Source organism: Fulvimarina manganoxydans (genome assembly GCF_900176465.1).
GTDB lineage: Bacteria > Pseudomonadota > Alphaproteobacteria > Rhizobiales > Rhizobiaceae > Fulvimarina > Fulvimarina manganoxydans.
In genome coordinates this window covers 57,672-114,490 of record NZ_FWXR01000015.1, presented here as the reverse complement: position 1 = coordinate 114,490, position 56,819 = coordinate 57,672, and the positions used below count along the sequence as shown (strand labels likewise).

The window sequence follows — 56,819 nt, the reverse complement described above, 5'->3', positions numbered from 1 at the left end:
GGAAGCGGTTCTGGCTCGATGCCTCCAGCCCGTCATAGAGTTCGGCGACGGTCGTGGCATATTCGAAGGGTGTCGCCAAAGTTCTCTCGAGCCTCGCGACAGCGTCCGACCGGCGATCGGCTCGATCGAGGGTCTCGACTGGCAGAAAAGGGGGCAGTCGTGTCACCCAAGGACGATCTCAAACAGGCAAACAGGAGCGGCTCGGCTTCCTCCTGGTGCCGGGCTTTGCGACGATGCCCTACGCCTCGGCGATCGAGCCCTTCCGCGCCGCCAATGTCTTGTCCGGCCGCGACCTCTACAGCTGGCGCCATGTGGCGCTCGAAGGGCGTGTGGTCGAGGCCTCGACCGGCCTGGCCTTCGCGGCCGATCACGCGGTCGGCGAGGCGGAGGACTATGACGGCCTCATTGTCTGTGCGGCGGGCAATCCATCGACCTTCGATCACGAGCCGACCTTTGCCTGGCTGAGACGTCTCGCCCGCCGCGGAACATGGCTTGCCGGTGTCTCGGGCGGGCCGTTCGTGCTGGCCGCCGCCGGTCTTCTCGACGGGTATCGCTGCACGATCCACTGGGAGCACGCGGCAGCCTTCGCAGAGGCCTTCGCGCAGCCGCGTCTCATCTCCTCGATCTACGAGATCGATCGCGGGCGCCTGACTTGCGCCGGCGGCATCTCGGCCCTCGACATGATGCATGTGTTGATCGCCAAGGCTCATGGAACGGCCCTTGCGGCCGCCGTCAGCGAATGGTTCCTGCAGAGCCATGTGCGCGCCGGCGCGAGCGGACAGCTGATGACCCGCTTCGAGCGCTTCGGCTTTCCGAGCGTCGGTCTGTCGAACGTGTCGAGGCGATGGAGGAGCATGTGGAAGAGCCCCTGCCCCGCGCTCGTCTTGCCGCGCTCGCCGGTGTCTCGATCCGCCAGCTCGAGCGCCTCTTCGAGAAGCATATGCACACGACGCTCGATCGGCACTATCTCACCATCCGGCTCCATCACGCCCAGCGTCTCCTCTGCCAGACCCGGCTTTCCGTCGGTGAGATCGCCGTCGCATCGGGCTTTCGCAGCGCAAGTCATTTCTCGCGCGCCTACAAGACCCGCTACGGCCATGGGCCAAGAAACGAAAGGTCGCTCACCTTTCTCCACGGGAAAGCCGTCGATCGGGGTGCCCCCTTGTGATAGATGCATTCGAGTAAAGAGCGGTTCCGGCGGACGTCCCGAAGGGTCCAAGGCACCAACTGTCTTGAGGAGACGAAATGCCCGCCAAAAAGCACGCCCGCAACGAGAATGCCGGAACCGAAGCGGCAGTCGAGGCCAAGCGTGGCGAGACGGGCCTTACGGGAACGGCACTCCACCAGGATTCTCACGCGGTCAAGCCGGTCACGGAGAAGCGGCTCGAAAGCGCGATCGGGCGCGAGGTGCGCAACCTCCGCCGACAGCATGGCTTGACGATCGGCGATCTGGCCTCTGCGACCGGCATGTCGCTCGGCATGCTATCCAAGATCGAGCGCGGGAACATCTCGCCCTCGCTCGCGACGCTTCAAGCCCTGTCGCAGGCGCTCGGGGTTCCGATCACCGGTTTTTTCAAGGGATTCGAGCAGCAGCGCAGCGCGGTGTTCGTGAAGGCCGGCGAAGGGGTCGAGATGGAGCGGCGCGGGACGAGCGCAGGGCACCAGTACAACCTTCTCGGCCATATCGGGAACAACTCAAGCGGCGTGACGGTGGAGCCCTACCTGATCACGCTGTCGAAGGAGTCGGACGTGTTTCCGACCTTCCAACACGACGGACTCGAATTCCTCTACATGCTCGAAGGCGAATTCATCTATCGCCATGCCGAGACGCGGGTTCACATGCAGCCGGGCGACAGCTTCTTCTTCGATGCCGATGCGCCGCACGGGCCGGAGGACTTCGTCAAACTTCCCTGCATCTATCTGTCGTTCATCTGCTATCCGCAGGACCGTGGCGAGAGATAGTGGACTTGCCACGGGAAAGTGGAGAGCGTTTTTGGCTTTACGCTGCCCGCTTTTCGAACTGAAGCGGGCTGATGAAGTCGAGCGCCAAATGGCGCCGGACAGAGTTGTAGAAGCCGTCAATATTTCGACCGATCGCGGCGGTCGCCTCGGTCCTTGTCTGGCAGGCGGTGCGCCAGACGCGTTCTGATTTCAGGGTCTTGAAGAAGCTCTCGACCATGGGATTATCGGTGCAGTTTTCCGAGGCAAGTCCAAGGGCTTCATGGGCCTGCCGATATCAAACGTCGAGGGTGTTGTCGCGCTCCCATTGGGTGATGGCGCTGGCGTAGCTCGTCCACTCCTCGCGCTTTTTCTTGAGATAGGAGGAGACGAATTCCGGCCCGATCGCCATGCAGAACGTTTCGTCGCATTCGAGCGCCCGAAGCGCGTCGAGGAGATTCAGCGGTAGGCGAGGCGTGTTCGTTGCGCGATGCCCGTCCACATACATGTTGAGATCGCTGTGAGGGCCGGGATCGGCGTTCGTCTCCATTCCGCTCATGCCCGCAGCGAGGATGACGGCCTGGAGAAGATAGGGGTTGGCCGCCCCATCCGGCAGGCGCAATTCGAAGCGGCCCGGGCTGGCACGCGGACCATGTGGGTGCGGTTGTTGCCGGTCCAGGTGATGGCGTTCGGCGCCCATGTGGCTCCGGAGGTGGTGAGCGGCGCATTGATGCGCTTATAGGAGTTCACCGTCGGATTGTGATCGCCGCGAGCGCGGGCCCGTGCCGCATGATGCCGAAGAGGAAGGTCTTACCCTTCGCCGAGAGGCCGAAGGGGGCGTCCTTGTCGGCAAAGGCGTTGACCGAGCCGTCCGTGTTCCAGACCGAGATGTGGCAATGGCAGCCATTGCCGGTCAAATCTCTTGAAGCGCTTGGACTGCGGGCCGGATGCAGGCGAGCGTCGGCTGACCGACATTTTCGATAAAGACGTCCTGGGTCGCGGCCGTTCCGCCTTGCATGCCGTCGAGCACGACGACGTCCGCTCCGGCCTTCACGGCAAGCGCCGTATCGTAATAGGGCCGCGCACCGCCGATCTTGACGTAGATCGGCTTCTCCCAATCGGTGATTTCGCAAAGTTCGAGGATCTTGATCTCGAGATCGTGGGGGCCCGTCCAATCCGGATGCCGCCAGGCCGAACGTTGGTCGATGCCCTTAGGCAACGTGCGCATCTGCGCGACGCGATCGGAGATTTTCTGGCCGAGCAGCATGCCACCGCCACCGGGCTTGGCGCCCTGGCCGACGACGATCTCGATCGCGTCCGCCCGGCGAAGATCGGTCGGATTCATGCCGTAGCGCGAGGGCAAGTACTGGTAGACCAGCGTGTCGGAGTGCCCGCGCTCCTCGTCCGTCATGCCGCCGTCGCCGGTGGTGGTCATTCATGCAAGCGGTGAGGTAGGCGGCGGCGACCTCAGAATCGTTCTGGGTCTCGAACCGTATGCCCAATCGTTTCAACTCGCGCCGCAGATTGTTGTGGTTCGACAGCGATCCGTTGTGGACGAGACATTGGTCTGTGCCGGTTGAGAAGGGATGAGCCCCGAGAGTCGTTACGGCCGACTCGGTCGCCATGTGGGTATGGCCGATCCCGTGCGTGCCCGACATGGCCGGGATTTCGAAGCGAGAGACGACGTCCTTGGGAAGGCCGACTTCCTTGTAAATCTCCATGGTCTCACCGACACTCATCACACGTACGGCGCCTTCGAGATCGTCGATCATCTTGCGCACGTCGCCAACGCGTTCGTTCGGCACGCCGGCAACCGCGTGGCTCCCCTTGATGCGAAGGCCCGAACTCTTCCCGAGGAGAGCGCCCACCCGCTGCTCGAAGTCCGAGAAGGTGACATCTGGCGTATCGGACTGGATCGTTACCTTCGTTCGGCCCGTGATCTCTTGGCCGTAGATCGCTATGCCCGCCGAATCCGGGCCGCGATCAGTCATCGTCCCCAGCATGTCGGACAGGAGCTGCCCGAGATCTTTCTCAAGCGAGCGGTCCTTTAGAAACAAACCAACGATCCCGCACATGTTGCGCTCCTTTCGGCCTTGTCGTCTTGGCGCGACCATTCCATAGGCGCGGTAGAAAAAATCAACTGAGAAGAAAACAAAATTCTTCTGAGGTGATTTTTGACTTGTATTCATCCGGGCGCAAACGGTAAGTCCTGTCCCGCTCGCGAAGGCGTGGACCGGGAAGACGGGGCATCACGATCCGGCCAGTTCGTCGGCGCGGTGGCCGGCTCCTGCGCGGCGTCGTTGCCGCCGCTCGGATGAGAGCGGGTCGATGGACCTGAACTGGACTGGGGAAACACATGCCGCCGCGATTGTCTTACCGCCCGCGACCGGGCTTTGGTGGTCTCGTCACGAATCCCGGCCGTCGCCTTACCCCTTGGTCGAAAACATCATGAAACGGCACTTTATGAACGTCTGCATCCTCACGGTCGTCTGCCCCTCCACGCGCGGGATCGTCGCTGCGATCTCCGGTTACTTGGCTGAGATGGGCTGCAACATCATCGACTCAGCCCAATTCGACGATCTGGATACGGGCCGTTTCTTCACGCGGATCGCCTTCATCTCCGAAGAGGGTCGCGACCTCGGCGATATCGAGAAGGGCTTCGCCGCCATCGCCGAGCCATTCGACATGACCTTCGCATTCCACGACGGCCGCGATCGCATGAAGGTGCTGCTCATGGTGTCGCGCTTTGGTCATTGCCTCAACGACATTCTCTATCGCTGGCGCATCGGCGCCTTGCCGATCGACATCGTCGGCGTCGTCTCGAACCATCTCGACTATCAGAAGCTCGTGGTGAACCACGATCTTCCCTTCCATCACATCCCGGTCACCAAGGCCAACAAGGCGGCGGCCGAGGAACGCATCATGGAGATCGTGACCGCCACGAAGGCCGAGCTCGTCGTCCTTGCGCGCTATATGCAAGTCCTGTCGGACGCGATGTGCGAGACCATGTCGGGTCGCATCATCAACATCCATCATTCGTTTCTGCCGAGCTTCAAAGGCGCCAATCCCTACAAGCAGGCCTTCGAGCGGGGCGTGAAACTCATCGGCGCGACGGCCCATTACGTGACCGCCGAGCTCGATGAAGGCCCGATCATCGAGCAGGACGTGGCCCGTGTCACCCATGCGCAATCGGCCGCCGACTACGTCTCGATCGGTCGCGACGTCGAGGCTCAAGTCCTCTCACGCGCAATCCACGCGCATATCTTCCATCGCGTCTTCCTGAACGGATCGAGCACGGTCGTCTTCCCCGCATCCCCGGGAAGCTTTGCATCGGAGCGGCTGGGTTAGGACCTGTTGGCATAGCGGATTCCGAAACCGTCTGATCCGGGATTAGGCTGAATCAGACTAATCCCGGATCAAAGTCCGCGCAGCGTTCGAGCGGCTTTGAGAATCCCTATCGCGAAGCGATCAAACGGATCTCGTCTGAGGTCTGATCTGAGGCTGCCTCGTGGAGGCAGCATCGGCGCGAGGCGATCTGTTGGATGAGGAGTGGGTGGCGATCGGACCCAGAGAAGCAGGATGAGAAGCTTTCGACAGAGGTCCGACGCATCTTCGGCGAGAACTTCGGCGTCTACGGCGTTCGGAAGGTCTGGCGGCAGATGAAACGCGAGGGCCTCGAGATCACCCGATGCACCATGTGGCGGCTGCCGAAAGCTATGGGCTTGAAGGGCGCCGTGCGCGGCAAGGTGGTGAAGACGACGAAGAGCGACAAGGCGGCACCCGCTCCGCTCGACCACGTCAACCGAAACTTCAAGGCGCCGTCGCCAAACGCCCTATGGGTCAGTGATTTCACCTTTGTCGCGACTTGGCGCGGCCGAGCCGCGTGTTTCGCTTCGCCGTCGGCGACAGCTATGACAATGCGCTCGCCGAGACTGTGATCGGCCTGTTCAAGACCGAAGTCATCGGCAGGCGCGGGCTATGGCGAAGCCTTAAAACCACTGCGTTCGCCGCGCTCGAATGGGTCGACTGGTTCGACAATCGACGTCTTCTCCAGCCAATCGGCAACTCCCGTCTGCCGAAGCCGAAGCCAATCTAGCCGCCGCCCTCCACCCAATGCCGATAGCAGCGTAGGACTCAAACCAAATGGCCTCCGGAAGAGCCGGTGCGGTTGAGTTGGCACGGCCACGGGACGGATCGTCAGGCGGGCCGGCAGCGTATGAGCTGCGAGCGAGCGATCATGTTCGGTTTGTGCGGCGTCGGACGGGACGGCGTCCAGACGGTGGTCGATGCCCGATCTCGCAGGAGGGATCGCCATCGTTGGGGTCGCGCTTCTCCCGATCGAATCGACGGAGGTGTCCAGCATTGTCTCTGTCACGGGAAGCTTGGGGCTCTTCCAGAGGATCTGAAAAAACTCAATTTTTCTGTTGGAAAGCTGGTCGGAGTGGCAGGATTCGAACCTGCGACCCCCTCGTCCCGAACGAGGTGCGCTACCAGGCTGCGCTACACTCCGGAGCCGGACCGGCGATCAAAGCCGCTTGCCCTCTGGTGCGGCTGATATAACGAAGCGCATCAGTCATCGCAAGCATGTTGGGGGCGGTTTTTTGGCAATTTCTTGGCCTCGTCGCGCGCTGCTTGCGTTGAGGCTTTGAGGGATCCCCCACACCGTTTCCACCACACTGAGACGATCGCTTGGCCTCGTCATGGTGCCGGCGGAGCGCGGGGCGAAAAAGTGGTGCCGGATTTCGGTTTCGGCCACCCGGCGCGGCACCATGGCGATCAAGAGCATCTGACGACACCGATGTGGTGCCTCATGCTCAAAGCAGCGCCCGAGCCGCGCTAACCGCATGCGCGTACGCCCACACCCCATTTCTCCGAATGGGTAGCCGGAAGGTGGTCCGAGGACGGGGAGTTTCTATCCGCCTGTGTGTGGCGCGCCGTCACGGCTCTGCCATAGCTTTCGGAACAAGGAAGAGCCGTCGAAAGCGCGAGCTCGCGGCGAGCCGGACGGATGGAGAGGTCTTGGAACATGAAGCAGAAACGTTGCACGACTGTTCCGGCACCATCATGCGGCAAGACTTCGGGCTAGAGGGAATTGGCGATTTCGAACGATCGCAATCGTCTCCATGGGTCTCGGCCGCCACGACCCTGGCGATGGCGCGAGGCGGACCCAAGAAGGCCCCCGACGGGCCGGCTCTCATCGAGAGTTGGGCCCCAGAAGGAAGCGCCACCCCCTCTCATTGGCAGGGGAAAGGCGCGCCACGGACTTGGCTTTCGGACCGGATGACAGGCTTCACCGGTTGCCGATCCGCACCGCGAGACATCGAGGGCGCGACGAGGGATCGACATCGGCCGGAACGACATTGGGAGGAGCGTAATGAGCCATTCTATTCACAATCTGCGCAAGATGCGGGTCCAGCGCTCGACGCTTGCGGTGCCGGGGTCGAACCCGGCGATGATCGAGAAGGCGGCCGATAGCGCCGCCGATTGCATCTTTCTCGACATCGAGGACGCCGTCGCGCCCGACGACAAGGAAAAGGCCCGCAAGAACATCATCGCGGCGCTGAACGACATCGACTGGAAGGCCAAGAACAAGACCATGTCGGTCCGCATCAACGGCCTCGACACCCATTACATGTATCGCGACGTCGTCGACGTGATGGAACAGGCCGGCGACAAGCTGGACATGATCCTGATCCCGAAGGTCGGCGTTCCAGCCGACGTCTATATGGTCGAAGCCATGCTCAACCAGATCGAGATGGCCAAGGGCTATCAGAACAAGGTGGGCATTGAGGCGCTGATCGAGACGCCGCTCGGCATGGCCAATGTGGAAGCGATCGCGGCGGCGCCCTCGCGGCTCGAAGCCCTGCATTTCGGTGTCGCCGACTATGCGGCCTTCAACAAGGCGCGCACCGTCAATATCGGCGGCCTCAACCCCGACTATCCGGGCGATCAGTGGCATGCCGCCCTGTCGCGCATGACCGTCGCCTGTCGAGCCTATGGGCTGCGCCCGATCGACGGCCCCTTCGGCGACTTCTCCGATCCCGACGGTTTTCGCGCCGCCGCCAAACGGGCGGCAGCCCTCGGCATCGAAGGCAAATGGGCCATCCATCCGAGCCAGATCACTTTGGCGAACGAAGAGTTCTCACCTTTGGGCGGCGAGGTCGAAAAGGCCCGCCGCATTCTGGAAGCGCTGAAGGAGGCCGCCGCCGCCGGCAAGGGGGCCGCGAGCCTCGACGGCAAGATGATCGACGCCGCATCCGAGCGCATGGCCAAGAACGTCATCGCGGTGGACGACGCGATCCGGGCACGGGCACAGTAAGAGCGGCAAGGGAGGACAGGGATCATGGATATTCACGAATTTCAGGCCAAGGAGCTTCTGGCCACAAAGGGCGTGAAGCTGCCGCGTGGCGGCATCGCCTACAGCCCCGAACAGGCTCGCTACCGGGCGAGCGAGATCGGTGGCGAGGCTTGGGTGGTCAAGGCGCAGATCCATTCCGGCGCCAGAGGCAAGGCCGGCGGCATTATCCTCTGCCGCTCGGAGGAAGACGTCGAAGCCGCCGCCGACAATCTGATCGGTCGCCGGCTCGTGACCCATCAGACCGGGCCGAAGGGGAATCTGGTCAATCGCCTCTACATCGAGGAAACCGTCCAGATCGATCGCGAGCTTTATCTCGGCATCGTCCTCGACCGGAAAGCCGAGCGCATCAAGATCATCGCCTCGCCCTCCGGGGGCATGGAAATCGAGGAAATCGCCGCCAAGGAGCCGGACAGCCTCATCGAGATCACCGTCGATCCGGGCGGCGGCATGCAACGGTTTCAGGCGCGTGAACTCGCTTTCGGCCTCGGACTCGACGGCTCCATGGTGACCAAGGCGACCGACACGCTGCTCGCCTGCTATCGCGTGTTCCGCGATTTCGACGCCACCATGCTGGAGATCAATCCGCTGGTCGTCTCCAAGGGCGAACTCATGGCGCTCGACTGCAAGATGAGCTTCGACGAGAACGCCCTGTTCCGGCGGCCCGACATTTCTGAGATGCGCGACAAGAGCCAGGAGGATCCGCGCGAGACCTTCGCTTCCGATCGCGGCCTCAGCTATGTGGGCCTCGAGGGCGAAATCGGCTGCATCATCAATGGCGCGGGTCTCGCCATGGCGACCCTCGACATGATCAAGCTGTCGGGCGGCGAGCCGGCCAACTTCCTCGACATCGGCGGCGGCGCGAGCCCCGAGCGCGTGGCGAAGAGCTTCCGCGCCGTCCTGCAGGACAAGAACGTCAAGGTCATCCTCGTCAACATCTTCGCCGGCATCAATCGCTGCGACTGGGTGGCCGAGGGCGTGGTCAAGGCGCGCGAAGAGGTGGGCCTCGACCTGCCCTTGATCGTCCGCCTTTCGGGGACCAAGGTGGAAGAGGGCAAGAAGATCCTCGCCGAAAAGGCACCGGACGTCGTCGTGGCGGACACGCTGCAGGAGGCCGCCGAACGGGCGGTCGCCGAATGGAAGAAGCTCGGTCAAAGCGCCGCGGCCTGACGGGAGGAATTCGACATGGCAATTTTGCTGAACAAGGACACCAAGGTCATCGTCCAGGGCATCACCGGACGCATCGGCAGCTTCCACGCCGAGGACATGATGGCCTATGGCACCAAGGTGGTGGGTGGCGTGACGCCGGGCAAAGGCGGCACCACCCATCTCGGCGTGCCGGTCTTCTCGACCGTCAAGGGCGCCGTTCAGGAAACCGGGGCGGAAGCCTCGATCGTCTTCGTGCCACCGCCCTTCGCGGCCGACTCGATCATGGAAGCGGCCGATAGCGGCATCAAGACCTGCGTCTGCATCACCGACGGCATTCCTGCCCAGGACATGATGCGGGTCAAACGCTATATGCGCCGCTATCGGGCCGAGAACCGGATGATGCTGATGGGGCCGAACTGCGCCGGCATGATCACGGCGGGCCAGGCGATGATGGGCATCATGCCGGGCCACATCTACCAGCCGGGACGCATCGGCATTATCGCCCGTTCCGGCACCTTGAGCTACGAGGCGGCAAGCCAGATGAAGGCGCGCGGCATCGGCGTCTCGACCAGCGTCGGCATCGGCGGCGATCCGATCAATGGCTCGTCCTTTAGGGACGTCCTCGAGCTCTTCGAAGAGGACGACGAGACCGATGCCGTCGTCATGATCGGCGAGATCGGCGGCCCCCAGGAGGTGGATGCGGCCCGCTGGGCCGAGGAGAATTTCTCAAAACCGCTTTTGGCCTACATCGCCGGTCTTTCAGCGCCCAAGGGCAAGCGCATGGGTCATGCCGGCGCCATCGTCTCCGGCGAAGGGGAATCGGCTCAGGAGAAGGTGGAGATCATCCGCGCCTGCGGCCATCACATCATCCCGAACCCTTCCGCCTTCGGCGAGACCGTCGAGAGCCTTCTCAACGACATGAAGAAGGCGGCCTGACACATCATGACCAAGCCCAAGATTCTCGTCACCCGCCGCTGGCCGAAAAGCGTCGAGGAGCGGCTGTCACAGACCTATGACGCAACGCTCAACACCGACGACAAGCCGATGTCGACGCAGGAGATCGCCGAGGCCTTTGCCGAATTCGACGCGATCTGCCCGACGGTCAGCGACAAACTGCCGGCGGATATCTTTCCCAAGGAGACGCTCCGCGCCAAGATCCTCGGCAATTACGGCGTCGGCTTCAGCCATATAGACACAGACGCCGCCAAGGCAGCCGGTGTCGCGGTGACCAATACGCCTGACGTCCTGTCCGAATGCACCGCCGACCTCGCCATTACCCTCATGCTGATGGCGGCCCGCCGCGCCTCGGAAGGCGAGCGCGAGGTGCGGGCAGGCCAATGGACCGGCTGGCGGCCGACCCATATGGTCGGCACCAAGGTCTCCGGCGCGACCTTCGGCGTTCTCGGCTTCGGACGGATCGGCCGCACGGCAGCCAAGCGCGCCCATTTCGGCTTCGGGATGAAGGTGATCTATTACGATGCCTTCCCCGTGAAGCCGGAGCTTGCGGCCGAGACGGGCGCCGAGGCCCGCGATTCGATCGAGGCAGTCTTGCGGGAGGCCGATGTCGTCTCGCTCCACATGCCGGGCGGCAAGGAGAACTATCATCTCATCAATGCTCAGCGCCTCGAAATGATGAAGCCGACGGCGATCCTCGTGAACACCGCGCGCGGCGAGGTGGTGGATGCGGCAGCCCTCGCGGCGGCGCTCAAGGCCGGCACGATCGCAGGCGCCGGGCTCGACGTCTATGAGGGCGAGCCGACCATCCCGCCGCCGCTTCTCGATACCAATGCGGTGCTTCTGCCCCATCTCGGCAGTGCGACCGAGACGACACGCGAGGCGATGGGTATGATGGTCGCCGACAATCTCGACGCCTTCTTCGCCGGCAAGGAGCCACCCAATCGTGTCGCCTGACGATCTGAGGCCCGCATTGCGCGAGGCCTTCGCGGCCGGGGTCGCGGCAGCCGATCCTGCCGCGGCCGTGCGCGCCGCGCTTCAAGACCACCGGGAGGCGCTGGAAGGCGCCTCGCGCATCTTCGTGGCCGCCCTCGGCAAGGCCGCCTGCGTCATGGCCGAGGCAGCGATCGCCGAACTCGGGCGCGAACCCACCGAGGGCATCGTGGTCACGACCGACGCGGCGGCAAGGCCGATCGCGGGATGCCGGGTCATCGCCGGCGGCCATCCGCTACCCGATGCGGGAAGCGTCGAAGGCGGTTCGGCGCTTCTGACACTCGCAGAGAAGGCCGAAGAGGGCGACCTCCTTTTGGCTCTGATCTCCGGCGGCGGCTCGGCCTTGGGCGTTGCGCCGCGAGAGGGTTTGACGCTCTCCGACAAGACTGCCGTCACCGATCTTCTCTTGCGCTCCGGCGCCGACATCACCGAGATGAACACGGTGCGCCGGGCCTTGTCGCGCCTCAAGGGCGGCGGGCTTGCCGAGGCGGCCGCGCCTGCGCGCGTCCTGTCGCTGATCGTTTCGGACGTGCCCGGCGACGACCCGGCGACCGTCGCCTCCGGCCCGACGGCGCGCGCCTCTTCCGCCCTTTCGGCGCAAGACGTTCTCGATCGCCGAGGCCTTCTTGAACGGATTCCGTCCGCCGTCAGGGCCGCCATCGAAAGCGCCGAGACACCTGCGCCCCTGAGAGGCGTCATGAACCGGATCGTCGCCAGCAATGCGCGCTCCGTCGAGGCAGTGGCCGCCCATCTGAGGACTCAAGGCTTTCGCGTCGTCACGCGCCCCGGCTGGCTGGGCGGCGATGTCGAGGAGGCGGCGAGGGAATTGTTCGAGCTCTTTGCGGTGCAGGACACTCAGGGCGGCCCACTCGCCGTCGTCGCGGGCGGCGAGACCACCGTCGAGGTGACCGGCGATGGCCTTGGCGGGCGCAATCAGGAATTTGCCCTGCGCTTTGCCCGCCTCGCCGAGGAAAAAGGCATCACGGCACCCTTTGGCTTCCTGTCGGGCGGCACGGATGGCCGCGACGGACCGACGGACACGGCCGGGGGCATCGTCGATGGCGGAAGCCTGGAGCGACTGCGGATCGCGGGCGTCGATCTGGCCGACCATCTTGCCCGCAACGACGCCTATCATGCGCTGAAAGCCAGTGGCGATCTTCTGATGACAGGTGCCACCGGCACCAATGTCGCGGATCTTCAGATCGCGCTCAAGCTCTGAGACCATCGACGATCGAGCCGCTCGCCGGATGTTGATCGGCCCTTTCGGTCGCGTCCTTCCTCAAGCGGCATCATTCGTTCGAATGCGTCTGGTTGCCGGGTGCCCTATCCGGCAACGTCCGATGGTCGATCGACAAAGCCCGACGGGCAGTCGCCGCCTACCCGAAGGCTCAAGGCTCGCGCCCGCCACCTTGGCGCGCAAGCCGTGCCGACCGTGGCAATGCCGCCAGTCCAAGACCAAGGCTCTATCCGTTGCGGTCGGTCCCGATACCCGATGGGGCGGCAGGAAACACCCGCGCGGGCGTGGTCAGAAGGCCCCCGGAACCGTCTTTTAGGAACACGGACAAATAGACCTCGGCTGTCCTCTCGGCGGGCGGGGCATCGCAGGGCCTTCGTGGCATGCGACCGGGCATTATGAGGAGGAGACCCCTATGAACGCGCCCTTTTTCCCCCAGCTTGAGATTCCCCATACGATTGCCGCGGGCCCCGGCCCGGGCAACACGGCCGAGCGCGTTCTGAACGCCTTTACCAGCCCAGGCGTCGCCGACCACATGCAGCCGGACGTTCTGCGCGGCATGATTGAATGCAAGAAGATGCTGCGCGAGATCTTCGGCACCCAGAACGTCCACACCTTCGGCATCGCCGGCACCGGCTGGAGCGGGCTCGACGCCATGTTCTCCGTCATTCATCCGGGCGACAAGGTGGTCATGTTCGTCAACGGTACCTTCTCAGGCATCGACGAGCTATCCGTTCGCATGAAGGCCGCGACGGAGGAGGAACTGAAGGCCAATCCGCTCAATCCCCAGGCTGCCTCCGTCGTCACCATCCCTGTGCCGCATGGCCAGTCCGTAACCGCCGAGATCGTCGACGAGGCACTGGCCGAACACAAGCCGAAATGGGCGGCCATGGCCCATTGGGAGACCGGCTCGGGCCGGATCAACGACGTGAAGGGCTTTTCCGACGCCTGCGAGAAGCATGGCGCGATGGGCCTCATCGACGCCGTCTCCTCCCTCGGCATCGCCGAATTGCGGATCGACGACTATCCGGGCATCGTCGGTTGGGCCTCCTGCCCGCAGAAGGGCATGATGGCCCTGCCCCTGACCTATGCGCCGGTCAGCTTTTCCGACCGCTATATCGCGGAACTGCGCAAGGTCGGATCACGCAGCTTCGTCCACAATCCGATCATGGAAGCCCGCCATTGGGCGATCATCGACGGCCAGGATGTGGAGAAGGGCACCTACCACCGCACCCATTCGCCCTATGCGGTCGCGTCCTTCCACGAGGCGCTGCGCATGGTGCTGGAACAGGGCCTTCTGCAAAGGGCCGAGCGCTATCGCAAGGCCGAGAAGGCGCTCCGGGCCGCCCTCACCTCGATGGGTTGCTCGGTCACGTCCAACATGACCAGCCTGATCGTTCTCGATCTTCCGGAAAAGCTGAAGGGGAAGGAAAAGGATTTTGTGAATGCCTGCCGGGCCGAGAGCTTCGGCATCTGGCCGACCCTCTCGGAGCCGACCCAGGTCCGCGTCGGCATTCTGAATCTCATCAGCGAAGCCGAACTGACCACCATCGTTCAGCGCTTCGGCGAAATGCTCAATCGCTTCGAGGTCGAAGCGGATGTCGAAGCCGCGGTGGCCGAATTGAAGCGGCAACTGAGCTGATCCGACTTCGGAAAAAACAATGAGGATCGGGCGATCGATCGACATCGCCCGATCCTCTCATTTGGCTGGATACCGCATCACGCGCCGTTGCGACTCCTTCCCGGCACCCAATTTGGTGCGGATGATCGCCTCATACGAAATCCGTTTGATCGCTTCGCGATACGGTTTTTTTAGACGATCGGGCGCTGCGCGAGCTCGATACGCAGCCCGACTGAATCAGTCGGATACCGTATCAGCCGGTCCTGCCGAAAAGCTCGGCCGAGAACGGCTCGGGTGTGTAGAGCGCGCGGCGCAGGGATTGCGCCTCCTGGCGCTCGGCCTTGCGGCGGTCCCAACGCGGTAACTCGACGAGAGAGGCCATCGGCCGGCGCGGGTGCTGCGTCTCATAAAGTCGATTGGCCTCGGCCCAATGTTCGTGTTCGCGACCGCTCGGGCGCCCTTCGCGCTCCCAGATTTCGTAGGCGAGGCGACGAACTGCCTCGGCATTGTCTTCGAATTGCATGTGAACACCTCCCTGACGCGAAACAAATTGCTCAAGGACGGGTCTAGACGTTTGGTTCCGCGGCCGCACACCAAAAAATTGATGGCTGGCAACTCTTAGGAGTTGACCAATAGAGCCGCCGCGACAATCACAACCCAGGACGTGACCGCCCCGGCCAGAACGACATTTTCCGCCTTGCGATAGCTGAGCATCGGTTCACCTAAACCTTGGGCGCGTCATCCTCGTCGATCGACGCGCGGCGCTCCGCATCATGGAAAAGACATAATGATGAATGGGCGCCTGACAAGGAACATTGTCATCATATCAAGGAGATGTGACGAGTCCGCCGGACGCTTTGCCACATCTTGATCGCACGTTCGTCACGCTTTGCACTGTGTGCCGTCCTGGCCGAACCGAGTTCGATGTCGGGATTGAAGGGCCGCCCGATCCTCGCCGTCTAGCTGGAGACCTTCTGCGGCAAGTGCCTTAAAAGATCGTCTACCCGGCTCAGAAGAATGTCCGCGCCAAGATCGCTTGAGGCCAACGCCGTATAACCGTTTTCGAGGGCTGCCACGGGCATGAAGGCGGCTTTTGCCGCTTCGACATCGTTCTCGCTATCGCCCACGAACAGGCACTCGGCCGGATCGAAACCAAGCTGCTTTGCCGCCAGAAGCAGAAGATCGGGCGCCGGCTTCTTCTTCGGCCCCGCATCGCCGCCGATCACGATATCCATCGGATCGGCAAGACCGTAATGGGCAAGGATTGCGCGTGTCGCCGCTTCCGGCTTGTTGGTGACGACCCCGGTCTTTGCGCCTAGCGCCTTGACGCCGTCCACGGCTTCGCGAGCCCCTGGCGTCAAGTCGGTCAGCTTCGTCGCGCGCGGCTCGTAAGTGGCGACGAAACGGGCGGCGATGCGCTCGCAATCCTGCGGCGAAAGCGGCAGGCCGCGTCGGCGAAAGGCGCGCTCGATGAGCACCTGAACGCCCCCACCCACCAGATGCTTGACGGTTTGAAGATCGAAGGGCGCAACGCCCTCCATCGCCAAGGTCTCGTTGAGGGCTTCGCGAATATCGGGCGCGGAATCGATCAGCGTTCCGTCGAGATCGAAGAGAACCGCCTTCGGCATGCGGGAGAGAACCGTCACGCCACGTCCTTCCAACCGAAACCGCAAATTAAACCTTCAGTCACCATGAACGCATCCTCGACGCTTCCTTCGGTTCCGATTGCGGCCGGACATAGGAGAAGGCCGCCCGCTGACAAAGGCGGGCATGTCGACCCCGGCCGATGCCCGGCGGTCCGACCCATCCGATGTTCGGACCGATCAGCCGACCGGCTCGTCGAAGATCGCCAAAGTGATCCAGTCGGCGGCGAGCGCCGGCTTGATCGAACCCTCGATCTCGATCGTCGCCTCCCAGGAGGTCTGCAGGCTCACCGCCCGCTCCTTCAGCGCAGTCATCTTGAAGACGCCGCGCACGCGCGCGCCTGACTTGACCGGCGAAACGAAGCGCACTTTGTCGAAGCCCACATTGACGCCCATCTTGGTGCCGGAAACACCCGGCAGCGCGTCATAGGCGAGCGTCGAGAGCAGCGAGAGCGTCAGAAAGCCATGGGCGATCGTGCCACCGAATGGCGACTCGGCCCGGGCACGGTCCGGGTCAACATGGATGAACTGGAAATCGTGGGTCGCCTCGGCGAAGCGGTCGATCATGCCTTGGTCGACCACGAGCCAGTCGGAGGTGAAGGCCTCGCCGCCCACATGGCCGCGATAGCTCTCGAGCGAGACGAGCCGCTCCTTGAGCCGGCGTTCCGTTTCCTCGACCGATGTCAGGGCCATGACCACTCCTCTGTTTGCCGCCTGTGCGGTTTGGCGTGGCTTGTAGGGCAATTTGCGCGAAGGGCGGAAGAGCCTCTGCCTGCCGATCCGAGCCATCGCGATCACGCCAGCCCGCTTTTGCAACTTCAGAAGCCGGCGAACCGTTGCGCACCCGACGTTTTTAAGACCCACACCGAACGGAGCCGACCATGGCAGACCTTCCCGACACAATGCGCGCGCTCACCCTTCTCAATGACGGCTATTCCGGCACCTCGGAAGGCCCGCAGCTCGACGACCTCGCCCGTTGGGTCACGCTCGAAGACGTCTCTGTACCAAAGCCCGAGGGCCGGCAGGTCCTGGTGAAGATCGGCCTTGCCAACGTGAACCCATCCGACATCCATTATATCAAAGGCGAATATGGCCAGCCGCGCCGCAAGGGAATGCCCGCCGGCTTCGAAGGCATGGGCACGGTCGTTAGCGCCGGCGAGGACGCGGAGGCACAAGGGCTCGTCGGCCAGCGCGTCGCCGTTTCCACCTCCCAAGGCGGAAGCGGGACCTGGGCGCAATATGCGCTGACCGACAAGGCCGCCGTCGTCCCGCTCGCCAAAGGCCTCAAAGACGAGGACGGCGCTGCGCTCATCGTCAATCCGATGACGGCCTATGCCATGGTCGATCTCGTTCAAAAGGCCGGGGCGAAAAGCTTCGTCATGACGGCGGCCTCCAGCCAGCTTGGCAAGCTGATGGCTTCGCTCGGCCGGGAAAAAGGCCTCCATTCGGTGGCGACCGTGCGCCGCGAAGCCCACCGCTCGCCGCTCGAAGGTCTCGGCGCCGGCACCGTCCTCAACACGGAACGCGACGACTTTTCGACCATGCTCGATCAGGCCATGAAACAGCATGCCCCGACGATCCTGCTCGATGCCGTCGGCGATACGAGTTCGGCGACGATCTTTCGGGCCATGCCGGCGGGCGGGCGCTGGATTCTCTATGGCAAGATGAGCCCGGAAGTGCCGAAGCTCCCCGATCTCGGCCAGTTGGTCTTTCAGATGAAAACGATTGAAGGCTTCTGGCTGGCCGAATGGATGCGCGATGCGTCGATGGAGGACAAGAAGGCCGGTTTCGAGACAGTCCAGAAGCGCTTCATCTCGGGAGCCTGGGCGACCGACGTCTCCGACACCCTGCCGCTTGACGAGGCGCCGGCCAAGCTCGCAAGCGCTATGGAGGGCGCGAATAAGGGCAAGGTTCTGCTCAAGCCCTGACCCCCAAGCCTTGCCCAGCGGGGCAATGCCTGCCGGAGCCTTGCCCCTGGCAGGGCCGGTGCGGGTTTCAGGCGGTTCGCGGCGAGACGCTCGTGGTCTGAGCGGCCTCTGTCGGTGCGAGTGACAGAACGCAGACCCCCTTCCCTTTGGCTTTCGCCCGATAAAGCGCCTTGTCGGCTTCGGCCATGCCGACTTGAAGAGCGTCGGGGCCGTTCCGCATCCAGGCGGCACCGGCGCTCGCGCCGATCCGGAACTCATGCGCATCGTCGAGCCGATGCGGCATGGCGATCGCGGCGAGAATGTCTTGCCCGAGGGCGCGGATCGACTGAGGCCCGGCATTGCCCGCCAGAATGAGGAACTCGTCGCCGCCGAGCCTGCAAATCGCCCGCGAGGGGCCGAGAATCCCTTCGAGGCGCCGAGCCACCGCGCAAAGCAGCTGATCGCCCAAGAGGTGCCCGTGCTGGTCATTGATCTGCTTGAACTCGTCGAGGTCGAGATAGAAGAGGACGAGCGGCTCGTCTCTTGCTTTGCGCCGCGCCTCGAATGCCGCCTGAAGCCCACGCCGATTGAGAAGACCCGTCAAGGGATCGCGCGAGGCCTGATCCCGCTCTCGCGCCTCGCCCTTGAGGGCCCGGATCATCGTGCCGCGGTGCTGAGCGATGATGCCTTTAGAGACGAAGCCGAAGAGAATGCATTGTATGACGAGCAGCGGAATAACCGACAGATTGTCCATGCCGAAACTGATGAAATAGCCAAGAATAATCAGCATCACCTGGAAAAGCGCATATCGTGGCGCCGCGAAATTTCGCCCGACGATCCCAGCGCAAGCCGCGAAGTTCCAGGCAAGTGTCACAACGATCATCGTCTGGTCGCCTGATTTGACCACGAGAGCCGTCGTGACTGCGAGGATCAGCGTCCAGGCGAGCCCGCCGATGAAGAGACCGTCGGACGGCCATTCCGGCCTGCGGATCACGACATAGCGAAGCGCCAGCGTGAACGCGTCGAGCGCTATGAGCCAGAGGAACCAGCCGATGCCCGTGCGCAGATAGGCCACGAAAGCAACCGCCATGGAATTGAGCGAAGCGAGGCCGAGCGGAGAGAAGGATCCATAAAAGGTGCTGATAAGCTTCAGATTGATGTCATTCGACCAATGACATCCCACATCCGCGATCCAGCGGACCCCCGGCAGGCTTGCCCCGATCCTTTGCTCCGTATCAGTCATCCTGCCCGCCCGACGCATCACATCCAAATGCCGTGCTTCAGGACGGCGATTCTACCCAGCGCCTCTTGGTAGGACGAAAAAGCTTCACAACAATCTAATGTCCGCCGCAATGTAACTCATGATATTATATTTTACTTATCGACTATTTACGTCACTCCAAAGAAATGCGAGCCATCCCCGTCCGCACCTGTGCAGACGTCGTCCCGTCACGCGAACCACCCTTTGGCAGGACAGCTTCGCGGCTAAACAGCGGATCGAAGTCGCGCCACTGTCCTGACGAAGCGCGCCGCTTATCGCGTTGCAGCGAAAATGGTGCCGGACGGTTTATGATCGGCTCGGCTGGTCTATATCCTTGCGCAAGACAACCGGAAACGACCTTTCAGACCTTTGATATGGAGGCACCATGTGCGGCATTTGCGGTGAAATTCGCTTTGATGGGACTCTGGCATCCCCCGAGCGGGTTCAACGCATGGGCGATTGTCTTGCCCCGCGCGGGCCGGATGGCGCCGGCCAGGTCATGCGCGGCCGCGTCGGGCTCGGCCATCGCCGCCTGAAGATCATCGATCTCTCGGAAAAAGCCGAACAGCCGATGGTCGATCCCGAGCTCGGCCTGACCATCGCCTTCAATGGCTGCATCTACAACTATCCGGAGCTGCGCGAGGAGCTGGAGGGAAAGGGCTACCGCTTTTTCTCCCATGGCGACACGGAAGTCATCCTGAAGAGCTACCATGCCTGGGGCCGCGACTGCGTGAAGCGCTTCCACGGCATGTTCGCCTTCGCCATTCATGAGCGCGAGACGGGCCGCGTCATGCTTGCCCGCGACCGCTTCGGCATCAAGCCGCTCTATCTGTCGCAAAACGACAAGCGCCTCTATATCGCCTCCTCGCTTCCGGCGATTGTTCGGACCGGCGACGTCGACACCTCGATCGATAAGGTCGCCCTCCATCACTACATGACCTTCCATGCCGTGGTCCCGCCGCCCCATACGATCCTGAAGGGCGTGCAGAAGCTTCCGCCGGCCACCACTCGGGTGATCGAGGCCGACGGCTCCGTCAAGGACGAGGTCTATTGGGCGCCGCATTTCGGCCCGCTCGACGGCGACGAGCGCCTGGGGCCCGACGATTGGCGCGACCGGGTGATGGATGCCATGAAGACGGCGGTCGCACGGCGCATGGTGGCCGACGTCCCCGTTGGCGTGCTCCTGTCGGGCGGCGTCGATTCCTCCCTCATCGTCGGGCTTCTCGCCGAGGCCGGGCAGCAGGGTCTCAACACCTTCTCGATCGGCTTCGAGGACGCCAATGGCGAGGTCGGCAACGAGTTCGAGTTTTCCGACATCATCGCCAATCATTACGGCACCGAGCATCACAAGATCTTCGTGCCCGGCTCGGAGCTGATGGAGCATCTGCCGGGCTGCATCGGCGCCATGTCCGAGCCGATGGTCTCCTACGACAATGTCGGCTTCTATCTCCTGTCGCGGGAAGTCTCCAAGCACATCAAGGTCGTGCAGTCGGGCCAGGGCGCCGACGAGGTCTTCGGCGGCTATCACTGGTACCCGAAGATGGCCGGTGCGAACGATCCGCTCGGGGCGTATTCGCGCGCCTTCTTCGATCGCAGCCACGAGACATTGGCTAAGCATCTCTCCCCCGAATGGCTGACGGAGGAGGACGTCTCCCGCGACTTCGTCGCCCGTCATTTCGCCATGGAGGGCGCTGCCAATCCCGTCGACAAGGCGCTTCGCGTCGATGCCCATGTCATGCTGGTGGACGATCCGGTCAAGCGCGTCGACAACATGACCATGGCCTGGGGCCTGGAAGCCCGCGTGCCCTTCCTCGACCACGAGCTGGTCGAGCTCGCCGCAAGGGTACCGGCGGAAGAGAAGCTGAAACAGGACGGCAAGGGTGTTCTGAAGGAGGTCGCGCGCCAGGTGGTGCCCTCGGAGGTCATCGACCGCAAGAAGGGCTACTTCCCGGTTCCGCAGTTGAAATATCTCTCCGGGCCGACCCTCGATTTTGTGCGCGATGCCCTTCACTCGGAGGCGGCCCAGAGCCGCGGCCTGTTCCGCAAGGACTATACGGACGCGCTCTTTGCCGACCCCTCCGCTCATATCACGCCCCTGCGCGGCTCGGAGCTGTGGCAGGTGGCGCTTCTGGAAATGTGGCTGCAGACGCAAGGACTTTAGAGACGCCATGCCCGACAACAGCCATCGTGCGAAATCCGGCGCGGAGCACCGCCTGCGCCGGAAGCGGTCTGCCGGGCTGACCCCGCCGGCCGCCCAATTCGGGCGCCCCTTGCGCGGGGCGCGCGAAAACGCCTTTCTCGACTGCGGCTGGGGTCGGCTCGTCTTCGCCCAGACCTTTCAGGACGCGGGCGAGCTGGTCGCCTCCTTGCGCGAGGAAGGGCCGGACCGGCGCGACATCGCCTTCTATGTCGCCGACCCCCATGTCCTCTTGAGCCACGCGCCCCAGGAGCTCTTTCTCGACCCTTCGCACACCTATCGGCTGGATCTTTCGACCTACCGGCCGGGCACGCGGCGGCCGCGCGGCTATTTCATTCGTCGCCTGTCGAGCGATCAGGACGGCACCGAAATCAACCGGATCTATCAGACGCGCCATATGGTGCAGGTCCATCCGGCCTTTCTGTCGGCCAATCGGGACAATCGGGCCCTCACCTATTTCGTCGCTGAGGACGAGACGACGGGCGCCATCCTCGGCACGGTGACCGGCGTTCACCACGCGCGCGCCTTCGACGACCCGCAGAACGGTTCCTCGCTCTGGTGCTTGGCCGTCGATCCACAGGCCGTCCATCCCGGCATCGGCGAAAGCCTGGTGCGGCGGCTCGCCGAGCATTTTCAGGCGCGGGGCTGCGCCTATATGGACTTGTCGGTCATGCACGACAACGACAAGGCCATCAGCCTTTATGACAAGCTGGGTTTCTTCCGGGTCCCTTTCTTTGCAGTCAAGCGCAAGAACGAGATCAACGAGAAGCTCTTCACTGGTCCGGGCGCCGAATTCGACGCGCTCAACCCCTATGCCCGCATCATCGTCGACGAGGCCCGCCGACGCGGCATCCATGCCGAGGTGACGGATGCGCCGGGCGGCTTCTTCCGCCTCACCCAAGGTGGGCGCACCATCCATTGCCGCGAGAGCCTGTCGGAGCTGACGACGGCTGTCGCCATGTCGATCTGCGACGACAAGACGGTGACCCGCCGCGTCGTTGAAGCTGCCGGCGTGAAGGTCCCCGAGCAGATCGATGCGGGCGCGGCGGATGATGCGGACATCGCCGCCTTCATCGAGACCCATGGCCAGGTGGTCGTGAAACCGGCACGCGGCGAACAGGGTCGAGGCATTGCTGTCGGCATCGACAATCTGGAGGATGCCAAAGCCGCCATCGAGGCCGCGCGCGAGGTCTCCGACCGCGTTCTCTTGGAAGCCTGTTTCATCGGCGACGATCTGAGGCTCATCGTCATCGATTATCGGCTCGTGGCCGCCGCCGTGCGCCGGCCGCCCGAGATCACCGGCGACGGCCGCTCCACAGTACGGGACCTCATCGAGACCCTGTCGCGCCGCCGTTCGGCGGCGACGGGCGGCGAGAGCCGGATCCCGATGAATGCCGAGACCGAGCGCTGCGTCAAACATGCCGGCTATGGCATGGACGACGTTCTACCGGAGGGCGAGCGCATCGCCGTGCGCAAGACCGCCAATCTCCACACCGGCGGGACGATCCACGACGTGACTGGCGAGGTTCATCCGACCCTCGTCGATGCGGCCGTTTCTGCGGCGCGCGCGATCGAGATTCCGGTGACGGGGATTGACCTCATGATCAAATCACCGCACCAACCGGACTACGTCTTCATCGAGGCGAACGAGCGGCCGGGGCTCGCCAATCACGAGCCACAGCCGACGGCGGAGCGGTTCATCGATCTCCTGTTCCCGCTCTCCGTCCCCTATTCGGTTCGTTCGGCCCAAGCGAAGAAACGGAACACGCGAAAGGATTGACTTGTGCCGAGGCTGGCCATCGACTCCCACTATCTGACGGACCAACTGAAGGCACTTCTGGCGATTGCGAGTCCGACCGGCTACACCGATACGGTCGTGCGGCATGTGGCCAAGGAGCTCGAGCGGCTGGGGCTGAAGGTGGAGTTGACCCGTCGCGGGGCGATCTCGGCGCTGCGCCAGGGCTCGCGCCGGGCCTCCGCCCGCGCCGTCGTCAGCCATCTCGATACGCTGGGCGCCCAGGTGAAGCGCCTGAAGGAGAATGGTCGCGTCGAACTCGTGCCGATCGGCAACTGGTCGGCGCGTTTCGCCGAAGGCGCGCGGGCCCAGGTTTTTTCCGACAAGGGCATCTATCGCGGCACGATCCTGCCCCTGAAAGCCTCCGGCCACACCTTCAATGACGAAATCGATACGCTGCCCATCGGCTGGCAATATGTGGAGCTGCGCATCGACGCGCTTTCGCGTGACGAGCGGGAACTCGCCAAGCTCGGCATAGAGGTCGGCGACACGGTCGCGATCGATCCCCAGCCCGAATTTCTCGACAATGGCTATATCGTCTCGCGCCATCTCGACAACAAAGCAGGCGTTGCCGTCATGCTCGCCGCCATCGAGGCGATGGAGCGCGAGGGTGCCTCGACCCCGGTCGACATCCATTGGCTCTTCACCATCGCCGAAGAGGTCGGCGTCGGCGCCGCCTCGATCCTGACGCCCGACGTCGCATCCATGCTCGCCATCGACAACGGCACGACGGCGCCGGGGCAGAATTCATCCGAATTCGGCGTCACCGTCGCCATGGCCGATCAGACCGGGCCGTTCGACTTCCATCTGACCAAGAAGCTGGTGCGTCTCTGCGTGGAGGAAGACATCCGCTATCAGAAGGACGTCTTCCGCTATTACCGTTCGGATTCCGCCTCCGCCATTGAGGCCGGCCACGATGTGCGCACCGCCCTCATCACCTTCGGCGTCGACGCCTCCCACGGCTATGAGCGCATTCATATCCATGCCTTGCGCTCGCTCGCCGAACTCGTGACCGCCTATGTCACCTCGCCGGTCGAGATCGAGCGCGACCGCAATCTCCATGCGGGCCTGAAAGGCTTCACGCGCCAGCCCAATGATGAGGCCAAACAGGATTTCAGCGAGGATTCCGAACCGGCTGAGTAATAGGGCTGAGCTTTAGGTGCTGCGGCGCCGAATATGAACGAATGCGAGGTGTGACAGAAGCCGCACCGGTCGTCATCATCGGCCCGTCAGGGTCGGGGAGCCATGCTGCAGCGCTCGCCATTTTCCCGAAGCGTCGCGGTCAACCTCCTCCCCTTCCTTCACCAAAGTGTCGTTTCTCTAGAAACGGGCATGGGTCCCGGCTCTCTCCGAGAGCGAGGATGACGAAGCGTCGACCATGCTTTCATTGGTTCCGGCGCCTGCGAACCGCTAGACGTCCCCCTCGCGCCACCTTTTCCATCCCTCGGCAGACGGTTTTAACCTTCCGTACAGGCAGTGCCGTGGTAATCTTGCTTGGAAGCTGGCCTTGGCCGTGCGAAGAAAACAGGCGATGGTCAAGTCACCTGCAGGAATCGGCAAGTACCTGATCATTTTTGTATTTGCGTGTGAACATATGAGAGACGACGAATATGAACGAGGGGCTTGAGGATCAACTCGCGGCTTTGTGGGCTTATATCTCCGAATCTGCGGCGCCCCTTGGCCGGGCGCTTCTCGACGGCCTGTCGGCTGTATGGCTCGCGATCACCGGAGTGGCATCGTGGATCGGCAGACTTCTAGACGCGCATCTGCCCGATGTTCTGCGGCTCGCCGAAGCCCATCCCATGCTTTTTATCGCAGGCGTGGTCAGCCTGGCGCTGACGCTCATAGTGACCCGAAATCTCCTCGTTCTCAGCGCCGTCTCGTTTATTGCGATTGCCGCGATCATCGGTTCGGAGCCCGTCGCCGACGCCGATCTCCGTCTCGTCTTCACGGTTGGCTGCTTCGTTGCCATCGCCTTCGTCCTCGCCGCTCTCGCGATCGAGCGGAGGCGCTCGCGCAGGCTGAAACTAGCCCTTCAGCGCTCGGAGGAAGCTTTGGAGGAGTTGCGGGGCAAATATGAAGGCGAGGTGCGCTGGCGCATGGCCGACAAGCGGAGCGCGCCGCCCCCGCCGTCGGAAATGCCGAACTACACGTTCGAGACGAAGACCCAGGGCGACAGCGCCGTATCCCTGGCGGCATCGGCTTCGCCCGCCGCCGAAATGCGCACCGCCTAACCGCCCGAAACTGTCCGGCGGCGGGATCATGTCCGGCCGCTCTTTCGCGAAACCAAAATGTCAGGTTTCGCTCGTTCAAGGGCGCTCATCGCGGCGGGTGCCGCCCGTCGCGAAGCCTTCTCATCGAAGCGGCAGAAACACCTCGCCCATGCCGAGAACGGCCGTATCGCCGCCATAACGGCGCATGGGGGAGCCGTCGAAGGGCACCGCGCCCAGCTCCTCGCCGATCGCTCTTGCCATCAACCTCAAAATGATCAGGTCCTGCGGCCCGCAATCGAGGAAGGTCGGGGCGAGGCGCTCGGCACCGCCGGCAAGGATCAGCGTTCCGCGCTTCATCAGCCGGCCCGGCGTGCCCTTGGCCTTGCCGCCGACGATCAGCGTGCCGGCAATCATGCGGCTGGCGGCGTCCAGGCCGCAATCGCCATCGATCACGATCGTTCCGCGCCGCATGCGGTCGGCCGCGCGCTCGCCCGCCGAACCCTGAACGCGGATCGCACCGCCGCTCATGCCTTTCGTCTCGCCGGCTTCCGGCCCGCCGAGACGAGCCCCGGCGGAGCCCTGGATGACGAGCTCTCCGCCTTCCATGGCGGAACCGGCAAGATCGCCGGCCGAGCCCGTCACAGTGATCGCGCCGCCGCGCATCGCCCGCCCACAGCGAAAGCCCACATCGCCTTCGACGCGGATGGACCCCTTCGACAGGCCAAGCCCGATCTTGTCGAGCCGCGCCGAGCCGCCCTCGAAACGGATGTCGGAAACGTCGGCCCCGGAAACATCGAAAACGTCGCCGAGTTTGAGATCGCGCTTGGTGGTACCGATTCCGAGCTTCTGGATCTCGGACGAAGTCAACCCGTCGAGGCGCTCAGGGATCAATGGCGAGAGATCGAGCCGCTCCTCCGGCTCGCCCTTCAGACGGAAGACGAGGCCGGTCATGGCAGAAGATCCTTCAAGTGGAAGTGGTGGGGGCCGAGATTGCCGCCATAATTGCCGGCGCCGATCCGTAAGGCGCCGGTCTCGGGGCCGAGATCGGTGATCGCCTTGATGCCGGCGGCCATGGCTTTGGCCACCGCATCGGGGGTCAGTCCGTCGATGACGATCTCGAGGACGGAGCCGATCTCCTCGGTCAGCGCCGTATCGGTTACGCCCTTCAGCGTCGGGCAATAAGCATCGTTGGTGGAGGCCATCATGCCCTTATATTTGCCGCCGACCTTGGAGCCCGAACGCACGATGCCGCCCGGAAAGGGCATGATCACGTCCGGAACCGTTTTCATCGCCTCGACGGCCGCTTCCGAGGCCTTCAAGGCGCCTTCGACATGGCGCGCCATGATCAGAAGATTGCCGCCGCCGACGCCGTCACCGGTCATTCCGGTCTTAGCCTCGCAGAGAAATTCGCCCTCCATGACCGGCATGCGCCAAAAATGTTTGCCGGCGAACTTCTTCGAAATCTGAAATCCGTCGGCGAAATAGCGGATGGCCGAACCGAGATCGATGGTCTGATCGGACTCGTAATCGCCATAGCAGGCGGTGGTCGGGCAGGTCAGGATGCATTGGCCGAGCCGCGTCGTCACCTGTTTTTCGAGACCGCCCGCGTCGAAGCCGAAGAAGAGGACGCGCACGCCCGGCCGGCCATCGCGGGTTTCGGCCGGCGAAAGCACACGCTCGATGCCGCCCTCGCAGCCGCAGGCGATGACCGATGTGGCAAAGCCGGTCATCTTGGTCGCCGCTTCCAGCGCCCATTTTTCATTGATCGCCGTGATCTGGATCGCCGTGCCGCTCATCGGAAAGGCTTCGGCAAAGGAGTCGTCGATCGAGACGCCGTTGATCGTGGCGGCGGTTTCCGTCACAGGCATGAAACCTCCCGGAAGGGCGTCTCGCGACCGAGCGCTTCGCCCCTCACCTTGAACCATTGGGCCGAAAGACCGTACGCCTCGTCGAAATAGCGATCGAGCCGCGCCTCCATACCCTTGTCGGCTTCCGTCTTCAGCGTCAGCGCCCGGCCATAGGGGCGCGCGACGACGGAGCCGTTCTTCACCACGAGCCTGCCGTCCTTGAAGACATAGGCCGCCTTGCCGAACATCTCGGCCTTGTCGTCCGAGGGGCGATAGACGGAAATGTCGGCGGTCGCGCCGGCACCGAGATGGCCGCGATCACTTGTCCCGAGAAGCCTTGCCGGCGAAGCACGGGTCATGACCGCGATTTCCTCCAGCGTATATTCGCGGGTGATCTCGGGCAGGCTCGTCCATTTGGCGACGCCCTTGGGCAGCGCCTCGATCCAGCGTGCCCGAACCTCGCGATCCATCAGAAGCGCGAAGATGTCGGGATAGGTGGTGAAGGGCGCGCCGTTCGGATGATCGGTGGTGAAGAAGACGCGCGACGGGTCCTCGATCAGAAGGAAGAGTTCGAGCCCGATTGCCCATTGCAGGGCGTTGAAGAAGCTCGTCGCCTTGTAGTCCATCGGCACGACGCCGCCGCCATTGGCCTCGTGATCGAAGATGATGCTCTTCTTCGGGCTCGCCTGGGCGCGGCCCGCGAACTGGCGCAATTCGTCCGAGGAGATCGTCACGGTCTGGCCGAACATGACCTGACCGATATCGACGGTGACGTCTGGATTGGCGTTGATCAGAGCGGCGAGGCGCCGGCCCTCGGAGGAAAAGCCGCGCTTGCCCTCGGTGCCGTAGCCATAGAACTGGATATGGGCGAGATGCAGCGGCAGGCCTTCGCTCGCCGCGATCGTGGCTTCCGCCGCATCGGACGAGGCGCCCGGAACGCCGAGATTGTTGCAATGGACATGAAGCGGATGCGGGATCTTCAGATCATGCACCGCCTTTTGCAGCGTCTTGACGATCTGGCGCGAGGAGACGCCGTAATCGGGCACCTGATCGTCGAGCGAGAAGGCGCGGACATTGTCCTTGAAGGCGGCCGACCCGCCCGCATTGATGCATTTGACGCCGAGCGCCCGGGAGGAAGCGACCGTCCAGGCCACATAATCGGCGATCGCCGCCTCGCTCTCCCCGTCGCGGATCATCGACATGAGAAGATCGTCATTGCCGAGAACGACGAGGGTCGCCTTGTCGATGATGGGGATATCGGCCAGCTCCAGATGGGCATGGAGCGCGGCCTGCGGCCCCATGGCCGGCTCGACGACGGTGGTAAAGCCCATTTCGGCGTAGCGAAGACCCGTCTCTTCCGTCGTCCAGCCGACGCGCGAGAGCGCCGTCTCGCCGGGCCGGGAGGAGAAGGCCCGATGCCATTCGGGCAGGAGCAGGCGCGCCGTGTTCACATGGCCGCCCGCAATATGGGAATGGATGTCGATCGCCCCGGCCATGACCACATGGCCGGACAGGTCGATCGCCTCGTCGGCCGATAGCGGTTCGGTAGGAGCCGAGACGAGCTGGCCGTCCTTCATATAGAGATCGGTGACGCCGTTCACCCCATTTGCCGGGTCGACCACATGGCCGCCCTTCAGCCGCGTCAGCATGACGGCGCCTCCCTGAAAATCGTTCTTCTCCCAGTCATGCCGCCGCCCCTTTCTCGGCCGCCATCTCGGCCAGATGATCGGCGATCATCGAGAGGATCAAAGCCGCAGACGATGGCGCATCCGGATCGGGCGCCGAAGCCGCATGAGCGACGAAGCTGCCGAATCGCGGCTCGAGCGCGACCTGGTCGTGATCGACACCCGGCCGCCCGATGCGAAAGGCGACCTTCACGCTCGATCCGGCGGGTGGTTCCTCCGTCGACAAAAGGATCGTCGCCGCATCCGACGAGACCCCGGCCCGGCCTTCGCCGGCCGCGACGAGAAGCACGGCCTCCGCCTCTCCCGAGCCGATCAGCCGATCCGCTTTGAACAGCTCCATATCGTGGTCCGGCGCGCCTCGGCCGAACGAAACGCGCATCGGAAAGCCCGTCGCCCAGGTCGCGGCTTGAGCCGAGCCGAAGGCCGAGCCGGCGAAAACGGGGAGCGCCGTCGCCCGCGTCCTGGCGTTGAGATCGGAGACGAGACCCGCGATCTCCTCGAAACCGATCGCATCGAAGGCGTCGGCCTTGAAGACGACGGCACCGAAGCCTGCATCGACCAGCCAACCGGCAAGCGCGCGAGCCCCGCCCGGCTCGAAGGGTCCATCGGCGAAGCGCCGGCCAGCGAGCGCGGCGCGGACAATGCCGACCGCCTCGGTCAGCTCCGCCGCAGGGCAACCGATCGAGCGCGCCTCGCCGCTCGCCTTGGCAAATCGCTGTGGCTCCGAGGCGCCGAGCCAGACGATCTCGCGGGTCTTGCCCTTGGTCCGCGCGCCGATATCGGGCGCGACGGCGAAAATCTGCTCGAACAGCGCGTCCTGACCCTCGAACGGATCGGGGCCGATCACCAGGACGCGATCGGCGCGTCGCCGGATCTCGGCCGGTGCGCCCATCACGATCCCCGCATCGCGAATCGCCTCGATCGCCGGGCGAATGGCTTCCAGCCCTTCGTGATCCACGACTCCGCCGGCGAGAGCCGCGACGCGCAACCCTGCGCGAATGGCGGAAATGTCGTTAAAATCACCGGTCAGAACGGGCAAGCGGCTCGCCGCCAAATGCTCGGCCGCGGCCCGGACGGCCTCAGCGGTCGAGACCGGCCGTCCATCGATCCATTGCGTGCTCAAATCGTCATCGCTTTCTGTGCCCAGGCGGCAAATTACCGAGGCAGGCCGAAAGGTCAAACCATCGTCGGCCTAGCCACCCGACTTTTCATATTTGATATAGGCAAAGCGCGGATCGTCCGGCGTGCCCTGAAGCGGTCCGTCCTCCTTGCCGGGCTGCCACATCACCACGTCCTCGATCTTCTTCGCAAGGGCGAAGTCCGAATCGGTGATGCCCTTGGCCGCGTGATTCATCAGGCGAACCTCGACCCAGGCGTAAGAAGCGGTGATGTCGGGATGGTGGAAGGCGGCTTCCGCCAGATGGCCGACCGTGTTGATCACCATCAGGGTGCCTTTCCACCCTTGCGTCTTGTATGTGCGGCGGATCCAGCCGTCCTCCAGACGCCAGGTCGGCAACTCCTCCTTGAGGCGTTGTTCGACTTCCGTATCGGAATAGGTTTTCGCAGCCATGAGTTTCTCCCTTGTGTGAACGATGCCGGTCGCAATAATAGGGCACGGGCACCAGGCGAACGAGGCGGCTTTCTGAAAGGAAGCGGCCGGCAACTCATGACTTGGGCGCGCGAAGGGAGCCGAAGCGGATCTCGACGCGCGAGTGAAGGCAGACCGATTTGACAGACGAGGTCGTCCACGTCTCGGCCCCGGCACGGCTCCATCTCGGATTCCTCGATCCCGGCGCCCATTGGGGTCGGCGATTCGGCGGGATCGGCTTGGCGCTGGAGGAGCCTGAAACGCGTCTTGCGATTGCAAGAAGCGATTCGCTTCGGGTCACCGGACCGGAGGCCAAGCGGATCGAAGCCCATCTTTGCGTGATGCGCGACCGGCTCGCTCTCGCCGGGACCTACCGGATCGACTGCCAGAGCGCGATTCCGGCCCATACGGGGCTCGGCTCGGGAACCCAGCTCGCACTGGCGCTCGCCTGCGGCCTTCGCAAGCTCGAAGGTCTCCCCCTTGATATCGAAGGCGATGCGGCCGCTCTCGGACGCGGCAAGCGCTCCGGGCTCGGCGCCTCCTTCCTGACGCGCGGCGGGCTCGCCGTCGATGGTGGCAAGGGCGAGGAGGACAGCCCGCCGCCGGTCGTCGCGCGCTTCGACTTTCCCGAAGACTGGCGCGTGATCCTCGCTTTCGAACGGGATGCGGCCGGCATTCACGGCGAGGCGGAGATCGAGGCCTTTGCCACTTTGCCCCGCTTTTCGCGCGAGGCGGCGGGCGAGATTTCCGCGCTGACCCTGATGCAGGTCCTCCCCGGCGTCGCCGAAGCCGATATCAACCTTTTCGGACAAGGCGTCGCCCGCATCCAGGCGCTGGTCGGCTCTCATTTTGCCCCCGCTCAAGGCGGCGTCTTCGCCTCCTCGCGGGTCGCCCAATGTATGGAATGCCTCGCCGATCTCGGCGCCCACGGAATCGGCCAGAGTTCCTGGGGCCCGACGGGCTTTGCCTTTGCGCCGGACGAGACGAGCGCCAAGACACTCGTCGCGCGGGCTGCTGAGCGCGGAGCGACCCAAGGCCTCGATCTTCAGATTGTCCGAGGCCGCAACGGGGGCGCGGCGATCGAAAGACGCGAGGCCGAGCCGGTTCCGGTCCGGCGCAGCCGCACCGGCTGATCGGTCGTCCCCTCCCCCTCGACAGTTTCGCTTATCGCCTTTCAGGGCACCGCCACACGATCCATCGGAGACATTGTCCTCATGCCTAAGAACATTTTGCACATGCTGACGCCCCACAAGCATGTGAGCCCCTTCGACGTGAACCAAGCGCTCGATGCCGGCTATGATTCGGTGACGCCCTATGAAGAGGTCACGATCGAGGAGGTCGCCGATCTCGTTCAGGACGTGATCTTCTCGCGCCCGCCCGATCACGGCACGGCCTCGGCGATTTTTTTCGGCGGCGACGACGCGGTGCTGGCGCTCGACATGGTCGATGCCGCGAAGAACGCGCTGGTGCCGCCCTTCGGCTGCAACATCATGGCCGATCCGGCCGGCTCCTTCACGACTGCCGCAGCCATGGTCGCCAAGGTCGAAAAGGCTCTGAAGGAGACCAAGGGTAAGGCGTTGAAGGACGTCTCCATCGCGGTCTTCGGCGCGACCGGCGTCGTCGGTTATTGCGCGGCGGTGATCGCGGCGGCGGAAGGGGCGAAGGTCAAGATCGTCGGCTATAGCGGCCTCAAGCGCGTCGAAGAGCGCGCCAAGGAGATGAAGGATCGCTTCGGCGTCGATGTCGAACCGGTGGATGGCTCGACCGACGAGAAGAACACCGAGATCGCGGGAAGCGTCGAGGTCATCCTCGCCGCCGCGAAAGCCGGCGTCCAGGTCCTGTCGGCCGAGCAGATGAAGGCCGCCGAGAAGCTGATCGTCGCCGCCGACGTCAATGCCGTGCCGCCGCCCGGCCTTGCCGGCATCGACGTCATGGCCGACGCTGAGCCGATCGAGGGAACGAATGCGGTCGGCATCGGCGCGCTCGCCATCGGCGTCTTCAAGTCGAAGACCGAATACGGCCTCCTGCGCCAGATGATCGAGGCCGACGAGCCCCAGACGCTCGACTTCCGCGACGCCTTTACGCTCGCGCGAAAGCTCGTCTCGGAGGGCTAAAGGGTTCGAACCGATCCCAACCCATCGCGCAGCGCGCCCGACCGTGGCGCGCTGCGATCCTCGCCGACGACATTTGAAATCGAACACCCGCCATGGCCGCCCGCCCCACCCTTCTCTGCGCCGCCTTTTCCGCCCGGCAGATCGCCGAAAGCGCGGGGCGTGCGGGTTATGACGCCCTGGCCGTCGACTTCTTCGCCGATGACGATCTGAAGCGCGCGGCCAAGCGATCGGCGCTCGTCACCGGTCATTACCCGGATGGCTTTTCGGCCGACCAGCTGATCGCGGCGCTCGAAGAGCTTGCGCAAGGCGAGACGCCGGTCGGCTTCGTCTATGGCGCCGGGATCGAGGACAGGCCGGAGCTTCTCGATCGGATCGGCCAAGCCTGGCCGGTTCTGGGAACCGGGGCGGCAGCGCTAGCGTCCCTCAAGACCCCGGAGCGCTTCGCCGCTCTTTGCGCAGCGGCCGACATCGCCCATCCCGACATCACGCGCGAGGCCCCGGCCGATCCGAAGGGCTGGCTCTCGAAACAGGCTGGCGGCGCCGGCGGCAGCCATGTGCGCCATGCCGATGCCGGGCCGCCCGAGCCGAACCGCTATTGTCAACGCTTCGTCGAAGGCCAGCGCTGGTCGGCGCTGATCGTCGCCGCGCGCGGTTCGGCAGAGGTCATCGGCTATAGCCGGCAATGGTGCGATCCCTCGGGTGACGAGCCCTTCCGCTATGGCGGCGCGGTCGGGCCGCTAACACCGCCGGACGAACCCGCCTTCCAGACGGCGATCGACCGTCTCGTCGCATCGATCGAGGCAGAGGGCATTGAGCTGAAGGGCATTGCCAGCCTCGATTTCATTCGGGCGCAGGAGGGGCTTTACTGCCTGGAGATCAATCCGCGCTTCGGGGCGACGGTGGACGTCTTCGACAGGCCGGACGCGCCGCTGCTCACCCTGCATCTCGATGCCTGCGAGGGGCGCCTGCCCGCCGCTCGGCCACGCTTTGCGGGCGTGCGGGCCTCGGGCCTTGCCTGGGCCGATCGCGGGCTTCGAACGCCGGAGCGGTTTTCCTGGCCCGATTGGACGGCCGACCGCACCGCGCCGCCGGCGAGCTTCGAAGCGGGGACGCCGATCGCGACGATCCTTGCAGAATCCGAGAGTGAGAGCGCGGCGGTCGCCTTGTTCCACGAACGCAGTTTGCAGCTGAAACAAAGCCTTGAGGGCGAACCGCCGAGCCTTGACGCCAATAGCTCCGGCGGGGCTGACGCGAAGACGGCGGCGCTCGCAGGGCTTCTTTAGAAAGACAATTGGGGGAGACGACCATGACGACCAAAGGTCGATTGTCGGTGAATGAGGGCGCAGCCGCCCTTGTCGAAGAGATGCGCCGACGCGCATCCGAATTGCGGATCGAGATTTCCAAGGGCGCGGCCGGCGAAACGCTGATCGATGCCGGCTCCGCCGTACCCGGTTCGCTCGAGGCCGGGCGGCTGATGACGGAAATCTGCCTCGGCGGGCTCGGCCGGGTCACCATCGGCTCTTCGCCTTATCTGTCGCGTTGGCCCTTCACCCTCACCGTCTCGACCTCCCAGCCGGTCGTTGCCTGCCTCGGCAGCCAATATGCCGGTTGGCAGTTGACCCATGGCGAAGGCGAGACGAGCTATTTCTCCATGGGTTCGGGTCCCGCCCGGGCGCTTGCCGGCAAGGAAGAGCTGTTCGGCGACATCGCCTATGGCGACAAGGCCGAGCAGGCGGTGCTGGTGCTGGAGGCCGACACGGCGCCGCCGGAGGCACTGGTGCGCCGGATCGCCGAGGATTGCGGTGTCGCACCGGAGGCGCTCACCATCGTCTTCGCCCCCACCACCTCGCTCGCCGGCTCGGTGCAGATCGTCGGCCGCGTCGTCGAAGTGGCGCTGCACAAGGCCCATGAGCTGAAGTTCGATCTGTCGCGCATCGTCGAAGGCCTCGGCACCGCGCCGCTCAGCCCGCCCCATCCCGATTTCATCACCGCCATGGGCCGCACCAATGACGCGGTCATCTATGGCGGCCGGATCGTCCTCCATGTGACGGGACCGGCGGAAGAGGCCAAGGCGCTCGCCGAGAAGCTGCCGAGCTCGACGGCCGCCGATTACGGCAAGCCCTTCGCCGAGATCTTCAAGGCCTACGAGGGCGACTTCTACAAGATCGACGGCATGCTCTTCTCGCCCGCCGAGGTGCAGGTGGTTGCGCTCGAAACCGGCGAGACCTTCCGGGGCGGCTCGGTCGATCCCAAATTGATCGACGCCTCTTTCGATTGAGCGATGGCCTCGCCCGTGATGGACGAGGCCGCTCCCTCCACGCATCTTAAGAGAAAAGACGCCCGCCTTGTCCTCGCCTCTGCGCATTCTCCTCGTCTCGGCCCGCTTGGACCGTCATGCGCGCCAGCTCCTCACCGCTTTCGAGGCGCAAGGGGCGACGGCGAGCCTTGCGAGCCTCTCCTCGATCGGTATCGACACGGATAAGCCCTCGGGCCTCGCCATCCCCGGTTTCGGCGACGCCCTCCCCGATGCGGTCTGCGTGCGCACCATGGATGGCGGGTCCTTCGAGGCGGTGACGCGGCGGCTGGCCGTTCTGCATGGCCTGAAAGCCCTTGGCGTTCCGGTCTCCAACGACGCCTCGGCCATCGAGATCTGCACCGACAAGTCGGCGACGAGCTTTCGCTTGAAGGCGGCCGGCCTGCCGAGCCCTTGGGTGGTCTGCGCCGAGACCCGCGAGGCGGCGGAGGCCGCATTGAACCGGGCGGGCGGGCCGATGGTGCTGAAGCCGCTCTTCGGCAGCCAGGGCAAGGGGCTGAAGCTCGTGCGCGATCCGGCCGATCTGCCCGGGCCAGAGGACATCGCCGGCGGCGTCTATTATCTCCAACGCTTTGCCGCAAAGCCCGTTGGCACACGCTGGACGGATTATCGCATTCTCGTCTCCGCCGGGCGGGCCGTCGCCGGCATGCGGCGCGAGGCGGCCAACTGGATCACCAATATCAAGCAGGGCGCGACGGCCCTCCCCATGGTCGAGCCGGACGGCGAACTCGCCGAGCTTGCCGTCCGGGCGGCGCAGGCGGTGGGGGCCGATTTCTGCGGCGTCGATCTCCTGCGCGACACCGAAGGCCGGGCGCAGATCATCGAGGTCAATTCCATGCCCGCCTGGACCGGCCTCGAACAGGCGACCGGCCTCGACATCGCCGCGATCCGGGCCGCCGATCTCCTGGCCCGGCTGAAGGGGGACACGCGCGAGCCAGAGACGATCGCATCCCTGCCGCGGGCCGTCTGATCATGGGCGAAGCCGACGTCCCGTCTTTCCCACCTCGACGGATCGAGGCCGCGTTCCTCAAGGCCTGCCGCGCCGAGATCGCCGCGATCAAGCCGGGCAACGTCCATATCCATGCGGCCGGCCATGGCATGGATGCGGCGACCTTCGAACGCGCCGCTTTGGCCTGCGCGCCCGTCATCGCCGATCCGTCCCTGTCCGTCGGAGCACGCATTCTGCAAGCGACGAGGCTGAGCTTTTCGGCGGCTGGCTGCAACGCCAATCTCGGCATCGTCCTGCTTGCGGCGCCGCTGGCAAAGGCCGCACAAGGGGTGAGCGAGCCTCGTCTAGATGCGCTGCGCGACGGCTTGCGGGACGTGCTCGCAACGCTTTCACCCGACGACGCGGCCGACGCCTTCGCCGCCATCGCTCATGCCTCGCCCGGCGGGCTCGGCGCGCGCGCCGACCATGACGTGCGAGAGGTCCCGACCATCGGCCTTCTCGAAGCCATGGCGCTTGCGGCAGAAACCGATCGGATCGCCCGGCAATTCGTCAGCGGTTTTGAGGATATCTTCGAAATCGGCCTGCCGGCCTGCCGGATCGAGCCGAAAAGCCTCTTCGACCATCCCGACCTCGGGCCGGCCTTCAAGGTCTATCTCTCCTTTGCGGGCGGTTTTGCCGATTCGCACATCATCCGCAAATTCGGTGCTTCGACTGCAGAGACGACCCGAAAGCGATTCGCCGACTTTGTCGCGCGAATCACCCATTTAGGGGATGCGGAAAGCGTCCGAACGGCCGCACTCGCCTTCGATCGCGACCTCAAGGCAGAGGGACTCAATCCCGGCACCTCGGCCGATCTCACCGTAGCCACTCTCTTTGCCCGTTTCATGCTTCGTTCCGCCACTTAAGTAGGCGGAACCCCGTCAAGTCCCTTGCGGAAGATCGTTCACGATGGTTGACTGCGCAGCAACGAGGTCCGCAAGGTCTCGTCACTATCTGGCTAACCGGTCCCCGGTGGGACGCCGCCAACAAGGATAGTCGTCGGGCGGCGCCGCCGAGCGGTCCGCCCACCGGGATGGAGGAGGGGACGAACGTCTTTTAAAAGGAAGCCGCCTTTGCGCCGCTTCTTCTCTCGGAACACGATATATTCCAGGCCATGCGCACCTAAAGGTGGCATGGTTGATCAATCGGAGGAATTGCTCATGGCAACCATCAACAAGGTCATGGTCGGCGAGTCGCTCGTCGGCGAGGGCAACGAAGTCGCTCACATCGACCTCATCATCGGACCGCGCGGTTCGGCCGCCGAGGCGGCGTTCTGCAACTCGCTGACCAACAACAAGGACGGCTTCACGACGCTTCTCGCGGTCGTCGCGCCGAACCTGCCGACCAAGCCGAACACGGTGATGTTCAACAAGGTCACCATCAAGGGCGCCAAGCAGGCCGTCCAGATGTTCGGCCCGGCCCAGACCGCTGTCGCACGCGCCGTTGCCGATTCCGTCGAGAAGGGCATCATCCCGGCCGACGAAGCCGACGACCTGTTCATCTGCGTCGGCGTCTTCATCCACTGGGAAGCCGAAGACGACGCCAAGATCCGCGACTACAACTATCAGGCCACGATGGAATCCATCGAGCGCGCCATCAAGGGCACGCCGACGGCCGCCGAAGTCGTTTCCAAGAAGGGCTCGGCCGAGCATCCTTTCGCCGGCGCTTAGACAAGAAACCATCCCGGGGAAGAGGATAAGCCGGCGATGCCTGCCGGCCTTCTCCGGCGATTGGCCGCCAAATTCGGCTTCCAATAGAAGCCGGAATGCCCCCGAAAAGGGGAGCCGAACGCCGATACGAAAAGGAGCCTCACCGGCTCCTTTTCACCATCCGGCCGGCTTTGCTCCAAAGGGGCCGAGGACTCTTCCTCGTCGGATATCGGCCGCTGCCTTCGGGCGGCGGCTTTTTCATAGGCTTATGAGCGGCAGGGACCATCGCCACCTTGAGGGTCGGCGCCATCTCGCACGCCATTGTCCTCGCGAAGGGCTCCCGGCGACACATCAACATCCTAGGCTCGTCAGGCTATGACATTCACACATCCTGCAACGAACCCGAGGTATACCGCCGGACGAATGAATTGACCCCTCGGGTCAATCTATGTCCGGCGAGGGGCTCAGACGCTGCTCGGCCTACCAGCGGACATTGGAAAGCCATGCTTTCATACGTCCGCTGGTATAAGAGGGCATTGCGAGCGGCTGTGGTCCCGCTGCATGCTTTTGCGATTTATCTCGATAGTTCGCCACGTGTGCCAAATGGGAATGTCCCGAAGGGCAGATGAGAGCGAAAGCCTAGGCTTCCGTTTCCTAAAGTGCATCAATGGCACACGGCTCATCCGCCTCTACGCGCTCATAAGCGCCGACCACTTTGCCAGGTTCAACGAAGGCTTCTGAGTGGACAAATGCACTCCGTGCAACCGACGCCGTCGTGGCGACGAACCCGCCTAGCGTTCCATCGGGGTTGCGATGGCGAAAACCAGGGATTTGCGTCTTGTCGGGTAACACAAAAACGAATGTCGTCCGTTCGTCTTCCATATTGAGCTCCGCTCGACCCGAGTCATACAAGAGCATATAGGACAAACACGAAAACTTCAACCAAAGATTGTCCTGACTCGTAGACGACAAAAAACCCTAGCGCGCCTGGAAATAAAACATCGTTAAAAAATCGCACAACGCCCATGATTGACTGAAGACGCGCACTTCGACCAATAATTTTCTCAAGATTTCGGAGCACTTTTTGCCATTCAGCCGTTTCGGATTTGGGGATTTTAAGGCGGTTTTCCTCGATTTCTGCTTTTAATTCACTATTAAAACGCGACCAAAAATCCGAGAATTCGCTATAGAATAACGAAAAATAGTGAAAAAACTCGAACAGGAATAGGAAAGATAGAATAACTGGTAAGCTCAAGGCCGGCCCAGTTCCGATCATGGGCTGAATTCGGTCGTCGATCCGAAGCGCGGCCAGCACAGCCGCGCCGAGATCATAAATGCTCGCGACGATTGCCAGCATTCCAAGAGCGATGACGCGGCGCCGCAGATGCCGGCACTCTTTTGAAGGGTGGAAATGGGGATGCCAACCTAGACATTCGATAAAATCAACGAGCACCGTCAGCATTGATCAATCGATACGACCGCCGGTCTTCCGATAGTGCTGTTTCTTCATCTTGCCACGGCTCGTCGCGCGAACGTGGAGATCGTATCCTTGGAAGCGATATATCCGCTTGCAAGGCATATGGCTGAGATCGCTAAAATGATGGCTACCCGTGCGCTTGTTGAGGTCCCTGCATACGTCGGCCGTTTCATCGACAGGCGCGACGGTAAGCACCTCACCTGTGTCTTGGACACTAACAATGAAGACGTCGTCACCCAGGTTGAACATGCCGCGGCGCTCCTTTTTGGATATAGCCGTCGCTGATAGCACAACCTTTACGAAACACAACCTTTGATTTTATGAAAATGAAGCGCACCCGCATGAAGGGCAGAGGCGATGAGGACGCCGTGGGTGCCGGCCGCTTCCAAGGCTCGCAGATCGTCTTCGTTGCGCACACCGCCGGCCGCGATGATGCGCTGGTTTTGTGCCTTCGAGACGATGGCCGCGACCCGGTCGAGATCGGGGCCGCCTCGGGCGCCAACTTTCGCGAGCGTCATGACGATGAGGCTTTTGGGCCAGATCGCCGGGTCTTGGAGAACCGCCTCGGGCCCGCGATAGCCCTCCGCCCCGAAGTCGAGCGAGAGAACGACCTCGCCATCTCGTCTTGCCTCTTGGACCGTTCGGGCATCGTCGAGCGTCTCCGAGCCGAGCACGGGGACAAAAGCGCCTCGCCGGTCTGCGGCCCCTTTCCCTTCGGCACCCAGGACTCGGCTCCGGAGGCGGTCGATGCCTTGCGCGTTGCGAAACCCCGCATCGATCCAGAAGGTCACGTTCGGAAAGGCCTCCAGCAGAGCCGCCAGCACGCTCGCCTGGGGTCGCCCGTCCATGATCGCATCGAGATCGGCGATATAGACCGTTTCGAAGGGCGCGAGATTCAGGAGACCGGACAGGACCGCGAGCGGATCGGGGCTTGGCGAGAGCGGCGTCTCGATCGGCCGGTAGCGCGCGCGATCGCCGCCGATGCCGCGCACCACGGTACCGCCCATCAAGTCGAGAACCGGGATGATCTCGATCCGGCGCTTGCCCCCTGCCTCAGCCATCTGTCGCCCTCCGTTGGTCGGTCCGGCGTTTTTCACCGTCTTGAGCCGCCATAAGCGGTTTCCTCCGCTTGGCGGTTTGCTCTATCAAGTGCCCAGAGAATTCAATTGGGCCGAAGGCGAAATGGCAAAGACACTGGGCTGGGACGTAGGCGGAGCGCATCTGAAGGCGGCGCTCGCCGAGGATGATCGCATTCTGAAGATTTGGCAGAAGGCGACACCCATCTGGAAGGATCTCGCGTCGCTCGAGACGGCCATCGTCGAGATTCTGGCGGAAGCCGGCGAGGTCGATCGCCATCACGTCACCATGACCGGCGAATTGTCCGACGCCTTTCCCTCCCGCCGCCAGGGCGTGGAGCGTCTGGCGCGGCTGATGGCCGAGGAGCTTTCGGGCGATATCCGGCTCTATGGCGGGGCGGCGGGATTTCTATCGCCCGGCGATGCCCGCTCCAACGCCCTCGACATCGCCTCGGCCAATTGGCATGCGAGCGCGGCCCTTTCGGCCCGCACCATCGAAGAAGCGCTCTTCATGGATATGGGCTCGACGACCACCGACATGGTTCCCGTTTCCAATGGCCTCGTCCATGCCAAGGGCCATACGGACCGGGACCGGATGACGGCGGGCGAGCTCGTCTATCAAGGCTATACCCGCACGCCGCTGATGGCGGTGGCGCGGCAGGTGCCGTTCGTCGGGCGCTCGATTCCGGTGATGAACGAGTTCTTTGCGACCATGGCCGATGTCCAGCGCGTCATCGGCGTTCTGGACGAAGCCGACGATCTTCATCCGGCGGCCGATGCCGGGGACAAGACGATCGAAGGTTCGCGCCGGCGGATCGCCCGCATGGTGGGAATGGATGCCTCGGACGCGTCCGATGGCGCCTGGGAATGGCTCGGCCATGCCTTTGCCGAGGCGCAGGTTCGGGTCATCCACGACGCGGCCCTTCAGGTTCTCTCCCGCGAGGAGATCAGCGACGACGCACCGATCATTGTGGCGGGCGCTGGGCGCCCGGTCCTGAAGCGTTTGGCCGCCCGCCTCGATCGCGGTGTCGTCGACGTCTCGGACCTCTTCGACTGCCCGGCCGACTTACGCGATGCGGCCTGCCGCGCCGCGCCCGCCGCGGCGCTCGCGCTTCTCGGCAGCTGATCGGCGAAAAGCGGCTCCAGCTCAGTCTCGATCCCGGTCGAGGCCGAGTTCAGGCCAGAGCCATGAAACATCATGGTCGCCGACCATGCTGTTCGGCGCTTTGAGGCTCGCGAATTGCGCCTCGATGCTTCTGAGCCAATCGGCGACCGCTGCCCGGCTCTCGGGGTTCTTGGCGGCCTCGCGCGGCGTGCGCCCGCCGAAGTCTTCGAGAGGCATGTCGAGCGCGGCGCGATAAGCCCCATCGATGATATCGGCGGGCAACATGCCGGCCCCAAGCCCGTCGCCGAACCGGCTCGCGGTCATGCTCGTGAGCATGGACATGTCCTCGCCGGCCTCGTCCATCGTCTCGCGTTGAATGCGCGGCTTGCCAAGCTTTTCGCCGAGCGCCTCTTCGATCATGGCTCGGCCGCGCTCACCGCGATTGTCAGAGGTCGTCGTGAAGATGAGCTCGCGGCCCTTCAACTCCACATGGCCGAGAATGAGATTGCCGTCGATATCGCGAAGATCGGGCGAGAAGCGCTCCTCGCCTTCGTCGGCCGGCGCTTCGCCGATCCAGTCATAGATACCGTCCCGCACCCGATGCAGGGTTTCTATGCCGTCGAGGATCGGCTTCAGATGCTTTTGCGCAACGCCCTTCGGCAAGGGATAATGGGCTTTGAAGAGAAGATAGGGATCGCCTTCGCTCGTCAGGATCGTCTCGTCAGACCCTGGAATGGAATCGGGCAACGTGCCGAGAAGCCAGCTGATCGTGAAGAAGGGCGTCAGCGAGCGGCTATCGATCGCCTTCAGGCGCATCGCCAGCTCGTCGTCGCTCATCGTGTCGGCGGCGTTCGGGTCCTCGGCAATCCCGACCTTCAGACCAGCCACCAAAAGATCGAAGGCACTCGACGTATAGGGTAGATAGCCCGTCGTGAGGATCGTCTCGTCCTTCAGCCGCACCAATCGGGCCGCAAGCATCCGACCTGGCTCGGCCTGACTGGTTTCGGCTTGGCTCGTCACCTCGAACGCATCGCCGCCGGTCAGCCGGTCGCGGATCAGGAGAGATGTGTTGGAGCGAACCTCCACGATCTCGAAAAGGCTGACGGTGGATTGCGCAAAGGCCGTCAGAAAGGCCTTATTGCCGGCGCTTTCAGTATAGCCTCGCTTCTTGAGATAGAGATCGGTCAGGCATGTCGCGTTGCCCTCGTCGAGGGGACGGGTGCAACAATCCTCCAACGCAAAGCGCATGACGGCGATTGTGAGAGCCTCGCCGAGAATGGCTTGCAGTTCGTCGAATTCCAGATCGAATTCGTCGAGGACCTGCCCGAAATGCAATTCGAAAATGTCGTCGGTCCAATCTCGCCATTCTTTCCGATCGGAAAATTTGACGAGACCCGCCAAGCGATCGCGCATGATTCGGCCTCTTTTTGTGTGTCGCGTCACGCTACCGTAACGAGACTAGAGCACCAGACGGAAAAGGGGATACGGGTCTCCGGCTGGCTGGCCCGCCAGACATCGCGTCCCGCCTTCAGGGAATGCCACTCTATCGCTCGGTGGCGCGAGACGCTTCTTAGCATACCGTGCCAGCGTGAAAACGACTTGTCCCGTCCCGCCTGCCGGAGGTCGGCGCGGCTGCCGGGATGATCGGGTTAGCTCAGCGAGCTCCCGCGCGCTCCATGGCGGCGCGCATCTCGGCACAGCGGTCGGTGATATCGGCGCGTGGCGTGAAGATCGTGAAGTCGTAAGGCGCGGGTCGATCGTGACCGATCCCGTAATCGGCGACGTCGTCGGCCTCGCTGCTGGTCACTTCGACCATCTGAACCGCCACGGATCGCCCATCCGGGTCCTGGCGCTGCAGCAGCGAAGGCACGCCGCGATCGGTGCGCGTATGGCCGGCGCCGGCGATCAGCACCGCGCTGCCGGAGTTTCCAGCGGCCGAGATCATGGCGTCGGCCATCGCGCCGTCGCGCAATCTTTGGGCGAGCCGCATCGGGGCGAGTGCTTCCCGGGGCAGGAGATCGCAATGAGAGGCGCTCAATTCGGCGTCGAGCGCGTCCTTTTCCAGAGGATCGAGCGGCTGATCGACGCTCAGGCGGCGGCGCTCGGCCTCCGGCATCGCCTCGACGCCTTCGGACGACAGGCGCCGAACGGTTGCGCGATCGAGATTGCCGGGCCGCATGGACAGGCCATGGCCGAGCGCACTCTCGAAGATCGGTGCATAGATCGAAAAGTCCGGCCAGCCGCTATCGGCCCAATCCAGTGTGTCGGCGAGGCTCGCCATCGCCTGAGGTCCGGCACCGTCGAGCGCCTGCAGCGTGTCGGCGAAGGTCTCAGGGATCATTTCGAAGACCACCGCCGGCTTGGCGCCGGCCTCGACCAGATCGTCGATAATGCCGGCCTGAAGCCGATGATGATCGGGATTGTCGTGGATTTCGCCGAGCAGCACATAGCGGGCGGCCTTCGCGGCGCCCACAAGGCTCGACATGTCGCTTGCGGTGCCGTCGGAGGTGACGACCGTGCCTGTCAAGGAATTGTCGGTGTAATAGGCAGACTGCCAGTCGGCGTCGTCGCCGTCGAAGAGGCGGGTCGCAAGCGAGCGGCGCTCTTCGGCCGTCTCCGCGGCGTCCGTTTCGTCCTTTGCGCGATTGGCGGTGACGACCAAAAGATCGTCGGCCCGGCGACCGAGCGAGCCATGGTCGCCTTGCGTGCCGAAAAAGGCGGACTGCGCCGAATGAAGCGGCACGAGGGAGGCGACGCGGGAATGGGCCTTGGCGAGCTTTTCGAGTGCGGCGGCAGCCCCCTTGCCCGTCGCCTGGAGGCCATCGTCACCGACAAAGGGCGTCGCGGTCGCGATCGATACGCGGTCTCCGCTTCGACCTTCGGCGCCATAGGGCAGTTCCAGAACGGGTGCCGATTGCGGCGGCGCGAAATCCGTCTGATCCGCGCTCTGGCGCGGCAATCCGTCCAGTACGCCACTCACCATGTCGCTGGCCGGGCGCCATGCGGCCCCCACCAATCCGATTGCGAGCGGTACGATCAGGATGCGGCGTTTCAAGCGGATGGTCCCCAGCTGATATCCGGTCCGCCCAAGGCCTCTTCCCCAAGGACCCCGGACCGTCACACTCAAGCGCAAAGTTGTGGCAAAACTATTGCAGCCTTGCCACTCTTTGCCCCTCTCCCGTCGCAAATCCGGCTTTGCGGCCTTCGCGGCGAAAGCCAGGCGACAGCTTCGATCATAGGCGGCCGGCGAGATCTTTCGAGGGCCAGCAGGTCTCTCGAAGGCCGAGACGGTCCTCCATCTCGCCAATGGAGCGGCGCGTCTTGAAGCCGGCAAGGCCGTCGGCGCCGCCCACATCCATGCCCTTAGCCTCCATCGCGCGCTGCATCCGCGCCACATCGCCCCGGGTCAGACGGTCGCCGCTCTTCCAGCCGGCTTGAAGCGGTCCCGCCCCGATCATGCGATCGGCGGCATGGCCGACGAAAAGGGCGTAGAGATCGGAATTGTTATAGGTCTTGATGACGTAGAAATTGGGCGTTGCGATGAAAGCCGGGCCGAGACGCCCCGCCGGCATCATCAGATGTCCGATGGCCTCGATTTCGTTCGGCGGAAATGCTCGCCCCGAAACGCGCCTCACGCCGGCTGCGACGAAATCGGCGATCGGGCGGCCCTGATCGGGCCCCTCTGCCTTGCAAGACACGCTCTCGGGCACGAGTGCCTCAAACCCCCAGTCGCGCCCGGTCTGCCAGCCATGAGCCTGAAGATAATGGGCGATCGAGGCGAGCGTGTCGGGCACCGAGTCCCAGATATCCCTCTTGCCGTCTCCGTCGAAATCGACGGCATATTTGAGAAACTTGGACGGCATGAATTGCGGCTGGCCGAGGGCGCCGGCCCAGGACGAGCGCATTGCGTCGACCGAGCGATGCCCTTGCGCAACGATCTGAAGCGCAGCCAAAAGCTCCTCGCGGAACATCGCCTTGCGGCGTGAGAGATAGGCCTTGGTGCCCAGGACCGCGAAGGCGTCATGCGGGATCTTGGCTGCGCCGAAAGCCGATTCCCGGCCCCAAATGGCGAGGATGATCGGGCCGGGCACGCCATAGCGGGCCTCGATGCGCTTCAAGAGCGCCGCGTGGCGGGACAGGAGCTTACGGCCGGTTGCGACGGTGCCGGCCACCGCGGATTCGGAGAGATAGTCGGCGCCGTTCTTGAACTCGGCCTGGAAGTTGATTTCCGAAACGGGCGCGTTCGAACCGGGCAGGACGAGATCGGGGAGGTCGAGATTGACCTTCGCCCGCCCCAGCGCGTCATCGAAGATGCCTCGCGAGACGCCCCGCGCCTTGGCCGCCGGCCAGACATCTTCCTCGAGAAAGCGATGGAAACCGGCTTCGAGGCTTTTCGCGTCGGGTTGCGCGGCAATAGCCGGCGCGGGCCCGGAGAGCGGGAGCGTCGCCGCCGGTCCGAAAAGAGCGGCGAAAAGGACGAAGGCGAAGCGAGAAGCTGTCATGGGAAGCGTCTTATCGGAGGCCGTGAGCGCGAACCACCCTCGATCGTCGAAACGAGCAGCTCCGACGTGGCCGAGCATGATGGCAAAGTTACGCTCACTGAGCTAAGGACGCGGTTGCATCCCGTAAGGCGCGCATGGCATCTTTGGCACCATGGCTAAGAGCGAACAGAGACGGGCGACAGCCGACGTGCAGCGCCTCGACATCCACAATTCGGATATCCCCGTCGTCTGCCGTGCCTGCGAGGCGCGGCATCGCGGGGTCTGTGGCGCGCTTTCGCCGGATGAATTGAAGACGCTCAGCCGGACGACAGTCAAGCACAAAATGCCAGCGGACGCGGAGATGATCGCGTCGGACGAGCCGATCGAGACCTATTCCAACATCATGGCCGGCGTCGTGAAGCTCACCAAGCTCATGCCGGACGGGCGCCAGCAGATCGTCGGCCTGCAATTTGCGCCGGACTTTCTCGGCCGGCCGTTCCGCGCTTCGAGCACCATTTCGGCGGAAGCGGCGACCGACGTCGCGGTCTGCTCCTTCCCCAAGACGGTTCTGGAGGAGATGGTCAAGCGCTCGCCCGAGCTCGGTCACAAACTCCACGAACAGTCCCTGAAGGAGCTCGACGAGGCGCGTGACTGGATGCTGACCCTCGGCCGCAAGACGGCAGCCGAGAAGGTCGCGAGCTTCCTCCATCTCATCGCCACCCATATCGACCCGGAAATCGACCCGAGCGATGGGGCGATCCGCTTCGAACTGCCTTTGAAACGCGCCGATATCGCCGATTTTCTGGGGCTTACCATCGAGACGGTGAGCCGCCAGCTGACCAAGCTGCGCAAGGCAGGCATCATCGAGATCGAATCCAACCGCCTGGTGACGGTGCCGAGCCTGAGACGGCTGGAATCAGCCTGCGCGGTCGATAGCGACTGATCTGGATCAGCCGGTGACGAAATAATAGCCGGCGAGGAAGAGGCCGATCGCGATGACGAAGACGCGAACGGCGATCTGCGGCACGCGCTTGGCGATCCAGACCCCAGAATAGCCGCCGAGGGCAACGCCCGGGATCATTGCGAGTGCCCCCAACCAATTCACGACACCGCCCGAGACGAAGACGACGATCGCGACGATGGCGATGACATTGGCGAGGACGTTCTTGATGGCGTTGAGGCGGTGATAGTCGCCGCTTTCGGTCAAGCCGAGCGTTGCCAGCATCATGATGCCCATGCCGGCCCCGAAGAAGCCGCCATAGATCGAGGTGATGAACTGCATCACCGGGCTTGCAAGGCTGCGGCCCCGGGCGGCATCGCTCTGGTGGCGCGGCTTGGGCTTCAGCCAAGGCCCGGCGGCAAAGAGGGCGGTCGCGCCGAGAAGCAGCCAGGGGACGGCGGCGGCGAACTGGTCGTTTTCCAGCCACAGGAGAAGCAGCGCACCGAGGGTCGAGCCGACGATCGAAACGATGCCGAGCAGGATGAGCCCCCGCCAGATCCGCCGAATGTCCTTCAGATAAGGCAGGGTCGAGGTGAAATAGCCCGGCAGCTGCGCGATCGAGGACGTGGCATTGGCAGAGATCGGCGGCACGCCGATCAGCGATAGGGCCCCAAAGGAGATGAAGGTCCCGCCCCCCGCGACCGCATTGATCGCACCGGACATGAAACCGGCGAGGAAGAGAAGGGCGATGGTGAGGAGGGACATGGAACGATCACGAAGTCAACGGAGAGACCGCCATCTCGCGCTTCAGAGCGTCAAGACAAGGGTGACCATAGTCGGGCCGGCCTCTCTCGAAAGGAACGGCCGTATCCGAGGGTGAAAGAGGAGCGAGGAACCGAAGGGACGCGGCTCGCGTCAGACCCGCGCCAGCGCCTGATCGAGATCTTCCAGAAGATCCTCGACATCCTCGATGCCGACCGACAGGCGCATCAGGGCGTCGGAGATGCCGAGCTCGGCACGGGCTTCCGGCGTCAGGTTCTTGTGGGTCGTCGTCGCCGGGTGGGTCGTCAGCGTCTTGGCGTCGCCGAGATTGTTAGACAGGAGAACGAGATCGAGGCCATTGGCGAAATCGAAGGCTTCCGTCTTGCCGCCCTTCAATTCGAAGGCGACGAGGGTCGAGCCACCGGTCATCTGCTTCTTGGCGACAGCGGCGTCCGGGTGGTCGTCACGGCCGGGATAGAGAACCGTCGCGACCTTGGAATGTCCCGCCAAATAGTCGGCGATCCGCGCGGCCGAGCTCGTCGCCTGCTTCACGCGAAGGGGAAGCGTCTCCAGACCCTTCAGAAGCGCCCAGGCATTGAAGGGGGAGAGCGAGGGCCCGGTGTGGCGGAAGAAATCGTGGAGGTTTTCCTCGATCCAGTCCTTGGACGACAGAACGATACCGCCCAGACACCGGCCCTGGCCGTCGATATGCTTGGTGGCCGAATAGACGACCACATCGGCGCCGAGTTCGAGCGGCTTCTGGAAGAGCGGGGTTGCGAACACATTGTCGACGACGAGCTTGGCGCCGGCCGCATGGGCAATCTCGGCGACCGCCGCGATGTCGATCATCTCCAGCGTCGGATTGGTCGGCGTCTCCATGAAGAAGACCTTGGTCTCCGGCCGCACCGCCGCCTGCCATTCGTCGAGATTGCGTCCATCGACGAAGGTGCAGCTGACACCGGCCCGCGCCATCACCGTTTCCACCACATAGCGGCAGGAGCCGAAGAGGGCGCGCGAGGAGACGATGTGATCGCCCGCCTTCACCTGACACTGGATCGCCGAATTGACCGCCGCCATGCCGGAAGCCGTCGCGCGGGCGTCTTCCGCGCCCTCGACCAGCATCATCCGCTCCTCGAACATGCGGGTCGTCGGATTGGCATAGCGCGAATAGATGAAGCCGGGTTCCTCGCCCTTGAAGCGGGCCTCGGCGGCTTCCGCGCTGTCATAGACGAAGCCTTGAGTCAGGAAGAGCGCCTCGGAGGTCTCGCCGAAACCCGAACGGGCGGTTCCGCCATGAACCATCTCCGTGGCCGGGCGCCACGTCTTCTTCGTCTCGTTCGACTTCAGCATCTCAATCCCCGCCATTTCAAAGACATCCGGACATGAAAAAGCCGGCCTGCGATCGATACGCATCATGGCCGGCGCGAGAAAAACCATCGGTTCATCGTCGGGTCGGCCCTTTAGCGAGTTGTTTAACGTGGCTGCAAGCCGGCCGGCCAAATCACCACTTTCACCCTCGCCGTTACGCCCTTTTGCGCCAAGCGTCAAATCGGTTCCGGCCGGTCAATTTGTCACCGCGACACGAGCGATCGAACGCGGGGAGCAGACCTCTCCCATACCAGCTTCAGACCCGCGAGGAGACCGATCCGTCCATGGTGCGCCAGCGCTGCGGAGCGCGCGTAAGCGTTGCAAACATAGCACCGCGACAGATGAAACGGTCGCGGCCCGGTTTCATCCAATCTCCACTTGCGTCATCAAGAGCTTGTGAGAAAACGAAAAATTCGGGAGCCGACCATGAGACATATCCGTCCCGCGCACCTTGCAGGGGTTGCTGCGGCATGCCTCGTGGCGGCGAGCATGACCCCGGCCCATGCGCAGGAAGATGCGCCGCGCCCCGCCGTCAGCCCGAGCGAGCGTGTCGCCAATGCCCAAGCGATCGAGGACAGCCCCTTCGACATCAATCTGACGGTCGCGGCAATGACCGATTACGTCTCGCTGCGCGGCTTCACCCAGACCCGGCGCGGCCCGGCCGTCCAGGCGACGTTGGACGCCTCCTATGACGACTTCCATGCCGGCTTCTTCACCTCCAATGTGGATTTCGGCACGCCCGAGCCCGACACCGAATTCGATCCCTATGTCGCCTGGCGTCCGTCTTATGGAAACTGGTCCTTCGACGTCACGGCCTATTATTATTTTTATCTCGACAACGAGGCGCTGAACTATCCGGAGATTTTCTCCACCGCCTCCTATAATTTCGACGATGTGGCGACGCTCGGCGCAACCTTCGCCTATGCGCCCAACTATTTCGGCGACGATCGCGAGACCGGCACCTTCTACAAGGCCAATCTCAGCGTACCGCTGCCGAAGGATTTCACCTTCTCGGGTTCGATCGGCTATCAGGATTTCGACAAGGGGCTCTTCGACCGCCATCTCGTCTGGGATGCGGGCCTCACCTATACGTTCGAGGACACCTTCTCCTTCGACATCCGCTATCACGACACCGATCTCGATCCCGGCACCCAATGCACCGGCGCGTTCAAATGCGACGCAACCATCGTCGGGACCTTGTCGATCTCCACCGGGCTGAAGGCTCTGCGCAAGATGGCGCTGGCCGAGTAGAGTGAAACGCGAAAAATTGGAACATTGTGCACGACACTACGATCGAGCGCAGGGGGCGACTTGATCGCAATGCCGCCATCTTCGACGCTTCGTCATTCTCGGCCACCGTGCCGAGAATCCAGAAACGTCTGAAAATAGAGAGGCGTCATCGGCGCACTGGATGCTCGGGACGGGGCCCGAGCATGACGAACGCGAGAGAAGTGGCGACCCGATTTGCAAGCGCAGAGTCCTCGCCAGGCGCCGTTTGAAGAGACTGTCGCGAACCCTGAAATCGGAATCGCGATTTCGCTCTAAGCGTTTGTTTTCCCGCATGATTTTTCCCGAAAGTCATGCGATTTTTCGGCATAATGCTCTAACCTCCGCCGCGCCTCACGACATGCGCGGCGGCTCGGCCCGGTCGCGCTTCCTCTCGGCCCGGATCAGCATGAGGTTCCGCACATAGATTATGAGGCCCGCGGCCTGGCCGGTGATGAAGACCGGGTCGCGGCGGTGAATCGCATAAAGCAACAGAAGCGAACCGCCGGCGAGCGAGAAGGACCAGAAGGCGACCGGGACCACCGAGCGCCGTGCCCGTTCCGACGCGACCCATTGCACCAGAAAGCGCGCGGTGAACATCGCCTGGGCCACGAAACCCAGAATCAGCCAGACATCCGAGACGCTCGAAAAGGCCTCGTCGATGAAACGCAAAATGGCATCGATCATGCGGACACCCGGCCCTTCGCTTGCGCCAGGGCCTCGGGAAGCTCGGTAACGGGTTCACGCTGGGGCAATGGGTTTTCGGACACGTCCGGCACCTTCCGGCCGCGTCGGATGAGCCACCAGACGCCGAAGAGATCGAGCGCGCCCCGGGCCGCCCGGTCGAAGATGCCGTAATTGGATGTCCCAAAACGGCGCGATCGATCGCGCACGTCGCGATGGACGACGCCATAGCCTTCGCGCAGGACAAGCGCCGGCAGATATCGATGCCAGCCATCGAAGAAGGGCAGGCGACGGAAGAGCTCGGTCGGCACGACCTTCAGCCCGCAGCCCGTGTCGCGCGTGTCGTCGGCGAGCATTGCGCGGCGCAGGCCATTGGCAAAGCGCGAGGACAGCTGTTTGAGCTTGGTATCGGTGCGCCCGACCCGCTGGCCGGCCGCAAGCCCGGCCTCAGCCCCCGCGCTCTCCAGCGCTTCGACCAGGACGGGGATGAAGGCCGGATCGTTCTGGCCGTCGCCGTCGATCGTCGCCACCACGTCTCCCCTTGCGGCGAAGACGCCGGTTCGCACGGCACGGCTCTGCCCGCAGGAGCAATCATGGCGCATATGGCGCACGGGAAGGCCCTTGGCGGCGAGCTTTGCGAGCACCTCGCCCGTATGATCGCTCGATCCGTCATCGACCACGATCGTCTCGTGAGGCCGGCCGGTAAGGGCGGCGCCGATCTCCTCGACGAGAATGGCGAGATTGTCGGCCTCGTTGCGGGCCGGGACGACGACGGAGACGAGATCGAAATGCCGGTTTGCCGGCGCGGCGCCGGCACGCTGCTCGGCCGGGCCAGCGGCGGCGGCCGAAAATCCAATATCTTGCACGGCCATATCCTGAGCCGGTTTCGTTTGGGCGTTTCCTGCCCACCGAAACACGAAGGCGTCAAGCGCAGCGCCGCGACGACCGGTAAAGAACGGTCGCAAAGCGAAGATGACGCCGAGAGTGATGCACCAGGACAAGAGAACATCGGACAAGAAATGTCCGCCCATCGCGATCCGGTTCAAAGACAGGACCACAGCCATCGTCATCACCGCCACCGCGACGGAAAGGCGAAGCGCCTTGGGAAACAGCCAGACGATGGCCACCAGCGCGATGGCCGAGGAGGCCTCGCCCGAGACGAAGGAGCAATTGCCGAAGCAGCCGCCATGGACGGTCCAGACGGGGGAGAAGTCGAGCCATCCGCCAAATTCGATGACCTCGCGCGGCCTTGCGCGCCCGAAGACATCCTTGAAGAACGCATTGACGATCAGGGCTGGCCCGAAGGCATAGACCCCGATGACAAAAAGGGCGTCACGCGGCCGGGGAATGAGCGGCAGGCGCCGCCCCGCCAGGGCGCCGAGACCAAGGGCGAGAAGCGCAAAGCCAACCGCCATCGCGGTGATCGTGGTCCCGACCTCCCGAGCCAGTTGAAGCTTGGCGACATCGGCGACGGAAAAGCCCTGGCCCGGCTTGAAGAAGAGGCGGGATATGGCGAGATCGAGAGAGGGGAAGGCGAGGAAGAGAAGGGACAGACAGACGAAGGCGAACAGGCACAGAAGCGCCGGCGTAAAGGGCGAGGCCCGAACGATGCGGACCCGTTCGCCCGAGGCCTGTTCGACCAGCGGGTCCGCGAGCGCCTCACGCATGGGCGCCGAAGAATTTGTATAAAGGCTCAACGGCCCATCCCCGCAGAACGGCCAGCTTCACGATGCCGGAAGCGCACAATGCGCCCTTGATCTGGACCGGTCTGACATTCTCTCACGACGCACTCGGCCCAATCTGTTGCTTTTGCTCTGGACCGGGTCTATTCGCCCCTTGCCTCACCCCGATGCAAGCCCGGTTCGTAAACGCACGCCAAACCCCGGTCCCAAGGCCCGCACGCCTAATGGCGGCGGCTTATAGGAGACCTCTATGACACTTTTAAAAACGGCTGAAGGCGCCTCGTCGCCGCGCCCGGTTCCACGCGGCTGGTGGTCGCAGCTTTATGCCGCCGGGACTGACGGGCCGGAAACACAGGGTGCAAGGCACGGGCTCGCCCTTCTCCTCTTCATTCTCGTCCTTCTGACCGCCTTTCGGGTGGCCGCCCTCTTCGTCTCGCCAAGCGAGCTCGGCTTCGACGAAGCGCAATATTGGGACTGGTCGCGCCATTTCGCCTTCGGTTATTTTACCAAGCCGCCGCTGATCGCCTGGATCATTGGTATCGAACGCGGTCTGTGCGGCGATACGGCCGCTTGCGTTCGGCTTGCCTCGCCCCTCTTCCATTTCGGCACAGCGATCGCGCTGGCGCTTCTAGCGCGCCGGCTCTATGGGCCCGCGACCGGCTTCTGGACCGGCATCTTCTATGCGATCCTGCCCGGGGTCTCCCTCTCCTCCTTCCTGATGACCACCGATGCGCCGCTACTCTTTCTCTTCGCGCTCGCGCTGCATCCGCTCATCACCTATCTCGAGCGACCCAATCTGACCTCGGCGTTTGTCTTCGGGCTCGTCGTCGGTCTCGGGCTCCTCGCCAAATATGCCATGATCTATCTGCCGGTGATGGTGGTGCTTGCCGCGATCGCCCTGCCTGGTCTGCGCCGCGCCGTGTTTCGCCCACTCTCGCTGGTCGCGCTTCTCGTCGCTTTTCTGATCCTTTCGCCCAACCTCTTGTGGAATCTCTTCAACGGGCTCGCCACCTTCCGCCATGTGGGCGGCGACAATATCGGCTGGAGCCTGTCGCGCCTCAACGCGGTCGGCGGCTTCGAATTCCTCGCCGCCCAATTCGGCGTCGCCGGTCCCATCATTTTCGGCGCGATGCTGAATGCAGGCCTTTTCGGCCTGCGCTCCGAGAAGCCCGAAACGGACCGGCTTCTCCTCTGGCTGTCCCTGCCGCTGGTGGCGGCGATCACGGTCCAGGGCTTTCTCTCCCAGGCCAATGCCAATTGGGCCGCACCCGCTTATGGGGCCGGAACAGTGCTCGCGACAGCGCTCATCCTGCGCGATCGCCGGCCGTTCTATTTCCTCGCCAATCTGGCGATCTGCGGCAGCCTCGCCCTCGCCCTTCTTCTCGTCACCGCCTTTCTCGATCCGACAGGCGCAAAGGGCCCTGCTCGGCAATTCGCCCAACTCGGCGGCTGGCGGGTGACGGCCGAGAATATCGAGCGGCTCGCAAAAGAGCGGGGCGCGACCACGCTCGTTTCCGAAAGCCGGGCCCTCACCGCCGGTCTCACCTATGCGCTAAGAGAGTCACCCTTGGCCGTCGAAGCGCTTTTGATGACGGGCGAGCGCGTCGAGGATCACTACCAGGCCGACCGGCCGTTCCAACAGGGCGAGCCGGTGACCGGCCATCTCTTCGTCGGCCTGTCCGACGCGGCCGCCAAGTCGCTCGGCCTCGTCCCGATCGCCGAGATCGTCGCGCCGATCTATTCGAACCGCAGCGGTGTCATGACCGTCTACGGCCCTTCCGGCGCCACCACGGTATCTCCGAGCTCGAAGTCCGGCGGATAGCACTCCCGTTAAGCCCATGCGTGGTTTCGCCATGACAGACGCGCGCATGCCCGGTAAGAAGCCGGATATGGACGGATGGTGACGGAATGGATCGAGCGATGGCTCAAAATGCGGGCGGAATCCTGCCCGACAGGCAGATTGGCGAGCTCAGCGCGAGTGGCGCCATCCGTTCGCCGCGCCCGTTCGACGAGGATCAGATCCAGCCGGCCTCGCTGGATCTGAGGCTCGGCGCCAAGGCTTACCGGGTGCGGGCGAGCTTCCTGCCAGGCGCGGCGCGCAGCGTCGCCGATCAGCTTGCCCGCTTCTCCCTCCACGAATTCGATCTGACCGGCGGCGCGGTTCTGGAAACCGGCTGCGTCTATATCGTGCCGCTCCAGGAGGCTCTGGCGCTTCCCGAAGCGGTTCGGGCGACGACGAACCCGAAAAGCTCGACCGGCCGGCTCGACATCTTCACCCGCGTCCTCACCGATCATGCGCGCGAATTCGACAAGGTCGCCGCCGGCTATAACGGTCCGCTTTATCTTGAAATTTCGCCGCGCACCTTCCCGATCCTGGTGCGCGAGGGCTCGCGCCTGTCGCAGATCCGCTTTCGCACCGGCGCACCGACACTCTCGGGCGCCGAGCATGAGAGTCTTCATGCAGCCGTGCGCCTCTCCTCCGACCAAGAGGCCGATATTTCCAGCGGCGGCATCGCCATGTCGATCGACCTTCGCGGCGATGACACCGGCCTCGTCGGCTATCGCGGCAAACGCCATACGGGCGTCGTCGATGTGGACAAGCGCGGCGCGAACCGCATCGTCGACTTCTGGGAGCCGCTGCACCGCACGACGACGGGCGAACTCGTCCTCGACCCGGACGAATTCTACATCCTCGTCTCCAAGGAGGCGATCCATGTTCCGCCGGACTATGCCGCCGAAATGACGCCCTTCGACCCCTTGGTCGGCGAATTCCGCGTCCATTATGCCGGCTTCTTCGATCCCGGCTTCGGCCATGCGCAAGCGGGCGGCGCGGGCGCGCGAGCCGTCCTCGAAGTGCGCAGCCACGAAGTGCCCTTCATCCTCGAAGACGGCCAGATCGTCGGTCGCCTCGTCTATGAGCGCATGCTCGCGCGTCCCGATCGCCTCTACGGCTCGGACCTCAAATCGAACTATCAGGCGCAAGGGCTGAAGCTGTCGAAACATTTCGTTTGAGGGCCGGCGCGCAGCGGCATTTTCGCGGCCCTGCCTTCTCTCGCGGGCGGCGGGCGATAGGTCGTGTCCGACCACGCCTTCACGAAAGCCGGATATGCGCGCCTATCTTATCCAGACCTATCAAAGCGTTCTCGCTTCCTATTGGTTCGTTCCGACGATCATGGCGATCCTGGCCGCTATCCTGGCTCTCGTTCTGATCCAGATCGACAATTGGCTTCCGAACACCTTTGTCGGCGACAATCCCTTCTTCTACGCGACCCAGCCGGACGGGGCCCGCTCGATCCTGAACGCCATCGGCGGCTCGATGATCGGCGTTGCCGGCACGGTCTTCTCGGTGACCATGGCGACCGTGGTCTTTGCCTCCGGCACCTATGGGCCCCGGCTCCTGACCAATTTCATGAACGACCGGGGCAATCAGGTGACCCTCGGCACCTTCGTGGCGACTTTCGTCTATTCCATCCTGGTTCTGCGGACCGTGCGCGACGGCGGCGACGAAGCGTTCGGCGCGATGTTCGTGCCCAATCTCGCCATCTATGGCGCGATCTTCCTCGCCATCTGTTCGATCGGCATCCTCATCTATTTCATCCACCACGTCCCTTCGAACATCCATATCTCGAACGTGATCGCGGGCATCGGCCACAATCTTCTTGGCCGGATCGATCGGGAGTTTCCCGACATTGCGGACGATGACGAGGGGAGACAAGAGCGTGACTGGCAAGTTCCGAGCTGTTTTCGCGCAGATGATCCCAACCGAAAGCCCGGCGAGGTCGCTTACGGCTCGATCCATGCCGAAAAGGACGGCTATATCCAGATTATCGACAAGGAGACGCTCATCGAGGCGGCGGCGGGGAGCGAGGTGATCGTGCGCGCGGCATGCCGGCCCGGCGTCTTCGTGCATTCCGGGCGCGTTCTCTTCGACGCCTGGCCCGCCGAGCGGGTGAGCGAAGACACGCGCAGCGCCATCCTCTCCTCCGTCGCCGTCGGCACCAGCCGCAGTCCGCGCCAGGATCTCAACTTCCTTTTCGACGAACTCGTCGAAATCGCCGGGCGCGCCTTGTCTCCCGGCGTGAACGACCCCTATACCGCCATCACGGCGATGGACTGGCTGAAATCGGCCATGGCGAGCCTCGCCTCGCGCCGCACCGACGATCCCTATTGGTGCGACGACGAGGACAAGCTCCGGGTCCTGACCGTGACAGCCGGCTTCGACGAATATCTGGAGATCGCCTTCGGCCATTTGCGGCAATACGCCTCGTCCGACACGATCGCCGGCGAGCATTTCGTCAACTGCCTGATCGAGATCGTGCCCGCCTGCAGGCGCGACGACCAGCGCCGCGCTATCCGCGACCAGTTGGACGCCTTTGTCGGCCTTGCCCGCGAGAATCTGAGCGGACGCTCCCTGAAGACCGTGGAACAGGCAGCCGCGCGACTGGATCGCTGCCTTATCGATCCCGAGGCCTGCATTCCGCGATGCCGGGTCGATATCCGCTCCGCGTGAGCCAGGGTCAGATCTTTCGAACG

Annotated in this window: 48 protein-coding genes, 1 tRNA gene, 7 pseudogenes and 1 riboswitch (2 of these 57 cut by a window edge); of the genes and pseudogenes, 29 read left to right on the top strand and 27 right to left on the bottom strand. The window is 63.7% G+C overall.

Annotated features, from left to right (window positions below):
- A protein-coding gene (locus B9A15_RS23440) for an FAD-dependent oxidoreductase (protein ID WP_244556979.1) crosses the window boundary here: on the bottom strand, positions 1 to 79 show its 5' end (the start). It extends 383 nt beyond the left edge of the window; 79 of the gene's 462 nt are visible here — the first part of the coding sequence; its start codon is at positions 77 to 79; its stop codon lies beyond the left edge, outside the window.
- A gap of 154 nt (positions 80 to 233) precedes the next feature.
- On the opposite strand from B9A15_RS23440, the pseudogene B9A15_RS23435 reads away from it, so the two are divergent.
- From B9A15_RS23435 to B9A15_RS15580, 3 genes and pseudogenes are all read left to right on the top strand, one after another.
- A pseudogene (locus tag B9A15_RS23435) lies at positions 234 to 536 on the top strand (DJ-1/PfpI family protein); the annotation flags it as partial.
- 320 nt (positions 537 to 856) lie between these two features.
- The gene (locus B9A15_RS23430; RefSeq protein WP_244556978.1) at positions 857 to 1,168 is read left to right on the top strand and encodes a helix-turn-helix domain-containing protein; all 312 of its coding nucleotides are present in this window, start codon (positions 857 to 859) and stop codon (positions 1,166 to 1,168) included.
- Positions 1,169 to 1,245: 77 nt separating this feature from the next.
- Positions 1,246 to 1,962 carry a helix-turn-helix domain-containing protein gene (locus tag B9A15_RS15580; RefSeq protein WP_084411378.1) on the top strand — a complete coding sequence of 239 codons (717 nt, stop codon included), beginning with the start codon at positions 1,246 to 1,248 and terminating at the stop codon, positions 1,960 to 1,962.
- 37 nt (positions 1,963 to 1,999) lie between these two features.
- Here B9A15_RS15580 and B9A15_RS15575 read toward each other — a convergent pair.
- The 4 pseudogenes from B9A15_RS15575 to B9A15_RS15560 form a co-directional block, all read right to left on the bottom strand.
- Positions 2,000 to 2,197 (bottom strand): annotated as a pseudogene (locus tag B9A15_RS15575) (IS3 family transposase); the annotation flags it as partial.
- A 39-nt stretch (positions 2,198 to 2,236) separates the two neighbouring features.
- Positions 2,237 to 2,858, bottom strand: a pseudogene (locus tag B9A15_RS15570) (type III glutamate--ammonia ligase); the annotation flags it as partial.
- Positions 2,855 to 3,370: pseudogene (locus B9A15_RS15565) on the bottom strand (glutamate synthase-related protein); the annotation flags it as partial. The pseudogenes B9A15_RS15565 and B9A15_RS15570, both read right to left, overlap by 4 nt.
- Before the next feature lie 4 nt (positions 3,371 to 3,374).
- Positions 3,375 to 4,013: pseudogene (locus B9A15_RS15560) on the bottom strand (glutamine amidotransferase); the annotation flags it as partial.
- Positions 4,014 to 4,401: 388 nt separating this feature from the next.
- On the opposite strand from B9A15_RS15560, the gene purU reads away from it, so the two are divergent.
- Positions 4,402 to 5,286: a formyltetrahydrofolate deformylase gene (purU, locus tag B9A15_RS15555; RefSeq protein ID WP_084411376.1), complete on the top strand. Its 885-nt coding sequence runs from the start codon at positions 4,402 to 4,404 to the stop codon at positions 5,284 to 5,286.
- A 212-nt stretch (positions 5,287 to 5,498) separates the two neighbouring features.
- Positions 5,499 to 6,069: pseudogene (locus B9A15_RS15550) on the top strand (hypothetical protein); the annotation flags it as partial.
- Between the two features lie 302 nt (positions 6,070 to 6,371).
- Here the strand turns inward: B9A15_RS15550 and B9A15_RS15545 are convergent.
- Positions 6,372 to 6,448 (bottom strand) — tRNA-Pro (locus B9A15_RS15545).
- An 864-nt stretch (positions 6,449 to 7,312) separates the two neighbouring features.
- Between B9A15_RS15545 and B9A15_RS15540 the strand changes: the two genes are divergently transcribed.
- From B9A15_RS15540 to B9A15_RS15515, 6 genes are all read left to right on the top strand, one after another.
- Positions 7,313 to 8,257 carry an HpcH/HpaI aldolase/citrate lyase family protein gene (locus B9A15_RS15540; protein WP_084411372.1) on the top strand — a complete coding sequence of 315 codons (945 nt, stop codon included), beginning with the start codon at positions 7,313 to 7,315 and terminating at the stop codon, positions 8,255 to 8,257.
- A 24-nt stretch (positions 8,258 to 8,281) separates the two neighbouring features.
- A complete protein-coding gene (locus B9A15_RS15535; RefSeq protein WP_084411370.1) occupies positions 8,282 to 9,463 on the top strand; it encodes a malate--CoA ligase subunit beta in 1,182 nt (393 codons plus the stop codon).
- A gap of 15 nt (positions 9,464 to 9,478) precedes the next feature.
- Positions 9,479 to 10,378: a succinate--CoA ligase subunit alpha gene (sucD, locus tag B9A15_RS15530; RefSeq protein ID WP_084411368.1), complete on the top strand. Its 900-nt coding sequence runs from the start codon at positions 9,479 to 9,481 to the stop codon at positions 10,376 to 10,378.
- Between the two features lie 3 nt (positions 10,379 to 10,381).
- The gene (locus tag B9A15_RS15525; protein ID WP_170923326.1) at positions 10,382 to 11,353 is read left to right on the top strand and encodes a 2-hydroxyacid dehydrogenase; all 972 of its coding nucleotides are present in this window, start codon (positions 10,382 to 10,384) and stop codon (positions 11,351 to 11,353) included.
- Positions 11,343 to 12,608 (top strand): glycerate kinase type-2 family protein, encoded by a 1,266-nt coding sequence (locus tag B9A15_RS15520; RefSeq protein WP_084411365.1) that lies wholly within the window; start codon positions 11,343 to 11,345, stop codon positions 12,606 to 12,608. The genes B9A15_RS15525 and B9A15_RS15520 overlap by 11 nt, the downstream gene beginning before the upstream one ends.
- 430 nt (positions 12,609 to 13,038) lie before the next feature.
- Positions 13,039 to 14,265 carry an aminotransferase class V-fold PLP-dependent enzyme gene (locus B9A15_RS15515; RefSeq protein WP_084411363.1) on the top strand — a complete coding sequence of 409 codons (1,227 nt, stop codon included), beginning with the start codon at positions 13,039 to 13,041 and terminating at the stop codon, positions 14,263 to 14,265.
- A 232-nt stretch (positions 14,266 to 14,497) separates the two neighbouring features.
- Here the strand turns inward: B9A15_RS15515 and B9A15_RS15510 are convergent, their stop codons facing one another.
- The 3 genes from B9A15_RS15510 to B9A15_RS15500 all read right to left on the bottom strand — a co-directional run bounded on the left by B9A15_RS15510 (position 14,498) and on the right by B9A15_RS15500 (position 16,580).
- Positions 14,498 to 14,767, bottom strand: coding sequence for a DUF2934 domain-containing protein (locus tag B9A15_RS15510; protein WP_084411362.1), 270 nt, complete (start codon positions 14,765 to 14,767; stop codon positions 14,498 to 14,500).
- 436 nt (positions 14,768 to 15,203) lie between these two features.
- Entirely contained in the window at positions 15,204 to 15,890 is a 687-nt protein-coding gene (gph, locus tag B9A15_RS15505) for a phosphoglycolate phosphatase (RefSeq protein ID WP_244556977.1), read from the bottom strand.
- A gap of 177 nt (positions 15,891 to 16,067) precedes the next feature.
- Positions 16,068 to 16,580, bottom strand: coding sequence for a MaoC family dehydratase (locus B9A15_RS15500; protein WP_084411358.1), 513 nt, complete (start codon positions 16,578 to 16,580; stop codon positions 16,068 to 16,070).
- A 188-nt stretch (positions 16,581 to 16,768) separates the two neighbouring features.
- On the opposite strand from B9A15_RS15500, the gene B9A15_RS15495 reads away from it, so the two are divergent.
- Positions 16,769 to 17,815, top strand: a complete 1,047-nt coding sequence (locus B9A15_RS15495) for an alcohol dehydrogenase catalytic domain-containing protein (RefSeq protein ID WP_084411356.1) — start codon at positions 16,769 to 16,771, stop codon at positions 17,813 to 17,815.
- A gap of 67 nt (positions 17,816 to 17,882) precedes the next feature.
- On the opposite strand, the gene B9A15_RS15490 is transcribed toward B9A15_RS15495, so the two are convergent.
- A complete protein-coding gene (locus B9A15_RS15490; RefSeq protein ID WP_170923324.1) occupies positions 17,883 to 19,037 on the bottom strand; it encodes a GGDEF domain-containing protein in 1,155 nt (384 codons plus the stop codon).
- A gap of 403 nt (positions 19,038 to 19,440) precedes the next feature.
- Here B9A15_RS15490 and B9A15_RS15485 point away from each other — a divergent pair, with 403 nt between their 5' ends.
- From B9A15_RS15485 to B9A15_RS15470, 4 genes are all read left to right on the top strand, one after another.
- Positions 19,441 to 21,216, top strand: a complete 1,776-nt coding sequence (locus B9A15_RS15485; protein ID WP_084411353.1) for an N-acetylglutaminylglutamine amidotransferase — start codon at positions 19,441 to 19,443, stop codon at positions 21,214 to 21,216.
- Positions 21,217 to 21,223: 7 nt separating this feature from the next.
- Positions 21,224 to 23,032 (top strand): N-acetylglutaminylglutamine synthetase, encoded by a 1,809-nt coding sequence (ngg, locus tag B9A15_RS15480; protein WP_084411351.1) that lies wholly within the window; start codon positions 21,224 to 21,226, stop codon positions 23,030 to 23,032.
- 3 nt (positions 23,033 to 23,035) lie between these two features.
- Positions 23,036 to 24,190, top strand: a complete 1,155-nt coding sequence (locus B9A15_RS15475; RefSeq protein WP_084411349.1) for an osmoprotectant NAGGN system M42 family peptidase — start codon at positions 23,036 to 23,038, stop codon at positions 24,188 to 24,190.
- A gap of 467 nt (positions 24,191 to 24,657) precedes the next feature.
- On the top strand, positions 24,658 to 25,281 hold the full coding sequence (locus B9A15_RS15470) for a hypothetical protein (protein ID WP_084411347.1): 624 nt from the start codon (positions 24,658 to 24,660) through the stop codon (positions 25,279 to 25,281).
- Positions 25,282 to 25,401: 120 nt separating this feature from the next.
- Here B9A15_RS15470 and B9A15_RS15465 read toward each other — a convergent pair whose 3' ends face one another.
- The 5 genes from B9A15_RS15465 to B9A15_RS15445 form a co-directional block, all read right to left on the bottom strand.
- Positions 25,402 to 26,211 carry a formylmethanofuran dehydrogenase subunit C gene (locus tag B9A15_RS15465; RefSeq protein WP_084411345.1) on the bottom strand — a complete coding sequence of 270 codons (810 nt, stop codon included), beginning with the start codon at positions 26,209 to 26,211 and terminating at the stop codon, positions 25,402 to 25,404.
- Positions 26,208 to 27,128, bottom strand: coding sequence for a formylmethanofuran--tetrahydromethanopterin N-formyltransferase (fhcD, locus tag B9A15_RS15460; protein WP_084411344.1), 921 nt, complete (start codon positions 27,126 to 27,128; stop codon positions 26,208 to 26,210). The genes B9A15_RS15465 and fhcD overlap by 4 nt, the downstream gene beginning before the upstream one ends.
- Entirely contained in the window at positions 27,119 to 28,756 is a 1,638-nt protein-coding gene (locus B9A15_RS15455) for a formylmethanofuran dehydrogenase subunit A (RefSeq protein WP_084411342.1), read from the bottom strand. Before B9A15_RS15455 ends, fhcD begins: the two co-directional genes overlap by 10 nt.
- A 34-nt stretch (positions 28,757 to 28,790) precedes the next feature.
- Positions 28,791 to 29,915 carry a molybdopterin-binding domain-containing protein gene (locus B9A15_RS15450; RefSeq protein ID WP_139798422.1) on the bottom strand — a complete coding sequence of 375 codons (1,125 nt, stop codon included), beginning with the start codon at positions 29,913 to 29,915 and terminating at the stop codon, positions 28,791 to 28,793.
- Positions 29,916 to 29,984: 69 nt separating this feature from the next.
- Entirely contained in the window at positions 29,985 to 30,362 is a 378-nt protein-coding gene (locus B9A15_RS15445; RefSeq protein ID WP_084411339.1) for a 4a-hydroxytetrahydrobiopterin dehydratase, read from the bottom strand.
- Between the two features lie 158 nt (positions 30,363 to 30,520).
- Between B9A15_RS15445 and B9A15_RS15440 the strand changes: the two genes are divergently transcribed.
- From B9A15_RS15440 to fae, 7 genes are all read left to right on the top strand, one after another.
- Positions 30,521 to 31,513, top strand: coding sequence for a beta-ribofuranosylaminobenzene 5'-phosphate synthase family protein (locus B9A15_RS15440; RefSeq protein ID WP_084411337.1), 993 nt, complete (start codon positions 30,521 to 30,523; stop codon positions 31,511 to 31,513).
- A gap of 81 nt (positions 31,514 to 31,594) precedes the next feature.
- The gene (locus B9A15_RS15435; protein ID WP_084411335.1) at positions 31,595 to 32,494 is read left to right on the top strand and encodes an NAD(P)-dependent methylenetetrahydromethanopterin dehydrogenase; all 900 of its coding nucleotides are present in this window, start codon (positions 31,595 to 31,597) and stop codon (positions 32,492 to 32,494) included.
- A gap of 92 nt (positions 32,495 to 32,586) precedes the next feature.
- Complete coding sequence (locus tag B9A15_RS15430) at positions 32,587 to 33,777, top strand: ATP-grasp domain-containing protein (protein WP_084411333.1); 1,191 nt, start codon at positions 32,587 to 32,589, stop codon at positions 33,775 to 33,777.
- A 23-nt stretch (positions 33,778 to 33,800) separates the two neighbouring features.
- Positions 33,801 to 34,772, top strand: coding sequence for a methenyltetrahydromethanopterin cyclohydrolase (mch, locus tag B9A15_RS15425; RefSeq protein WP_084411331.1), 972 nt, complete (start codon positions 33,801 to 33,803; stop codon positions 34,770 to 34,772).
- Positions 34,773 to 34,839: 67 nt separating this feature from the next.
- A complete protein-coding gene (locus B9A15_RS15420) occupies positions 34,840 to 35,778 on the top strand; it encodes an ATP-grasp domain-containing protein (RefSeq protein ID WP_139798421.1) in 939 nt (312 codons plus the stop codon).
- Between the two features lie 2 nt (positions 35,779 to 35,780).
- Entirely contained in the window at positions 35,781 to 36,662 is an 882-nt protein-coding gene (locus B9A15_RS15415; RefSeq protein ID WP_084411329.1) for a triphosphoribosyl-dephospho-CoA synthase, read from the top strand.
- Between the two features lie 294 nt (positions 36,663 to 36,956).
- The gene (gene fae, locus B9A15_RS15410; protein ID WP_084411403.1) at positions 36,957 to 37,466 is read left to right on the top strand and encodes a formaldehyde-activating enzyme; all 510 of its coding nucleotides are present in this window, start codon (positions 36,957 to 36,959) and stop codon (positions 37,464 to 37,466) included.
- A gap of 883 nt (positions 37,467 to 38,349) precedes the next feature.
- On the opposite strand, the gene B9A15_RS15400 is transcribed toward fae, so the two are convergent.
- The 3 genes from B9A15_RS15400 to B9A15_RS15390 are packed head-to-tail and all read right to left on the bottom strand — an operon-like array spanning position 38,350 to position 39,983.
- Positions 38,350 to 38,907, bottom strand: coding sequence for a hypothetical protein (locus B9A15_RS15400; RefSeq protein ID WP_139798420.1), 558 nt, complete (start codon positions 38,905 to 38,907; stop codon positions 38,350 to 38,352).
- A 3-nt stretch (positions 38,908 to 38,910) separates the two neighbouring features.
- Positions 38,911 to 39,171, bottom strand: coding sequence for a hypothetical protein (locus B9A15_RS15395; protein WP_084411323.1), 261 nt, complete (start codon positions 39,169 to 39,171; stop codon positions 38,911 to 38,913).
- A gap of 47 nt (positions 39,172 to 39,218) precedes the next feature.
- Positions 39,219 to 39,983, bottom strand: a complete 765-nt coding sequence (locus B9A15_RS15390; protein ID WP_084411321.1) for a HisA/HisF-related TIM barrel protein — start codon at positions 39,981 to 39,983, stop codon at positions 39,219 to 39,221.
- A 121-nt stretch (positions 39,984 to 40,104) separates the two neighbouring features.
- Here B9A15_RS15390 and B9A15_RS15385 point away from each other — a divergent pair, with 121 nt between their 5' ends.
- On the top strand, positions 40,105 to 41,124 hold the full coding sequence (locus B9A15_RS15385) for a hydantoinase/oxoprolinase family protein (protein ID WP_244556976.1): 1,020 nt from the start codon (positions 40,105 to 40,107) through the stop codon (positions 41,122 to 41,124).
- 21 nt (positions 41,125 to 41,145) lie between these two features.
- On the opposite strand, the gene B9A15_RS15380 is transcribed toward B9A15_RS15385, so the two are convergent.
- The 3 genes from B9A15_RS15380 to B9A15_RS15370 all read right to left on the bottom strand — a co-directional run bounded on the left by B9A15_RS15380 (position 41,146) and on the right by B9A15_RS15370 (position 45,605).
- Positions 41,146 to 42,516 (bottom strand): DUF7986 domain-containing protein, encoded by a 1,371-nt coding sequence (locus B9A15_RS15380; RefSeq protein ID WP_084411319.1) that lies wholly within the window; start codon positions 42,514 to 42,516, stop codon positions 41,146 to 41,148.
- A 241-nt stretch (positions 42,517 to 42,757) separates the two neighbouring features.
- Positions 42,758 to 44,158 (bottom strand): ChaN family lipoprotein, encoded by a 1,401-nt coding sequence (locus B9A15_RS15375; RefSeq protein WP_084411317.1) that lies wholly within the window; start codon positions 44,156 to 44,158, stop codon positions 42,758 to 42,760.
- Between the two features lie 178 nt (positions 44,159 to 44,336).
- On the bottom strand, positions 44,337 to 45,605 hold the full coding sequence (locus tag B9A15_RS15370; protein WP_084411399.1) for a lytic murein transglycosylase: 1,269 nt from the start codon (positions 45,603 to 45,605) through the stop codon (positions 44,337 to 44,339).
- A 151-nt stretch (positions 45,606 to 45,756) separates the two neighbouring features.
- Here B9A15_RS15370 and B9A15_RS15365 point away from each other — a divergent pair, with 151 nt between their 5' ends.
- Complete coding sequence (locus tag B9A15_RS15365) at positions 45,757 to 46,527, top strand: Crp/Fnr family transcriptional regulator (RefSeq protein ID WP_084411315.1); 771 nt, start codon at positions 45,757 to 45,759, stop codon at positions 46,525 to 46,527.
- 6 nt (positions 46,528 to 46,533) lie between these two features.
- On the opposite strand, the gene B9A15_RS15360 is transcribed toward B9A15_RS15365, so the two are convergent.
- Positions 46,534 to 47,289, bottom strand: a complete 756-nt coding sequence (locus B9A15_RS15360; RefSeq protein ID WP_084411313.1) for a sulfite exporter TauE/SafE family protein — start codon at positions 47,287 to 47,289, stop codon at positions 46,534 to 46,536.
- A 150-nt stretch (positions 47,290 to 47,439) separates the two neighbouring features.
- A complete protein-coding gene (locus tag B9A15_RS15355; protein ID WP_084411397.1) occupies positions 47,440 to 48,636 on the bottom strand; it encodes an O-succinylhomoserine sulfhydrylase in 1,197 nt (398 codons plus the stop codon).
- Between the two features lie 90 nt (positions 48,637 to 48,726).
- Positions 48,727 to 48,804, bottom strand: a riboswitch (SAM riboswitch).
- Positions 48,805 to 49,080: 276 nt separating this feature from the next.
- Here B9A15_RS15355 and B9A15_RS15350 point away from each other — a divergent pair.
- Positions 49,081 to 49,905, top strand: a complete 825-nt coding sequence (locus B9A15_RS15350; RefSeq protein WP_084411311.1) for a TorF family putative porin — start codon at positions 49,081 to 49,083, stop codon at positions 49,903 to 49,905.
- A gap of 369 nt (positions 49,906 to 50,274) precedes the next feature.
- On the opposite strand, the gene B9A15_RS15345 is transcribed toward B9A15_RS15350, so the two are convergent.
- The 3 genes and pseudogenes from B9A15_RS15345 to B9A15_RS23420 all read right to left on the bottom strand — a co-directional run.
- Positions 50,275 to 50,607, bottom strand: coding sequence for a lipid-A-disaccharide synthase N-terminal domain-containing protein (locus tag B9A15_RS15345; RefSeq protein WP_084411309.1), 333 nt, complete (start codon positions 50,605 to 50,607; stop codon positions 50,275 to 50,277).
- Entirely contained in the window at positions 50,604 to 51,338 is a 735-nt protein-coding gene (locus B9A15_RS23425; protein ID WP_244556984.1) for a glycosyltransferase family 2 protein, read from the bottom strand. Before B9A15_RS23425 ends, B9A15_RS15345 begins: the two co-directional genes overlap by 4 nt.
- 228 nt (positions 51,339 to 51,566) lie before the next feature.
- Positions 51,567 to 52,019, bottom strand: a pseudogene (locus B9A15_RS23420) (phosphatase PAP2 family protein); the annotation flags it as partial.
- A 517-nt stretch (positions 52,020 to 52,536) separates the two neighbouring features.
- Between B9A15_RS23420 and B9A15_RS15335 the strand changes: the two are divergent.
- The 3 genes from B9A15_RS15335 (at position 52,537) to B9A15_RS15325 (ending at position 56,796) form a co-directional block, all read left to right on the top strand.
- The gene (locus B9A15_RS15335) at positions 52,537 to 54,108 is read left to right on the top strand and encodes an ArnT family glycosyltransferase (protein WP_084411305.1); all 1,572 of its coding nucleotides are present in this window, start codon (positions 52,537 to 52,539) and stop codon (positions 54,106 to 54,108) included.
- Positions 54,109 to 54,206: 98 nt separating this feature from the next.
- The gene (locus B9A15_RS15330) at positions 54,207 to 55,298 is read left to right on the top strand and encodes a 2'-deoxycytidine 5'-triphosphate deaminase (RefSeq protein ID WP_084411304.1); all 1,092 of its coding nucleotides are present in this window, start codon (positions 54,207 to 54,209) and stop codon (positions 55,296 to 55,298) included.
- Positions 55,299 to 55,392: 94 nt separating this feature from the next.
- Positions 55,393 to 56,796 (top strand): DUF2254 domain-containing protein, encoded by a 1,404-nt coding sequence (locus tag B9A15_RS15325; RefSeq protein ID WP_084411302.1) that lies wholly within the window; start codon positions 55,393 to 55,395, stop codon positions 56,794 to 56,796.
- Positions 56,797 to 56,803: 7 nt separating this feature from the next.
- Here B9A15_RS15325 and B9A15_RS15320 read toward each other — a convergent pair whose 3' ends face one another.
- Positions 56,804 to 56,819 carry the 3' end of a zinc ribbon domain-containing protein YjdM gene (locus B9A15_RS15320; protein ID WP_084411300.1) on the bottom strand. 320 nt of this gene lie beyond the right edge of the window, so only the last 16 of its 336 coding nucleotides appear in the window; its start codon lies off the right edge, out of view; it ends in the stop codon at positions 56,804 to 56,806.

Coding starts and splice junctions, on each gene's coding strand:
- B9A15_RS15325 (WP_084411302.1), top strand. CDS start 55,393: ATGCGCGCCTATCTTATCCAGACCTATCAAAGCGTTCTCGCTTCCTAT.
- B9A15_RS15490 (WP_170923324.1), bottom strand. CDS start 19,037: ATGACTGATACGGAGCAAAGGATCGGGGCAAGCCTGCCGGGGGTCCGC.
- B9A15_RS15380 (WP_084411319.1), bottom strand. CDS start 42,516: ATGCGCGATCGCTTGGCGGGTCTCGTCAAATTTTCCGATCGGAAAGAA.
- B9A15_RS15400 (WP_139798420.1), bottom strand. CDS start 38,907: ATGCTGACGGTGCTCGTTGATTTTATCGAATGTCTAGGTTGGCATCCC.
- B9A15_RS15435 (WP_084411335.1), top strand. CDS start 31,595: ATGCCTAAGAACATTTTGCACATGCTGACGCCCCACAAGCATGTGAGC.
- fhcD (WP_084411344.1), bottom strand. CDS start 27,128: ATGCCTGTGACGGAAACCGCCGCCACGATCAACGGCGTCTCGATCGAC.
- B9A15_RS15355 (WP_084411397.1), bottom strand. CDS start 48,636: ATGCTGAAGTCGAACGAGACGAAGAAGACGTGGCGCCCGGCCACGGAG.
- B9A15_RS15515 (WP_084411363.1), top strand. CDS start 13,039: ATGAACGCGCCCTTTTTCCCCCAGCTTGAGATTCCCCATACGATTGCC.
- B9A15_RS15540 (WP_084411372.1), top strand. CDS start 7,313: ATGAGCCATTCTATTCACAATCTGCGCAAGATGCGGGTCCAGCGCTCG.
- B9A15_RS15500 (WP_084411358.1), bottom strand. CDS start 16,580: ATGGCCCTGACATCGGTCGAGGAAACGGAACGCCGGCTCAAGGAGCGG.
- B9A15_RS15510 (WP_084411362.1), bottom strand. CDS start 14,767: ATGCAATTCGAAGACAATGCCGAGGCAGTTCGTCGCCTCGCCTACGAA.
- B9A15_RS15495 (WP_084411356.1), top strand. CDS start 16,769: ATGGCAGACCTTCCCGACACAATGCGCGCGCTCACCCTTCTCAATGAC.
- fae (WP_084411403.1), top strand. CDS start 36,957: ATGGCAACCATCAACAAGGTCATGGTCGGCGAGTCGCTCGTCGGCGAG.
- B9A15_RS15345 (WP_084411309.1), bottom strand. CDS start 50,607: ATGATCGATGCCATTTTGCGTTTCATCGACGAGGCCTTTTCGAGCGTC.
- B9A15_RS15330 (WP_084411304.1), top strand. CDS start 54,207: ATGGCTCAAAATGCGGGCGGAATCCTGCCCGACAGGCAGATTGGCGAG.
- B9A15_RS15360 (WP_084411313.1), bottom strand. CDS start 47,289: ATGTCCCTCCTCACCATCGCCCTTCTCTTCCTCGCCGGTTTCATGTCC.
- B9A15_RS15385 (WP_244556976.1), top strand. CDS start 40,105: ATGGCAAAGACACTGGGCTGGGACGTAGGCGGAGCGCATCTGAAGGCG.
- B9A15_RS15455 (WP_084411342.1), bottom strand. CDS start 28,756: ATGCTGACGCGGCTGAAGGGCGGCCATGTGGTCGACCCGGCAAATGGG.
- B9A15_RS15470 (WP_084411347.1), top strand. CDS start 24,658: ATGAACGAGGGGCTTGAGGATCAACTCGCGGCTTTGTGGGCTTATATC.
- B9A15_RS15445 (WP_084411339.1), bottom strand. CDS start 30,362: ATGGCTGCGAAAACCTATTCCGATACGGAAGTCGAACAACGCCTCAAG.
- B9A15_RS15390 (WP_084411321.1), bottom strand. CDS start 39,983: ATGGCTGAGGCAGGGGGCAAGCGCCGGATCGAGATCATCCCGGTTCTC.
- ngg (WP_084411351.1), top strand. CDS start 21,224: ATGCCCGACAACAGCCATCGTGCGAAATCCGGCGCGGAGCACCGCCTG.
- mch (WP_084411331.1), top strand. CDS start 33,801: ATGACGACCAAAGGTCGATTGTCGGTGAATGAGGGCGCAGCCGCCCTT.
- B9A15_RS15535 (WP_084411370.1), top strand. CDS start 8,282: ATGGATATTCACGAATTTCAGGCCAAGGAGCTTCTGGCCACAAAGGGC.
- B9A15_RS15580 (WP_084411378.1), top strand. CDS start 1,246: ATGCCCGCCAAAAAGCACGCCCGCAACGAGAATGCCGGAACCGAAGCG.
- B9A15_RS15335 (WP_084411305.1), top strand. CDS start 52,537: ATGACACTTTTAAAAACGGCTGAAGGCGCCTCGTCGCCGCGCCCGGTT.
- B9A15_RS15350 (WP_084411311.1), top strand. CDS start 49,081: ATGAGACATATCCGTCCCGCGCACCTTGCAGGGGTTGCTGCGGCATGC.
- B9A15_RS15430 (WP_084411333.1), top strand. CDS start 32,587: ATGGCCGCCCGCCCCACCCTTCTCTGCGCCGCCTTTTCCGCCCGGCAG.
- B9A15_RS15485 (WP_084411353.1), top strand. CDS start 19,441: ATGTGCGGCATTTGCGGTGAAATTCGCTTTGATGGGACTCTGGCATCC.
- B9A15_RS15415 (WP_084411329.1), top strand. CDS start 35,781: ATGGGCGAAGCCGACGTCCCGTCTTTCCCACCTCGACGGATCGAGGCC.
- purU (WP_084411376.1), top strand. CDS start 4,402: ATGAACGTCTGCATCCTCACGGTCGTCTGCCCCTCCACGCGCGGGATC.
- sucD (WP_084411368.1), top strand. CDS start 9,479: ATGGCAATTTTGCTGAACAAGGACACCAAGGTCATCGTCCAGGGCATC.
- B9A15_RS15465 (WP_084411345.1), bottom strand. CDS start 26,211: ATGACCGGCCTCGTCTTCCGTCTGAAGGGCGAGCCGGAGGAGCGGCTC.
- B9A15_RS15370 (WP_084411399.1), bottom strand. CDS start 45,605: ATGACAGCTTCTCGCTTCGCCTTCGTCCTTTTCGCCGCTCTTTTCGGA.
- B9A15_RS15395 (WP_084411323.1), bottom strand. CDS start 39,171: ATGTTCAACCTGGGTGACGACGTCTTCATTGTTAGTGTCCAAGACACA.
- B9A15_RS15365 (WP_084411315.1), top strand. CDS start 45,757: ATGGCTAAGAGCGAACAGAGACGGGCGACAGCCGACGTGCAGCGCCTC.